48 protein-coding genes (2 of these 48 only partly in view) are annotated in these 56518 nt (G+C 68.3%); 22 read left to right on the plus strand and 26 right to left on the minus strand.

Annotation, left to right across the window (positions count from 1 at the left end):
* From CAL26_RS14800 to CAL26_RS14810, 3 genes are all read left to right on the plus strand, one after another.
* Positions 1 to 1301, plus strand: the 3' portion of a protein-coding gene (locus tag CAL26_RS14800) for a hydantoinase B/oxoprolinase family protein (protein ID WP_094847642.1). 772 nt of this gene lie to the left of the window's left edge; the window shows 1301 of its 2073 coding nt (coding positions 773-2073); the start codon falls outside the window, past its left edge; it ends in the stop codon at positions 1299 to 1301.
* 21 nt (positions 1302 to 1322) lie between these two features.
* Entirely contained in the window at positions 1323 to 2657 is a 1335-nt protein-coding gene (locus CAL26_RS14805; RefSeq protein WP_094847643.1) for an NAD(P)/FAD-dependent oxidoreductase, read from the plus strand.
* Positions 2658 to 2750: 93 nt separating this feature from the next.
* Positions 2751 to 3743, plus strand: coding sequence for a Bug family tripartite tricarboxylate transporter substrate binding protein (locus CAL26_RS14810; protein ID WP_094847644.1), 993 nt, complete (start codon positions 2751 to 2753; stop codon positions 3741 to 3743).
* 33 nt (positions 3744 to 3776) lie between these two features.
* On the opposite strand, the gene CAL26_RS14815 is transcribed toward CAL26_RS14810, so the two are convergent.
* On the minus strand, positions 3777 to 4799 hold the full coding sequence (locus tag CAL26_RS14815; RefSeq protein ID WP_094847645.1) for a GlxA family transcriptional regulator: 1023 nt from the start codon (positions 4797 to 4799) through the stop codon (positions 3777 to 3779).
* A gap of 127 nt (positions 4800 to 4926) precedes the next feature.
* On the opposite strand from CAL26_RS14815, the gene CAL26_RS14820 reads away from it, so the two are divergent.
* The 5 genes from CAL26_RS14820 to CAL26_RS14840 all read left to right on the plus strand — a co-directional run bounded on the left by CAL26_RS14820 (position 4927) and on the right by CAL26_RS14840 (position 9784).
* The gene (locus tag CAL26_RS14820; RefSeq protein WP_094847646.1) at positions 4927 to 5973 is read left to right on the plus strand and encodes an ABC transporter substrate-binding protein; all 1047 of its coding nucleotides are present in this window, start codon (positions 4927 to 4929) and stop codon (positions 5971 to 5973) included.
* Between the two features lie 39 nt (positions 5974 to 6012).
* A complete protein-coding gene (locus CAL26_RS14825; protein WP_094849888.1) occupies positions 6013 to 7068 on the plus strand; it encodes an ABC transporter ATP-binding protein in 1056 nt (351 codons plus the stop codon).
* Positions 7065 to 7907, plus strand: coding sequence for an ABC transporter permease (locus tag CAL26_RS14830; RefSeq protein ID WP_094847647.1), 843 nt, complete (start codon positions 7065 to 7067; stop codon positions 7905 to 7907). Before CAL26_RS14825 ends, CAL26_RS14830 begins: the two co-directional genes overlap by 4 nt.
* On the plus strand, positions 7904 to 8692 hold the full coding sequence (locus tag CAL26_RS14835; protein ID WP_094847648.1) for an ABC transporter permease: 789 nt from the start codon (positions 7904 to 7906) through the stop codon (positions 8690 to 8692). The genes CAL26_RS14830 and CAL26_RS14835 overlap by 4 nt, the downstream gene beginning before the upstream one ends.
* Positions 8693 to 8770: 78 nt before the next feature.
* Complete coding sequence (locus tag CAL26_RS14840) at positions 8771 to 9784, plus strand: proline racemase family protein (protein WP_094847649.1); 1014 nt, start codon at positions 8771 to 8773, stop codon at positions 9782 to 9784.
* Between the two features lie 49 nt (positions 9785 to 9833).
* On the opposite strand, the gene CAL26_RS14845 is transcribed toward CAL26_RS14840, so the two are convergent.
* The 3 genes from CAL26_RS14845 to araD all read right to left on the minus strand — a co-directional run bounded on the left by CAL26_RS14845 (position 9834) and on the right by araD (position 13345).
* Positions 9834 to 10823 (minus strand): Bug family tripartite tricarboxylate transporter substrate binding protein, encoded by a 990-nt coding sequence (locus CAL26_RS14845; protein WP_094847650.1) that lies wholly within the window; start codon positions 10821 to 10823, stop codon positions 9834 to 9836.
* 61 nt (positions 10824 to 10884) lie between these two features.
* On the minus strand, positions 10885 to 11604 hold the full coding sequence (locus tag CAL26_RS14850; RefSeq protein ID WP_256988443.1) for a ribonuclease activity regulator RraA: 720 nt from the start codon (positions 11602 to 11604) through the stop codon (positions 10885 to 10887).
* 10 nt (positions 11605 to 11614) lie between these two features.
* On the minus strand, positions 11615 to 13345 hold the full coding sequence (gene araD, locus CAL26_RS14855) for an L-arabinonate dehydratase (protein WP_094847652.1): 1731 nt from the start codon (positions 13343 to 13345) through the stop codon (positions 11615 to 11617).
* Between the two features lie 246 nt (positions 13346 to 13591).
* On the opposite strand from araD, the gene CAL26_RS14860 reads away from it, so the two are divergent.
* The gene (locus tag CAL26_RS14860; RefSeq protein ID WP_094847653.1) at positions 13592 to 14293 is read left to right on the plus strand and encodes a GntR family transcriptional regulator; all 702 of its coding nucleotides are present in this window, start codon (positions 13592 to 13594) and stop codon (positions 14291 to 14293) included.
* Here the strand turns inward: CAL26_RS14860 and CAL26_RS14865 are convergent.
* Together CAL26_RS14865 and CAL26_RS14870 are read right to left on the minus strand one after the other, a co-directional pair.
* On the minus strand, positions 14275 to 15735 hold the full coding sequence (locus CAL26_RS14865) for a tetratricopeptide repeat protein (protein WP_143277437.1): 1461 nt from the start codon (positions 15733 to 15735) through the stop codon (positions 14275 to 14277). The two genes, CAL26_RS14860 and CAL26_RS14865, sit on opposite strands and share 19 nt — an antisense overlap.
* A gap of 165 nt (positions 15736 to 15900) precedes the next feature.
* On the minus strand, positions 15901 to 16656 hold the full coding sequence (locus tag CAL26_RS14870; RefSeq protein ID WP_094849889.1) for a helix-turn-helix domain-containing protein: 756 nt from the start codon (positions 16654 to 16656) through the stop codon (positions 15901 to 15903).
* Positions 16657 to 16868: 212 nt separating this feature from the next.
* On the opposite strand from CAL26_RS14870, the gene CAL26_RS14875 reads away from it, so the two are divergent.
* On the plus strand, positions 16869 to 17348 hold the full coding sequence (locus CAL26_RS14875) for a MarR family winged helix-turn-helix transcriptional regulator (protein WP_094847655.1): 480 nt from the start codon (positions 16869 to 16871) through the stop codon (positions 17346 to 17348).
* A gap of 106 nt (positions 17349 to 17454) precedes the next feature.
* Here the strand turns inward: CAL26_RS14875 and CAL26_RS14880 are convergent, their stop codons facing one another.
* The gene (locus CAL26_RS14880) at positions 17455 to 18555 is read right to left on the minus strand and encodes an NAD(P)H-dependent flavin oxidoreductase (RefSeq protein ID WP_094847656.1); all 1101 of its coding nucleotides are present in this window, start codon (positions 18553 to 18555) and stop codon (positions 17455 to 17457) included.
* 140 nt (positions 18556 to 18695) lie between these two features.
* Positions 18696 to 19586, minus strand: coding sequence for a LysR family transcriptional regulator (locus CAL26_RS14885; protein WP_094847657.1), 891 nt, complete (start codon positions 19584 to 19586; stop codon positions 18696 to 18698).
* A 178-nt stretch (positions 19587 to 19764) separates the two neighbouring features.
* Between CAL26_RS14885 and CAL26_RS14890 the strand changes: the two genes are divergently transcribed.
* Positions 19765 to 21138, plus strand: a complete 1374-nt coding sequence (locus CAL26_RS14890) for an aconitase X (RefSeq protein ID WP_094847658.1) — start codon at positions 19765 to 19767, stop codon at positions 21136 to 21138.
* Entirely contained in the window at positions 21128 to 21655 is a 528-nt protein-coding gene (locus CAL26_RS14895; protein WP_094847659.1) for an aconitase X swivel domain-containing protein, read from the plus strand. Before CAL26_RS14890 ends, CAL26_RS14895 begins: the two co-directional genes overlap by 11 nt.
* 17 nt (positions 21656 to 21672) lie before the next feature.
* Here the strand turns inward: CAL26_RS14895 and CAL26_RS14900 are convergent, their stop codons facing one another.
* Positions 21673 to 23166, minus strand: coding sequence for an AMP nucleosidase (locus tag CAL26_RS14900; RefSeq protein ID WP_094847660.1), 1494 nt, complete (start codon positions 23164 to 23166; stop codon positions 21673 to 21675).
* Positions 23167 to 23229: 63 nt separating this feature from the next.
* Positions 23230 to 24363, minus strand: a complete 1134-nt coding sequence (locus CAL26_RS14905; RefSeq protein WP_094847661.1) for a branched-chain amino acid ABC transporter substrate-binding protein — start codon at positions 24361 to 24363, stop codon at positions 23230 to 23232.
* A gap of 268 nt (positions 24364 to 24631) precedes the next feature.
* On the opposite strand from CAL26_RS14905, the gene CAL26_RS14910 reads away from it, so the two are divergent.
* A complete protein-coding gene (locus tag CAL26_RS14910; protein ID WP_094849890.1) occupies positions 24632 to 25225 on the plus strand; it encodes an RBBP9/YdeN family alpha/beta hydrolase in 594 nt (197 codons plus the stop codon).
* Between the two features lie 284 nt (positions 25226 to 25509).
* A complete protein-coding gene (locus CAL26_RS14915; RefSeq protein ID WP_094847662.1) occupies positions 25510 to 28551 on the plus strand; it encodes a hypothetical protein in 3042 nt (1013 codons plus the stop codon).
* Here CAL26_RS14915 and CAL26_RS14920 read toward each other — a convergent pair.
* Genes CAL26_RS14920 through CAL26_RS14930 form a run of 3 tightly spaced genes read right to left on the minus strand, consistent with a single transcriptional unit; the run spans position 28548 to position 32070 of the window.
* The gene (locus CAL26_RS14920) at positions 28548 to 29498 is read right to left on the minus strand and encodes a LysR substrate-binding domain-containing protein (protein WP_094847663.1); all 951 of its coding nucleotides are present in this window, start codon (positions 29496 to 29498) and stop codon (positions 28548 to 28550) included. The two genes, CAL26_RS14915 and CAL26_RS14920, sit on opposite strands and share 4 nt — an antisense overlap.
* A gap of 49 nt (positions 29499 to 29547) precedes the next feature.
* Positions 29548 to 31638: an ATP-dependent DNA helicase RecG gene (gene recG / locus CAL26_RS14925; RefSeq protein ID WP_094847664.1), complete on the minus strand. Its 2091-nt coding sequence runs from the start codon at positions 31636 to 31638 to the stop codon at positions 29548 to 29550.
* Positions 31639 to 31683: 45 nt separating this feature from the next.
* The gene (locus tag CAL26_RS14930; protein ID WP_094847665.1) at positions 31684 to 32070 is read right to left on the minus strand and encodes a Rid family detoxifying hydrolase; all 387 of its coding nucleotides are present in this window, start codon (positions 32068 to 32070) and stop codon (positions 31684 to 31686) included.
* A gap of 304 nt (positions 32071 to 32374) precedes the next feature.
* Between CAL26_RS14930 and CAL26_RS14935 the strand changes: the two genes are divergently transcribed.
* The gene (locus tag CAL26_RS14935) at positions 32375 to 33343 is read left to right on the plus strand and encodes a Bug family tripartite tricarboxylate transporter substrate binding protein (protein ID WP_094847666.1); all 969 of its coding nucleotides are present in this window, start codon (positions 32375 to 32377) and stop codon (positions 33341 to 33343) included.
* A 125-nt stretch (positions 33344 to 33468) separates the two neighbouring features.
* Here CAL26_RS14935 and CAL26_RS14940 read toward each other — a convergent pair whose 3' ends face one another.
* The 3 genes from CAL26_RS14940 to CAL26_RS14950 form a co-directional block, all read right to left on the minus strand.
* Positions 33469 to 34245, minus strand: a complete 777-nt coding sequence (locus CAL26_RS14940; RefSeq protein ID WP_094847667.1) for a ferredoxin--NADP reductase — start codon at positions 34243 to 34245, stop codon at positions 33469 to 33471.
* A 224-nt stretch (positions 34246 to 34469) separates the two neighbouring features.
* Positions 34470 to 35459 (minus strand): Bug family tripartite tricarboxylate transporter substrate binding protein, encoded by a 990-nt coding sequence (locus CAL26_RS14945; protein WP_094847668.1) that lies wholly within the window; start codon positions 35457 to 35459, stop codon positions 34470 to 34472.
* 26 nt (positions 35460 to 35485) lie between these two features.
* The gene (locus CAL26_RS14950) at positions 35486 to 36544 is read right to left on the minus strand and encodes a mandelate racemase/muconate lactonizing enzyme family protein (protein WP_256988446.1); all 1059 of its coding nucleotides are present in this window, start codon (positions 36542 to 36544) and stop codon (positions 35486 to 35488) included.
* Between the two features lie 153 nt (positions 36545 to 36697).
* On the opposite strand from CAL26_RS14950, the gene CAL26_RS14955 reads away from it, so the two are divergent.
* From CAL26_RS14955 to CAL26_RS14970, 4 genes are all read left to right on the plus strand, one after another.
* Positions 36698 to 37597, plus strand: coding sequence for a LysR family transcriptional regulator (locus CAL26_RS14955; RefSeq protein WP_094847670.1), 900 nt, complete (start codon positions 36698 to 36700; stop codon positions 37595 to 37597).
* A 134-nt stretch (positions 37598 to 37731) separates the two neighbouring features.
* Positions 37732 to 38775 carry a Fe(3+) ABC transporter substrate-binding protein gene (locus CAL26_RS14960; RefSeq protein ID WP_094847671.1) on the plus strand — a complete coding sequence of 348 codons (1044 nt, stop codon included), beginning with the start codon at positions 37732 to 37734 and terminating at the stop codon, positions 38773 to 38775.
* Complete coding sequence (locus CAL26_RS14965; RefSeq protein ID WP_094847672.1) at positions 38775 to 40442, plus strand: ABC transporter permease; 1668 nt, start codon at positions 38775 to 38777, stop codon at positions 40440 to 40442. The genes CAL26_RS14960 and CAL26_RS14965 overlap by 1 nt, the downstream gene beginning before the upstream one ends.
* Before the next feature lie 13 nt (positions 40443 to 40455).
* Positions 40456 to 41247 (plus strand): ABC transporter ATP-binding protein, encoded by a 792-nt coding sequence (locus tag CAL26_RS14970; RefSeq protein ID WP_094847673.1) that lies wholly within the window; start codon positions 40456 to 40458, stop codon positions 41245 to 41247.
* A 64-nt stretch (positions 41248 to 41311) separates the two neighbouring features.
* On the opposite strand, the gene CAL26_RS14975 is transcribed toward CAL26_RS14970, so the two are convergent.
* Both CAL26_RS14975 and CAL26_RS14980 read right to left on the minus strand, forming a co-directional pair.
* Entirely contained in the window at positions 41312 to 42241 is a 930-nt protein-coding gene (locus CAL26_RS14975) for a pirin family protein (RefSeq protein WP_094847674.1), read from the minus strand.
* Positions 42242 to 42352: 111 nt separating this feature from the next.
* Complete coding sequence (locus CAL26_RS14980; protein ID WP_094847675.1) at positions 42353 to 43051, minus strand: pirin family protein; 699 nt, start codon at positions 43049 to 43051, stop codon at positions 42353 to 42355.
* A 110-nt stretch (positions 43052 to 43161) separates the two neighbouring features.
* Here CAL26_RS14980 and CAL26_RS14985 point away from each other — a divergent pair, with 110 nt between their 5' ends.
* Positions 43162 to 44127 (plus strand): LysR family transcriptional regulator, encoded by a 966-nt coding sequence (locus CAL26_RS14985; RefSeq protein ID WP_094847676.1) that lies wholly within the window; start codon positions 43162 to 43164, stop codon positions 44125 to 44127.
* 94 nt (positions 44128 to 44221) lie between these two features.
* On the opposite strand, the gene CAL26_RS14990 is transcribed toward CAL26_RS14985, so the two are convergent.
* The 6 genes from CAL26_RS14990 to rdgB all read right to left on the minus strand — a co-directional run bounded on the left by CAL26_RS14990 (position 44222) and on the right by rdgB (position 51103).
* On the minus strand, positions 44222 to 44878 hold the full coding sequence (locus CAL26_RS14990; RefSeq protein WP_143277438.1) for a hypothetical protein: 657 nt from the start codon (positions 44876 to 44878) through the stop codon (positions 44222 to 44224).
* A 125-nt stretch (positions 44879 to 45003) separates the two neighbouring features.
* Positions 45004 to 46497: a nitrogen regulation protein NR(I) gene (gene ntrC, locus CAL26_RS14995; protein WP_094847678.1), complete on the minus strand. Its 1494-nt coding sequence runs from the start codon at positions 46495 to 46497 to the stop codon at positions 45004 to 45006.
* Positions 46494 to 47555, minus strand: a complete 1062-nt coding sequence (glnL, locus tag CAL26_RS15000) for a nitrogen regulation protein NR(II) (RefSeq protein WP_094849891.1) — start codon at positions 47553 to 47555, stop codon at positions 46494 to 46496. The genes ntrC and glnL overlap by 4 nt, the downstream gene beginning before the upstream one ends.
* Before the next feature lie 78 nt (positions 47556 to 47633).
* Entirely contained in the window at positions 47634 to 49046 is a 1413-nt protein-coding gene (glnA, locus tag CAL26_RS15005) for a type I glutamate--ammonia ligase (RefSeq protein WP_094847679.1), read from the minus strand.
* Between the two features lie 181 nt (positions 49047 to 49227).
* Positions 49228 to 50460, minus strand: coding sequence for a radical SAM family heme chaperone HemW (hemW, locus tag CAL26_RS15010; protein ID WP_094847680.1), 1233 nt, complete (start codon positions 50458 to 50460; stop codon positions 49228 to 49230).
* A 16-nt stretch (positions 50461 to 50476) separates the two neighbouring features.
* Positions 50477 to 51103, minus strand: coding sequence for an RdgB/HAM1 family non-canonical purine NTP pyrophosphatase (gene rdgB / locus CAL26_RS15015; protein WP_094847681.1), 627 nt, complete (start codon positions 51101 to 51103; stop codon positions 50477 to 50479).
* A gap of 131 nt (positions 51104 to 51234) precedes the next feature.
* On the opposite strand from rdgB, the gene CAL26_RS15020 reads away from it, so the two are divergent.
* Positions 51235 to 53064 carry an EAL domain-containing protein gene (locus CAL26_RS15020; RefSeq protein WP_094847682.1) on the plus strand — a complete coding sequence of 610 codons (1830 nt, stop codon included), beginning with the start codon at positions 51235 to 51237 and terminating at the stop codon, positions 53062 to 53064.
* Here the strand turns inward: CAL26_RS15020 and CAL26_RS15025 are convergent.
* Together CAL26_RS15025 and rph are read right to left on the minus strand one after the other, a co-directional pair.
* Positions 52948 to 54642: a methyl-accepting chemotaxis protein gene (locus tag CAL26_RS15025; protein ID WP_094847683.1), complete on the minus strand. Its 1695-nt coding sequence runs from the start codon at positions 54640 to 54642 to the stop codon at positions 52948 to 52950. The genes CAL26_RS15020 and CAL26_RS15025 overlap by 117 nt on opposite strands.
* A gap of 93 nt (positions 54643 to 54735) precedes the next feature.
* A complete protein-coding gene (gene rph / locus CAL26_RS15030; protein ID WP_094847684.1) occupies positions 54736 to 55473 on the minus strand; it encodes a ribonuclease PH in 738 nt (245 codons plus the stop codon).
* 146 nt (positions 55474 to 55619) lie between these two features.
* Between rph and CAL26_RS15035 the strand changes: the two genes are divergently transcribed.
* Positions 55620 to 56518: the 5' portion of a YicC family protein gene (locus CAL26_RS15035; protein WP_094847685.1), read on the plus strand. 52 nt of this gene lie beyond the right edge of the window; the window shows 899 of its 951 coding nt (coding positions 1-899); it begins with the start codon at positions 55620 to 55622; its stop codon lies off the right edge, out of view.

Here is a 56518-nt window from a genome sequence, read left to right on the forward strand (position 1 = left end):
GCGTGCGCGGCGACGAACTGGAACTGGACTTCACAGGCAGCGATCCTCAGGTGGCGTCGTCGCTGAACGTGCCGACCGGCGGCGACGGCCATCATTCCGTCATCACCGTCGGCCTGATCTACGTGATGCACACCCTGGCGCCGCGCAATGTGCTGAACGCCGGCTCGGTGCGGCCCATGCGCGCCGTGCTGCCGGAGGGCTCCATCGTCAATCCGGTGGCTCCCGCGGCCGTGGGCATGCGCAGCCTGACGGCGGCGGTGATCCAGGCCTGCACCTTCGGCGTCTTCAACCGCGCGTTGCCGGAACGCCTGCCCGCCTGCCCCGCCGGCGGCTCCACGCTGCTGAACGTGAAGACCACCACGCGTGGCGGCCGTCAGGTGCTGTCGTCCATCGGCCCCTGCGGCGGCGGCGCCGGCGGCGGCCCGGAATACGATGGCGTCGAAGGCTGCGGCGCCAACAACGCCTTCCTGAAAAACACGCCGGTGGAAATCAACGAAGCCGAAGTCCCCATCGAGATCATCCGCTACGGCCTGGTACCCGACACGGGCGGCGCCGGCCGGCTGCGCGGCGGCAACGCCGCGACGATGGAATTCAAGGTGCTGGCGCCCAACGGCGTGGTCACGGCGCGCAACCGCAACCGTTCCGAGCTTGCCGCCTGGGGCGTGGTCGGCGGCAAGGCCGGCGCCAATTCGCGCTTCATCAAGAATCCCGATACGCCGGCGGCCGAGGAGTTGCGCAACAGCGACCTGGTCAACTGCGCCCCGGGCGACGTCATCCGCCTGGAAGGCCCGGCCGGGGGCGGCTACGGCAATCCGTTCGACCGCCCCGTCGAAAAAGTGCTGGAGGACGTGCGTTCCGGCTTCGTGTCGCCGCGACGCGCCCGCGAGGCCTATGGCGTAGCGATCCGCGACGACCTGACCGTCGACGAGGCCGCCACCCGCGAACTGCGGGGGGGCGCGAGCAGCCCGCCCACGCCAGCACGTGCAGGCGCCGAACGCGCGCCGAACGCGAGCGGCAAGGCCGGCGCCGCGCCCGCCGATCATTTCGACTATGGTCCGGGCCGTTCCCGCTTCGAAAGCATCTGGACCAGCGCCCGCTACGACGCCATGACGCGCATCATGGCCGCGCTGCCGATCAGCTGGCGCCATTTCGTCAAGCACCAGATGTTCGCCGCGCTGGCCGGCACCGAGCCGCCCCGGGACGGCGGCGCGGCCGACATCGAGCGGATATACCGCCAGCTCAGCGAACGTTACGCCGAGCTGCCCGCGCTGGAAACCATCCCCGCCAAGGCGGCGGCCTGACGACGGGATACGCGGACCGCCATGCCCAGCACCACGGATATCTTCGCGCCCGACTTCCAACGCCGCCCTTACTGGTGGGAGGCCTATGAACCGCCGGATCCCGGCGACGACGCCCTGCCCGCGCGCGCCGACGTCGTCATCGTCGGCGGGGGCTACACCGGAATCTGCTGCGCGCTGACGCTGCGCGAAGCCGGCATCGACGCCGTGGTGCTGGAAGCCGGCCGGCCCGGCCACGGGGCCAGCACGCGATCCGGCGGACAGATGTCCGGCGGCGTCAATGTACAGAAGAAGGCGCTCGCCGCCGTCGGCGAAAGCCCGGAACAGCGCGAAGCGCGGCTGGCGGCCCGCCTGCGCGACGCCTCCGCGTCGATGCGCTATGTCGAATCGCTGATCGAGCGGCATGGCATCCAGTGCGGCTGGCAGAAGACCGGCCGCCTGACCACGATGTGGCTGCCGCAGCACTACGAGGCCTGGCAGGCGCGCATCGACCAGCTCAATGCCTGCACCGATTCGCATGCCCGCATGGTCCCGCGCGAACAGCTGCATGCCGAAATCGGCTCCGACGTCTACCATGGCGCGGCGCTGATCGAGCACGCGGGCCATCTGCATCCCGCGCAACTCTATGGCGGCATGCTGGCGGCGGCGCGCCACGCCGGCGCGCGCATCCATGGCAACACGCCGGTATCGGGCATCGCCCGTACCGGCGACGGCTACGACGTGCGCACGGCGCGCGGCACCGTGCGCGCGCAACAGGTGGTGATCGCGACCAACGGCTACACCGGTCCGGAAGTGGGCGACCTGCGCCGCAAGGTCGTGCCCATAGCCACCTACATGATCGCCACCGAGGAGCTGCCGCCCGATCTGGCGGCCGATATCCTGCCCACCAACCGCGCCGTTTCCGAATCGCGCCGGGTGGTCAACCACTATCGCCTGTCGCCGGACGGCCGGCGCCTGCTGTTCGGCGGGCGCGCCCGCTTCACCCCGACCGGCGAGGAAACCACCGCGCGCCTGCTTCACCGCGCGATGCTGAAGCGCTTTCCGCAACTGGCGGGCACGCGCATCACCCACAGCTGGGGCGGCAATGTCGCCATGACGCTGGATTCGATGCCGCATATCGGCGGCGCCGACGGCTTGCACTACGCGCTGGGCTGCAACGGCAGCGGAATCGCTATGATGAGCTACCTGGGCCACAGCGTCGGCCGCAAGATCGCCGAAGCGTCCGGCAATCCGATCAATGCTTTCGATATGGGAGAAATTCCCGGGCACCCGTTCTATTTCGGCAATACCTGGTTCCTGTTCGCCATCGGCAGCTGGTACCAGGCACGCGACGCCTACGAACACTGGAAGGCGCGCTGACACTTGCCTTGCACCGTCCGATGCGGAACCCGGCTGCCCGCCGGGAACCGTGAATAAGGGATCGGACGCGACCACAACTATTGGAGTAAATCCATGAATATGCAGCGTCGCAATGCCTTGAAAGTCCTGACCGGCCTGTGCGGGGCAGCCGCCCTGCCCCGCTACGCCCTGGCGCAGCCCGGCGGCTATCCCGGCGGCCCGGTCACCGTCATCGTGCCCTACGGGGCCGGCGGCAGCACGGACGTGATCGCCCGGCTGCTGGTGAATGACGTGAGCGAGCGCCTGGGCGGCAAGTTCATCGTCGAGGACAAGCCCGGCGCCGCCGGCAATATCGGCACCCGGCAGGTCGCGGTCTCCCGGCCCGATGGCGCGACGCTGCTGTATTCGACGGCAACGCCTTTCTGCATCAACCCCTACGTCTACAAGACACTGCCCTTCGACCCGGACAACGATTTCGCCGCGGTCTCGCGCACGGCGAAGCTGCCGCTGGTGCTGGTGGCCAACGCGGGCCTGGGCATCAAGGACGCGCACGAGTTCGTCGAGTACCTGCGCAAGCACCAGAAGGACTGCAGCTTCAGCTCCTACGGCATCGGCACGTCCAGCCATATCGCGGGCACCATCTTCACGCGGAAGATAGGCGCCACCGGCGTGCTGCACGTGCCCTACAAGGACATGACGGCCATGTCGGACCTGGCGGCGGGCCGGAACACGTTCCACATCGACGCATGGTCCGTGGTGGATCCGCTGGTCAAGTCCGGCAAGCTGGTGGCGCTGGCCGTGTCCAGCAACGAACCGCTGCCCTGGGCCCCCAACCTGCCCACCATCGCCAGCGTGGTCAAGAGCGACTACGAAATCGTCACCTGGCACGCCGTGTTCGCGCCGCGCAAGACGCCGACGGACGTCGTCGACTTCCTGAACCAGGAATTCCAGAAGACCATAGACAAGCCCATCGTCCAGAAGACCTATCGGGAACAGGGCTTCCTGACCTACCCACCCGCGACGCCCAAGGAAATCGACGCCTTCGTCAAGGCGGACAAGGCGCGCTGGAAAGGCTACGTGGAGGCCGCGGGCATCGTTCCGTCCTGAGGCCGAGCGCTGTCGCGCCAGGCGTCGCGCCGCTCAGGCGCGCGCTGCCTGCTGCTTGTACTCGCGCGGCGTCATGCCGAAGCGCCCGCGGAACTCGCGCGAGAAGTGCGCGCCGTCGGCGAAGCCGCAATCCAGCGCCACCTGCGTGACCGGCAGCCGGCTGTTTTCCAGCAGCCAACGGCTGTACTGCAGCCGCAGGTTGCGCTGGAACACCATGGGGCTGAGGCCCAGCGCCTGCTGGAAGGCCCGCTCGAGCTGTCGCCGTCCAACGCCCACATAACGCGCGATCGCGTCCAGCGATGGCGGATCGTCGATGCGCTGCTCGATGAAATGCGCCGCCTGCCGCACCCGCAGGTCGCCGATGTCCGATACGTCGGAATAGAAATGCGCCTGCGGCACGCGTGACGGCCGCATGCCTTGCAGCATCATGTGCCGCACGGCCTGTTGCGCCTTGTCGCGTCCGCAGTGGCGCTCCACCAGATAAAGCGCCAGGTCGATGGCGGCCGTCGAGCCGGCGCAGGTGATCAGGTCGCCTTCGTCGATGAACAGCCGGTCCACGGCGGCGCGCACGCCGGGAAAGCGCGCACGGAAGGCGTCCAGCACGTTCCAGTGCACGCACACGCTGCGCGCGCCCAGCACCCCGGCCTGCGCCAGCGCGAACGTACCCGTGCAGATACCCAGCATGCGCACCGGGCTGTCCGCCACGCGGCGGATCCACTGCTGCAGCACCGGCGGCAGGTTGACGTTCGGATAATCGTTGCCGCCGCAGATCGCCACGTAATCCAGGCCCGACAGGTCGTCGACCAGGCCGCCGTCCACCGCCAGCGACAGGCCGGCGCTGGCCGAGCGCGGCAGGCCGTCCCAGCTCATCACGCGCCAGGTGGTGTGGATGCGCCGGCTCTTGCCGCCATGGTCGCCCGCCAGCCTCAATGCGTCGACGAAGCCGGAAAACGCCGCCAGCGTGAACTGGTCGAGCAGGACCAGGCCCACGGAGAGTTCTGGTTTACCCGCAGGCGGCACGGCGTCCAGGGAGGAATCGCAGGTTGGAGCTGGCATGATGACGCAATTATTCAAGTTTCTGACCAGACATTTCAATCCCGGTTTGCCCCTAGGGGCGCACTATTCCGGACACCGACACACAAAAGCTCCGGCCCGCCCGGGCACCACTCCAAGGGAAATCGCCATGGCACGACAGATCCGCAACGCCCTGCTCGCCGGCGCCATCGCCGCCGCCTTCATGACGCAGCCCGCCGCGGCCGCCGAACGCATCACCGTGGCCTGGTACGGCGGCAACTGGGGCGACGCCTTCAAGGCCTGCGTCGCCGATCCGTACACCAAGGCGACCGGCGTCGCGGTCACGCCCGAGATCGGCACCTCCACCACGACGCTGTCCAAGCTGCAGCAGCAGAAGAACGCGCCGACCATCGACGTGGCCTGGATGGACGGCGGCATCAGCGAACTGGCGCAGGCCGCCGGCGTGCTGGACACGCTGGACCCGGCCGCCATTCCCAACATGAAACACCTGCTGCCGCAGGCCATCTACGGCGGCCAGGGCGCCACCTATGCGGTCGGCACGGGCTACTACTCGCTGGGCCTGACCTACAACACCAAGGAAATCAGCACGCCGCCCAAGACCTGGAAGGACCTGTGGAAGCCGGAATACGCCGGCGCCATCGTGATCCCGTCGCCGTCCAACTCGTCCGGCGTGCCCTTCATCCTGTTCATGGCCAAGGTGTGGGGCGTCGATCCGTCCAACCTGGAGCCGGTCTACAAGCGCCTGGCGGCGCTGGATACCGCCCTGCTGTTCGACAGCTCGGGCGCGGCCACCAACGCCTTCCAGTCGGGCGAAGCCGTCATCGGCGCGCACTTCAACGTCGGCGCCTGGGACCTGATCGACAAGAAACTGCCGATCGGCTTCGCCGTGCCGCAGGAAGGCGTATGGGCCACCGACGCGCGGCTGCACCTGGTCAAGGGCACGCCTCACAAGGCCGCCGCGCAGAAATTCATCGATACGGCGCTGACCGCCGAGGCATCGCAATGCCTGGCGACGCGTCTCTACCTGGGCCCGTCGGTGCAAGGCGTGCAGTTGCCGCCCGAAGCCGCGCGCAAGCTGCCCTGGGGCGAAAAAGGCTCGGTGAAGGACCTGCAGCTGCTGGACTGGAACGAGGTCAACGCGCGCCGCGCTGAAATCACCGACGCGTGGAACCGCCAGGTCGCCCGCAAGCGCTGATCCGGAGCAGACGTTTTGCACAAGAACGGGGAAACCAAGATGCCGGTCCTGCTGGACATCCGTGGCGTACGCAAGCGTTTCGGCGGCCATGCCGCGCTGGACGATATCGACCTGCAGGTGCGGCAGGGCGAATTCATCGCCCTGCTCGGTCCCAGCGGCTGCGGCAAGACGACGCTGCTGCGCACGATCGCCGGATTCCTGGCGCCCGACGCGGGCGGCATCCTGATCGACGGCCAGGACGTCAGCCGGCTGCCCGCGCATCGGCGGCCTCTGAATACCGTGTTCCAGAATTACGCGCTGTTCCCGCACATGACCGTGCTGGACAACGTGTCGTACGGCCCGCGGCGACGCGGCACGGGCCGGGCCGAAGCGGCGCAGCGCGCGCGCCAGGCCCTGGAGATGGTGGGCCTGGCCGGCATGGATGCCCGCTATCCGCGCGAAATGTCCGGCGGGCAGCAGCAGCGCGTGGCGCTGGCGCGCGCCATCGTCAACGCGCCCAGGCTGCTGTTGCTGGACGAGCCGCTGTCGGCGCTGGACCTGAAGCTGCGGCGGCGCATGCAGCTGGAATTGAAGCATCTGCAGGAGCAGTTGGGGATCTCCTTCGTCTTCGTGACGCACGACCAGGAAGAGGCCATGACCATGGCCGACCGTATCGTCGTCATGAACGCCGGCCGCATCGAACAGGTCGGCACCGGGCCTGAGATCTATCGGGCGCCGGCGACCCGCTTCGTCGCGGAGTTCATCGGCGACGCCAACCTGCTGCCGTTCACCCGCGTCGCGGACGGCATCGCGTTGCAATCGCTGGCTGGCCTGGCGGCGCCGATGCCCCTGGCACCCGCCCGCGGCACCGCCGTCCTGCGGCCGGAGGATCTGCACGTCACCGATGGCGTCGATACGCCCGCCGGCCACGTACGGTTCCAGGCCACCGTCACCGACGTCATCCGCGTGGGCAGCCATACGTCCGTCCTGGGCGACGCCGGCGGCCAGGTGCTGCAGGCCCGTCTGCCGGGCGACTGCCCGGGCCTGGCGGCCGGCGGCATCCGCACCTGGAGCTTCGATCCCGCGCGCGTCCACCTGATCGCGGAGCAGCCATGACCGGCTCGCTGCGCACGCCCGCCGCCCTGCTCTGCGTCCCGCTGGCGCTGTTCGCGGCCTTCTTCGTCGCGCCGCTGTGCGTCGTCGTGCTGGCCAGCGTCTTCGATCCCGCGCGCGGCGGCTTCACCCTGGCCTACTACGTCAACGTGCTGGCCGACGCCTACCATTGGGACGTCATCGCCACCACGTTCCGCATCGGCGTGGGCAGCACGCTGGTCTGCCTGCTGCTGGGTTATCCGCTGGCGTGGTACCTGGTGCGGCTGGTGCGCTGGCGCCACTGGCGCCGCATCTGCGTGATCATTCTGGTGGTGCCGCTGTTCACCAGCAACATCGTGCGCTCCTTCGGCTGGATGGTCATGCTGGGCCGCAACGGCATCGTCAACGATACCCTGCAGGGCCTGGGGCTGATCGACCGACCCATGCGCTTCCTGGGCACCGAACTGGGCATCCTGATCGGCATGGTGTACATCCTGCTGCCCTTCGTCGTGCTGGCCGTGGGCAATACGCTGGCGCGCATCGATCCGGGCCTGGAGCAGGCTTCTTCCGACCTGGGCGCCACGCCCTGGCAGACCTTCCTGCACGTGACGCTGCCGCTGACCCTGCCCGGTGTCGCCGCCGGCGCGATCATGGCCTTCACCCTGGCGGTCAGCGCCTACGTGACGCCGGCGCTGCTGTCGGGCGGACGCGTCACCGTGCTGTCGGTGCTGATCTTCCAGCAGTACAGCAGCGTGTTCAACGTCCACCAGGGCGGCGCCCTGAGCGTGGTGCTGCTGGTGCTTTCGCTGGTGCTGGTAGCCCTGGCCGGCCGCGTCGGCCAACCCGCAAGGAGTACGCGATGATCGCGCGGATCGGAATACGCCTGCTGTCCTGGCTCCTGCTGGCCTATATGGTGCTGCCGCTGGCGGTGATCCTGGGCGCTTCCTTCACCGCCACGTCCTATCTGGCCTTTCCGCCGCAAGGCTGGACGTTGCAGTGGTACCGCCAGTTCCTGGGCGACCCCAGCTATCTGTCGGCGTTCTTCACCAGCGCCATGCTGGCCTGCGCCGCCACCGCCGTGGCCATCGCGCTGGCGATCCCGTCCGCCCTGGCCGTCGCGCGCTACGATTTTCCCGGCAAGGGCGCGATATCCGCGCTGCTCATGTCGCCGCTGGTGCTGCCGCATGTGGTGCTGGGCGCGGCGCTGCTGCAGTTCGGCTCGTCGATCGGCCTGACCCGCAGCTTCACGGCCCTGCTGGTCGGCCATACCGTCATCGTGCTGCCCTTCGTGATGCGCAGCGTGCTGGCGATGCTGACGCCCGAACAGCGCGCGCTGGAAGAAGCCTCGGCGGATCTGGGCGCCGGCCCGCTGCAGACCTTCTTCCTGGTGCTGCTGCCGCAGATCCGGCCCGGCCTGGTCACGGGCGCGATCTTCGCCTTCATCTCGTCGTTCATCAACGTGGAGCTGTCGATCTTCAATACCACGGCGGACCTGAACACGATACCCGTGAAGCTGTTCAATTACGTGCAATACACCATCGATCCGACCATCGCCGCCGTATCCGGCGCGACCATCGTCGCGGCCTTCCTGGCCATCGTGATCCTGGACCTGACCGTGGGGCTGGACATGCTGTCCGAACCCCGCTGATACCCGCGGGCCGCCGCGCCCGCGACGCTACGCCTTTTCACTTACCCATCCCTTTCCTTGAAGCCGGGAGTATCAGTCATGCGCAAGCAAGACGTGTTCGATGTCATCTATACCCATACCGAAGGTGAACCGCTGTGCATCATCCATAGCGGCATTCCCTATCCCGCCGGATCCAGCATCCTGGACAAGCGCGCCTTCCTGGAAGCCAACTACGACTGGCTGCGCAAGGCCCTGATGCGCGAGCCGCGCGGGCATCGCGATATGTTCGGCGTGTTCCTGACGCCGCCGTCGTCGCCCGATGTCGATGCCGGCCTGATCTATATCGACGGCACCGAGTACTCGCACATGTGCGGCCACGGCACGATCGCCGTCGCCATGGCGATGGTGGCCCTGGGCCTGGTCAAGCGCGGCGACGATGGCCTGACGCGCATCCGCTTCGAGACCACGGCCGGCCTGGTGGTGGCGGAAGTGAAGTCCGAAGGCGACGACGTGCTGTGGACGCGCTTCGAGAACGTGCCGGCCTACGTGGCCGCGCAGGACCTGCCCGTGACCGTGCCGGGCTACGGCGAACTGAAGGCCGACATCGTGTGGGGCGGCAATTACTTCGGCATCGTCGACCTGACGGAAAGCAAGCTGCGCATCTCGCCGGAAAACGGCAGCGAACTGTCACGCCTGGGACTGGCGGTGCGTGACCAGCTGAACGCGAAGCATCGCATCCAGCATCCGACGCAGCCGCATATCAACAACCTGAACTACATCACGTTCTGGCATCCGGCCACCATCCCCGGGGCCTTCTACAAGAACGTGCACGTGTTCAGCCAGGGGCAGCTGGACCGCTCCCCCGGCGGCACCGGCACCAGCGCGATGATGGCGATGTTCGAAGCGCGCGGGAAAATGGGCCTGAACCAGCCCATCCTGTCCGAAGGCCTGCTGGGCAGCGGCACCTTCGAAGGCTGCCTGCTGGGCACCGTGGACCTGAACGGCACCCGCGCCGTGCGTCCCACCGTCAAGGGCACCGCCAGCATCCTGGGCACGGCGCGTTGGACGATAGACCGCGATGACCCCGTCGGCGCGGGCTTTCTCGTCAAGTAGGGATCAGGGAAGCAGGGATCGGGGGCAAGCGGGCGGGAATCCGGCCCGCCTACTCCACCTTCGCGCCCGACTTCTTCACGACCTCGGCCCAGCGCGGGATTTCGGTGGCCATCAGGTCGCGCAGTTGTTCGGGCGAGCCGCCAACCAGATCCATCCCCATGGTCTTGCCGAGCTTTTCCTGCACGTCCGGTTCCTTCAGGATGGCCGCGATTTCCTTGGACAGGCGATCGACGATGGCCTTGGGCGTGCCCTTGGGCGCGTACACCGCCTGCCAGGAAGACACGTCGAAACCGGGTACACCGGCCTCCTGCAGCGTGGGCACGTCCGGCGCCAGCGCGATGCGCTTGGCGGTGGTGACCGCGAGCAGTTGCAGCTTGCCCTGCTGCAGCAGCGGCAAGGCGGCCGTCATCTGGTCGAACATGAAGGTCACGTTGCCGGACGAGACATCCACCATCGCGGGCGGCGTGCCCTTGTAGGGGATGTGCGTCAGCGGCACCCCTATCGTCTGGGCGAAGAGCTCGCCCGTCAGGTGGGTCGACGTCCCGGCGCCCGACGACGCGAAGGTCCGCTTGGCGGGATCCTTCTTCAGCAGCGCGATCAGGTCCGCCACGGATTTCAGCTTGAGATGCGGGTCCACCAGCAGCACGTTCGGCAGCGTGGCCACCAGCGACACCGGTTCGAAGTCCTTCACCGGGTCGTAGCTCAGGTTCTTGTACAGGCTGGGATTGATCGCGTGCGTGCTGATCGTGCCGCCAAAGAGCGTGTAGCCATCCGGCGGCGCTTTCGCCACATAGGCCGCGCCGATCGCGCCGGCGGCGCCCGGCTTGTTCTCCACGACCACCGACTGGTGCAGCCGTTCGGACAGCTTCTGCGCGATCACGCGACCCACCACGTCCGTCGACCCGCCCGGCGTGAACGGCACCACATAGGAAATCGGCTTTTGCTGCGGCCAGTCGGCGGCCTGCGCGGTCACGTTAAAAGTCGCCAGCAAGCCGGCGCCCGCCAAGGCGGCCAGCGCCTTGCGTCGTTGCAATGCCATCGTTGTCTCCTGTCTGTCGTTTTGTATTGTTTTCGGCTGCTGCTTCAGCGATGGGATAGGTTCACCGCCCGCGCGCCTTGCGCCATTCGGCGAAGGCCTCACGCGACGCCGGATCGGTGGGCGGATACAGCCCCAGCGTGGAAGCGCCCTCGCGCACGCGTTCCGTGACGAAATCCTCGAACGCCGTCATCTCGGTGGCCTCGACGGCGATCTCGTCGGCGATGTGCGCCGGGATGATCACCACGCCTTCACCGTCGCCCACCACCACGTCGCCCGGGAACACCGCCACGTCGCCGCAGCCGATCGGCACGTCGATGTCCAGCGCCTGGTGCAGGGTCAGGTTGGTGGGCGCGGACGGCCGCTGGTGATAGGCCGGGAAGCCCATCCTGGCGATCTCCGGCGAATCGCGAAAACCGCCATCGGTGACCACGCCGGCTGCGCCGCGCTTCATCAGCCGCGTCACCAGGATGGAACCGGCGGAAGCGGCGCGTGCGTCGTTGCGGCTGTCGATGACCATCACCGCGCCTTCCGGGCAGGTCTCGACGGCCACGCGCTGCGGATGCGTGCGATCCTCGAACACCTTGATGTGGTTCAGGTCCTCGCGCGCCGGGATATAGCGCAGGGTGAAGGCGTAGCCCACCATGTTCGGCAGATCGCCGTTCAGCGGATGCACGTTCTGGATGAACTGGTTGCGCAGGCCGCGCTTGAACAGCGCCGTGCACAGCGTGGCCGTGCTGACCTGCTCCAGCCTGGCCTTGGTATCGGGGTTGAGTTGCGGCACGAGGTACTCCTCAGTAGATATCGGGCTCGGAGACCGGCGCGCCGAACTCCGTTTCCAGGAAATCGAAATCGCAGCCATCGTTGGCCTGCAGGATGTGCTTGGAATACATCCAGCCGTAGCCGCGTTCGTAGCGGCGCGGCGGCGGCGTCCAGGCCGCGCGGCGGGCGGCCATTTCCTCGTCGCTGATGTTCAGGTGGATGCTGCGGGCCGGCACGTCCACGGTGATCATGTCGCCGGTGCGCACCAGCGCCAGCGGACCGCCGATATAGGCCTCGGGCGCGGCATGCAGGATGCAGGCGCCATAGCTGGTGCCGCTCATGCGGGCGTCCGACAGGCGCAGCATGTCGCGCACGCCCTGCTTGACCAGCTTCGTGGGGATGGGCAGCATGCCCCACTCCGGCATGCCGGGGCCGCCCTGCGGCCCGGCGTTGCGCAGGATCAGGATATGGTCGGCCGTGACGTCCAGGTTTTCGTCTTCCACCGCGGCTTTCATGCTGGGGTAATCGTCGAAGACCAGCGCCGGGCCGGTGTGCTGCAGGTAGCGCGGCGCGCAGGCGCTGGGCTTGATGACGCAGCCGTCCGGCGCGATGTTCCCGCGCAGCACGGCCAGTGCGCCTTCGTCGTAGATGGCATTGTCCAGCGGACGGATCACGTCGTCGTTGTAGACTTCGGCGCCTTCGATGTTGGCGCCCAGCGTCTTGCCGTTGACCGTCATGGCCGACAGGTCCAGATGCTGCTTCATCCGGTTCATCAGCGCCGGCAGCCCGCCGGCGTAGTAGAAATCTTCCATCAGGTAGGTATCGCCGCTGGGCCGGATATTGGCGATGACCGGCACCTTGCGGCTGGCCGCGTCGAAATCGTCCAGTCCCACCGCGCAGCCGGCGCGCCGCGACATTCCGACCAGGTGGATGATGGCGTTGGTCGAGCATCCCATGGCCATCGCGACGTTGATGGCGTTCTTGAAGGACGCCACCGACAGGACTTTTTGCGGCGTCAGGTCCTCCCACACCATTTCAACCGCGCGGCGCCCGCACTCGGCGGCCATGCGCATGTGATTGACATCGGCGGCCGGTATCGACGAAGCACCGGGCAGCGTCATGCCGATGGCTTCGGCGATGGCCGTCATCGTGCTGGCGGTGCCCATGGTCATGCAGGTGCCGTAGCTGCGGGCGATGCCGCCTTCCACCTCGGTCCATTCGACCTTGCTGATGTTGCCGGCGCGGCGTTCGTCCCACAGTTTCCAGGCATCCGAACCGGAACCCAGCACCTTGCCCTTCCAGTTGCCGCGCAGCATGGGGCCGGCCGGAAGGTACACACAGGGCAGGCCCGCGCTGATGGCGCCCATCACCAGGCCCGGCGTGGTCTTGTCGCAGCCGCCCATCAGCACCGCGCCGTCCACCGGGTGGCTGCGCAGCAGCTCTTCCGCCTCCATGGCCAGCATGTTGCGGTAAAGCATGGTGGTCGGCTTGACGAAGGACTCCGACACGGACAGCGCCGGCAGCTCCACCGGAAAGCCGCCGGCCTGCAGCACCCCGCGCTTGACGTCGGCCACGCGCTCGCGGAAATGCATGTGGCAGGGCTGCAGGTCGGACCAGGTGTTGATGATGGCGATGATGGGCCGGCCTTCCCAATCCTGCGGCCCGTAGCCCATCTGCATCATGCGGGAACGGTGGCCGAAGGAACGCAGGTCGTCCTTGGCCATCCAGCGCGCGCTGCGCAGGCTCTCGTAAGTACGTGTCATGGAGTCCACTCGTATTTAAGGGTTATCGGGCCGAGTGTGGCGTTTGATGCCCACCGCGGAGATCCAATGCGGGCCGCCCTATGGGGTTGCGCAACACGGATAGGCCGGTGCAGGCTTATGTCTCGGCCGCATTGAAACACTAATGTATTAGTATGTCAACGCAGCCCTGCCGCTACAATTCCGCTCCGGTTTGTATCCTAACGCCGGCGGCGCGGCATCGCGCCATCGCTCACCGGTGAATCATCAATGTCCCTGACGGAAACGCTATCGACCCTGCGCCTGGACCGGTCCCGCCACGCGGCCCCCCAGGTCTTCGAGAAACTGCGCGAACTGATCGTGTCGCTGGAGCTCGCACCCGGCACGGTCCTGCCGCGCCCCGAGTTGGCCGAAGCCTTCGGACTCAGCCAGACGCCCATCCGCGACGCGCTGCTGCGGCTCAGCGAAGAAGGCCTGGTCGATATTTTTCCGCAGCACACGACGGAAGTCAGCCGCATCGATATCGCGGCGGCCCGCCAGGCGCACTTCCTGCGCCGTTCGCTGGAGCTGGAAATCGTCCATGTACTGGCGCAACGCGACGACCCGCTGCTGGCGGCCCGCCTGCAAGCCCACATCGACCTGCAGCGCGCCAGCCTGAAGGCCAACGAATACGCGCAATTCATCGCCGCCGACCAGGCTTTCCACCGCGAAATGCACGAGGCCGCCGGCGTGACGCAGCTGTGGGAACTGGAGCAGCGCTACAGCGGCCACGTGGACCGGCTGCGCCGCCTGCATCTGCCGGAAACCGGCAAGGCGCAGCGCATCCTGCAGGACCACCAGCGTGTGCTGGACGCCATCGTCGCGCGCGACGCCGCGCGTGCCCAGCAGGCGCTGCGCGAACACCTTTCGGGCACGCTGAACCAGGTCGACGATATCTGCAAGCGCTACCCGGACTACGTGCGGGCGGCTTGATCCGGCGCGGCGATGCGACGCTGCATCAGGCCGTCCAGGGCATCGAAAATCTTCTGGATGTAGGCGTTCTTGAAACGCAGGCCGTCGTCTTCCACTTCGGGATGCACGAGCATGGTGGCGTTGGCTTCGAAGACCAGCACGCGGCCGTCCGGCAGAAGCGAGAAATCGATGCCGCAGTAATCCAGGTCCATGCGCTCGCCGATGGCGCGCAGCGCGGCCCAGGCCGGCGCGCCCAGCGCCGTGCGCGGATCCTCCAGGAAGCGGCGTTCTTCCTCCAGCTTCCAGGACTCGGACAGCATGTCCGCCGAAAAATAGTGCAGCAGCCACTGCCGGCCTATCGCCAGATGGTAGGGATAGGGCTCGCGGTCGATGAAGATGACGCGGTACTTGCGGTAGTAGCCGTCGGCGGAGCGGTACTCGTGGTACGCGGTCAGGTACATGTCGCCCGCGGGCGGCTGCGCCAGGGTATCGGCTGGCGACGTCAGCAGCACGACGCCCTTGCCGCCATGCTCGCCCGCCGGCCGCGTGATGACCGGATAGGCCATTCCCGCCGCGGCGATCGCGGCGTGCAGCGCGTCGGCCGGCGCGCTGGCGCCAGCCCACCGGCAGGTCGTCGGCGCATATATCCCGGCTATGCCATCGAGCAGCGCGCCGATCCGCTCGCGCGTGGTGCGCTCGATGCGCGCGGGTTGGTTCAGGACCGGCGCCGTGGACGTCTCGGCGAACTGCGCCAGTTCGGCGCGGCAGAAGGCGCCCAGGTCGGCGTCGCCCACGACATTGAAAGCGATGTCGTGTGGCGGCAGCGCGCCGGCGCGTCCCCAGCCGATGCCGACGACGCCCAGGTCGATCACCCAGCGCACGACCCGATTCAAAGCCGGCGGGACCAGGTGCCGGAAAGGCACGTTGGCGAAGCCGCTCGAACACACGATGAGCACCGTGCGGCGCCGGTTGCGCCTGGCGGCGGCGAACGCGGCCTGTCCGCGGTAGGCGCGGCAGGCCTGCCGGCCGCTGCCATGGCGCATGCCCAGCTGCCGCAGCACCCAGGCCATGCAGATATGCGCCGCATGCAGTCCGGCATCGATCATCAAGGCCCGTTCCAGCCAGTGGCCGGCGGCGTCCCATTGCTTGTGGCGGGCGTACACGCGGCCGATCTCGAACAGGTCGACCGCGCGGCGCCGTTCGATGGCGTCGATGCCGATGCGCGCGGACGCGGCATCGGCGACCTGCCCGCTCGCATCCAGGGACGCGACCAGGGCGCGATACACCTCGACGTCCAGGGGCAGTTGCGCGGCGGCGCGCTGCAGGGCATTGACGGCTTCGCCATGGCGGCCCGCGCCATGCAACGCACGCCCAAGCGCCAGCCACTGTTCGCCCGTGGGCGGCGGCGCGGTCGTTGAGTTCGCGGATATCGCGGGAGTCGCGGAGTTCGCTGGGGTCGACATGCCGGAAGAGAGACGGGACGGTTGCTGCAAGCCCCGATGACGGCAGACACCCCACTCCGTACGCCGGCAGGCGTCGAGTCGGCTGGAACGATGCGGCCCTCAGCGGATTCCGGCGCGGACTTTACCGGGCCGGCGCTGAAAACCGCCTGTATGCGGACGCCGCGCTTACACCAGCCGCAGCGCGTCCAGGTCCTGTATGCGGACTTCCTTGCCATGCAGCGCGATCAGCCCGCGCTGTTGCAGGCGGGAGAACATGCGGCTGACGGTTTCCAGCTTCATGCCCAGGTGGGATCCTATTTCTTCACGGCTCATGCGCAATGTGAAGGCGACTGGCGAATAGCCGCGCTCGGCATAGCGGTCGGCAAGATCCACCAGGAACGCGGCCACGCGTTCTTCCGCGCTGAGATTGCCCATCAGCATCAACAGCCGCGATTCGCGCACGATCTCGCGACTGAGCATGCGCTCCATATTGCGGCGCACGTCGCTGAACTCGTCGGCCAGGGCATCGATTTCGTTGTAGGGCAGCACGCAGACCACCATGTCTTCCAGGGCGATCGCCTCGGTCTCGTGGCGGCCGGTGGCGATCGCGTCCATGCCCAGGAAATCGCCGCCCAGCGGGAAGCCGGTGATCTGCTGGCGGCCGTCGCGATACAGCCGCGTGGTCTTGCAGGTACCGGCACGCGATACGTACAGGTTGCGCAGCGTGTCGCCGGCGCGGAATACCGCTTCCCCCGCGCCGACCTTGCGGGAGCAGACGGGCAGCGATACCGGACGTTCGGCGCCACCCCGGCAGAGCTGGGCCGCCTGGCACAGGCGCCGGGCGCCGCAGCCGTCGCATGCCGGCCGCGCCGCCGGCGCGGCGCGCGACGAGGTGTCGCGCCAGGCCGCGTGGCCGGTGGCGTATTCTGAATGTGCAAGCATTTCGGTCTGTAGGCTGTCCATGGCGGTCCCGTGGGTGGAATGTCGGTGGCCTGGGAGCGCACGCCGTGTTTCGCGCCGCGTCGCGCGGCCAAATCCGCGCAATGCATACCTCAGGCATGCGCATTGTGCGGATTTGGGCGCGCGCCCTCTATCGGCATTTCCGGGACAGTTCCTGTAGGGGTTTCCCTACGGCGACGCGGTACCATAACGGGATGTCGCGCCCTCCCCACCCCAGTCCGGCGGTTTCCACGCGCCGCCGTGCCGATGGAAAGAGCCATACGCTGCAGCCAGCCGACTTCGTCGCCCTGGCGCAATTGCGTTTCGCCTTGCGCCAGTTCATGGCATTTAGCGAAACGGCGGCCGCCGGCTGCGGCCTGACGCCGCAGCAGCATCAGGCCCTGCTGGCCATCAAGGCGGCCCCCGGCGAGACCATGACCGTGGGGGAAGTGGCCGATTGGCTGCTGCTGCGGCCGCACAGCGCCGGCGAGCTCATCAACCGGCTGGAACGCATGGGACTCATCGAGCGCCGGCCCGACGAGACGGACAGGCGCAAGGTTCATATCGGCCTGACGCAAGCGGCGCAGGACAAGCTGGACGCCCTGTCGTCCACGCACTTCGAGGAGCTGCGCGCTATCGGACCGCTGCTGCGCAAGCTGCTGGGGCACTTCGATACAGACGGCGGCGGCGCCTGACGGCGCGACCTTCGACACACAGGGAGGCGGCGCCCGACGGCGCGACCTTCGATACGGAGGGCCGCTGCGCCGGACGGCGCGAGCCTCTACACGGAAACAGCCGCGCTTAACGGCGCGACGCATCCCCGGCCGGGGCCGGCATGCATGCTTCCAGCTCTGCGGCCAGGGTCCGCACCAGCTCGGCGGCGGGCATCGCGCGTGACAGGCGTGCCCCCTGCCCCGCCCACTGGGCGGCGAAGTCGCTGTTGCCGCGCGCCTTGGCGGCCGCGTGCAGGGCCTTGCCGGCGTCGTAGGCGATCGGATAATCCGGCGCCGGCGGGCTGCCCGGCGCTTCTCCCAGCCGCATCAGCCGATTGTGGAGTCCCCGCGCCAGACGGCCCGATATGGCGGTGGTCATGGCCGTCATGGCGTGCGGATCGGCCAGCGCGGCGCGGAACGCCGCGTCGGCGGACGACTCGGGACACGACACGAAGGCCGTGCCCAGCTGCGCGGCCTGCGCGCCCAGGGCAAGCACCGCGGCGATGCCGGCGCCATCCATGATGCCGCCGGCCGCCACCACGGGCACGTCCAGGTGGCGCACGAGCAGGCGCGTCAGGGCCAGGGTGCCCAGCCGTTCGTCGCGCGCCCGGGGATCGAAGGCGCCGCGGTGGCCGCCCGCTTCATAGCCCTGCGCGACCACCGCATCGATACCGGCGTCCCGTACCCGACGTCCTTCTTCCACGCTGGTGGCGGTCGCCATCAGGTAGATGCCGGCATCGTGCAGCGCGCGGATACGCGCGGCGTCGGGCAGGCCGAAATGGAAGCTGACCACGGCCGGCCGTTCATCGAGGAAGGCCTGCAGCATGGCGTTATCCTCCACGAAGCTCTTGTAGATCTCGCTCAAGGCCGCGGGAGGCTCGGCGCCGAATTCACGGAAGACCGGGGCCAGATAGGATAGCCAGGCGGACTCCACGGCGGCGTCGGCGACCGCCGGCGCGTGGCAGAAGACGTTCACGCCGAAGGGCCGCTGCGTCAGCGCGCGGGTTTCCGCGATCGCCGTGCGCGCGGACTTTGCCGTCATGGCGCCCACGCCGAGAAACCCCAGGGCGCCGGCATTGCTGGCCGCGGCCGCGAGCGCCGGCGTCACCACGCCAGCCATGGGCGCCTGGATGATGGGATGGGAAATGCCCAGCCGTTCGGCCAGCGGGGTGGTGATACGGGCAGCCATGGATGCGCTCCTCAAGAGATGTGGCCAGGGTGGTCGTTGACGGCCGGCAGCCGGCCGGCACGATCGCGATGGAAGACGCGGGACACGGCCGGCATGGCGTGACCGGCAATGTGTGACCGGCAACGTGTGGCCGGCGGGGCTCAGTCGGCGGCGCGGCGCATCTCGTCATACAAGGCCTTGTAGGCCGATGTCCCGAATCCGGCGCGCCGGATCAGGAAGCTGTTGACCGAACGCAGATAGGTCGTCGACGCGCTGGCGGCGGCGGGATGCATGTCCAGCACCGACTGCGGCACCGCCGCCACCGCCGTACCGGCCATCACGCAAGCCAGGATGGACGCATACGAGCCCTGCTCCAGGACGCCCCACTCGTCCAGGCTGTCGCCGTCGCGCGCCAGCCAGTCGTCCACGCAATTGCGGTAGGTGCATCCCTGCGCGAAAGCCGCGATGGTCCGCACGCGGATATCGCGCGCGCGGCGGATGCGCGGATGCGAGGGCGGCGCGACCAGCAGCAAGCGCTCGGAAAAAAGGTAGTTGCCTTCCAGGCCGGGGCCGAGCCGCTCCATATCGGCCTGTTGCGGCCGCCCGCCCGCCGGGTGTGCGACGATGGCGCAGTCCAGCCGGTGCGCGCCGACCGCGTCCGCCAATGCCTGCGTGGTGCCGGTCTTGATGTCGATGCGCACCGCCGGCCACTTGCGATTGAAGCTGGCCAGCACGCCGGGCAGGCGGCTGGCGGCGGCGGCTTCCATCGACCCCAGCCGCAAGGGCCCGCGCGGCGCCTCGTCGCGCACGGCCTGCCGCGCCTCCGCCGCCAGCGCCAGGATGCGGTCGGCGTACTCCAGCAGCCGCTGCCCTTCCAGCGTCAGCAGCATGCGCCTGCCGCCACGCTGGAACAGCGTCGCGCCCAGGTCTTCCTCCAGGTTCTTGACCCGCGTGGTGACGTTCGACTGCACGCGGCGCAGGCGCCTGGCCGCGCGCGTCACGCTCTGTTCCTGAGCCACCGCGCGAAAGATTTCCAGTTCGGCGATTTCCATCTTGGATTCCTGATTCTTCAAACGTGATGCTACTGCGATCTACGTTCTCTTTTTAAGATAATTGCCAGCGCGGCCAGGTCCGCAGGTCCGCGCCCCGATACGCGCGGGCTCGCCTACAATCGCCATTCATCGCCATTCATCGCCATTTATCGCCATTTAGCCCGTCCAAGGAAGACCCGTGATCGCGCTTTCCGACTACGACCAGGCTCTGCTCCAGGGCGAACGCGGGCCCGCGGCCGCCCTGGCCATGCGCATACTGGTGCGCTCGGCGGCGGTCATGGGCGCCGACGGCCTGATCGACATCGATAGCGCGCACATCGACGGCTGCCTGTACCACGGCCAGGCCAGCCTGGACTTCGTCGAAAAGCTGGTGGAAGGCGGCGGCAAGGTCGTGGTGCCTACCACCTTGAACGTCGGCTCCATGGACCTGATCCATCCCGAACTTTTCCGCGGCGACGACGCGCTGCGCAGCGCGGGCACGCGGCTGATGCAGGCCCATATCGAACTCGGGTGTGAGTCCAGCTTTACCTGCGCGCCCTACCAGTTGAAGCACCGGCCGCGCCTGGGCCAGCAGATCGCCTGGGCGGAGTCCAACGCCATCGTCTTCGCCAATTCCGTGCTGGGCGCCCGCACCAATCGCTACGGCGATTTCATGGACCTGTGCGCCGCGCTGACCGGCCGGGCGCCGCGCTGCGGCCTGCACCTGGCGGAAAACCGCCATGCCGGCATCGTTTTCGCGGTCGCCGGGGATTTTCCGCGCGATCCGGCCAGCCGCGATATCTGGTACGCGGCGCTGGGCCTGCTGGTGGGCAAGCGCGCGGGCGGCGCCATTCCCGCCATCACCGGCCTGCCGGCCGACACCACGGAAGACGAGCTCAAGGCCTTGGGGGCGGCCGCGGCTTCCAGCGGCGCCATCGCGCTGTTCCATGCCGTGGGCGTCACGCCGGAAGCGCCCACGCTGGACGCCGCCCTGGGCGGACGGGCGGCCGACGCGACCATTGCCGTCACGCGCGCCGACCTGCGGGCGGTGCGCGAAACGCTGAACCAGGCGGCCCCTGGCGCCCCGCTGGCGGCGGTCAGCGTCGGCACGCCGCATTTTTCGCTGGCCGAATGCGCGGCACTGGAACGGCTGCTGTGCCGGCCAGCGCCCGGGCCCGGACCGGCCGAAGCGGAACACGCCGGGAGCGAACTGACCGGGGGCGGACCGACCGGGGGCGGACCGATCGGGGGCGAACCGACCGGAAGCGCACCGACCGGCGACGGACCGCGTTGCGCCGTCGACTTCTACGTGAATACCAGCCGCTATATCCTGTGGGAACTGGAAGCCTCCGGCCAGGCCGATCGGCTGCGTGCCGCGGGCGTGCAGTTTGTCACCGATACCTGTACCTACATCACGCCCATCATGCGACAGACGACCGGCCTGGTCATGACCAACTCGGGCAAATGGGCGCACTACGCGCCCGCCAATATCGGTGTGCGGGTGGCCTATGGCAGCCTGCGCGAATGCGTGCGTTCGGCGCTGGCCGGCAAGGTGTGTTTCGATGAAGCCTGATTCCGCCCCATCATCCGCCGCGTCATCGGCCACATCATCCGCCGCATCGACGGCGCCAGACTATTCCGCCGCATCGACGGCGCCAGACTATTCCGCCGTGACGGTCGTGCCCGGCAATGGCCAGGGCGGCATGCTGGCCCTGCAGGAGCCGCTCAGCTTCTGGGGCGGCTACGACGCCCAGGCCGGCACCATCATCGAAGCCCGCCATCCGCAGTTCGGCGCGTCCCTGCGGGGAAGCTGCCTGCTGATGGCCCGCGCCAAGGGGTCCAGCTCCAGCAGCAGCGTCCTGGCGGAAGCCATCCGCAACGGCACCGGCCCCGCCGCGATCATCATGCGCGAACGCGACCTGATCGTGGCGCTGGGCTGCATCGTGGCGTCGGAGCTGTATGGCATCGAGGTGCCGATCGCGGTGGTGGACGACGCCAGTTGGCAAGCCTTGACGGCGCTGCCCGCCGGCACGCCGGTGCGGGTACAGGCCGAAGCCGGACGGTGCACGATAGGGGCCGGGCCGGGATAGCCCGGCATACGATCCGATTACTGGAACGCCGTTTCCATGAAGCTGCGCAGCTTGCGCGAATGCAGCCGCTCCGGCGGCATGTCGCGCAGGCGCTCCAGCGCCCGGATGCCGATTTCCAGATGCTGGCCCACCTGCCGTCGATAGAACGCGGTGGCCATGCCCGGCAGCTTCAACTCGCCATGCAGCGGCTTGTCCGAGACGCACAGCAGAGTGCCGTAAGGCACCCGGAAACGGAAGCCGTTGGCCGCGATGGTGGCGGATTCCATGTCCAGCGCGATCGCGCGCGACTGCGCGAAACGCTGGACCGGCTCGGTATGGTCGCGCAATTCCCAGTTGCGATTGTCGATGGTCGCCACCGTGCCGGTGCGCATGATGCGCTTGAGCTCCCAGCCCGACAGGCCGGCGACTTCCTCCACTGCCTGTTCCAGCGCCACCTGCACTTCGGCCAGCGGCGGGACCGGCACCCAGGTGGGCAGGTCGGCGTCCAGCACATGATCGTCGCGCACATAGCCATGCGCCAGCACGTAATCCCCCAGCCGCTGCGACGTGCGCAAGCCGGCGCAATGGCCCAGCATCAGCCAGGCATGCGGCCGCAGCACGGCAATGTGGTCGGTGATCGTCTTGGCATTGGACGGTCCGACACCGATGTTCACGAGCGTGATGCCGGAATGATCGGCGCGCGTCAGGTGGTAGGCCGGCATCTGCGGCAGGCGGCCGGCCGCGGCGTCCGTGGCGATGGGTTCGCCGCGGCGCATGACGCGGTTGCCGGGCTCGATCAGCGCATCGTAGTCGCCTTCGCCGGCGGCCAGCATGGCGCGGGCGCGGGCGCAGAATTCATCGACGTAGAACTGGTAGTTGGTGAACAGGACGTAGTTCTGGAAATGTCCGGGCGCGGTCGCCGTGTAATGCTGCAGCCTGTGCAGCGAGTAGTCCACGCGAGGCGCGGTGAAGGGCCCCAGCGGACGCGGTTCGTGTTCGCGGCCGTACCAGGTGCCATTGACGATGGCGTCGTCGGTAATGGCCAGGTCGGGCACGTCGAAGATATCGCGCAGCGGGCGCTTCAGGGCCTCCAGATGTTCGCCTTCGACATAGGCGCCTTCGGGAAAGGCGAAATGCAGCGGGATGGGCACATTGGATTCGCCCACTTCCACCGGCACCTTGTGATTCTGCAGCAGGTGGCCGATCTGTTCGGTCAGGTAGTCCTTGAACAGGCGCGGCTGCGTGATCGTGGTCTGGTACACGCCGGGTTCGGCGACATGGCCGTACGACAGGCGGGTGTCCACCTGGTCGTAGGTGTGGACGGCGATGCGCACGCTGGGATAGCAGGCGCGCACCCGCACCCCATGCAGGTCGTCGCCCTGAGTCACGCGCTGCAGTCCGGCGCGCAGGAACGCGGTATTGCGTTCGTAGATTTCGATCAGGCGTTCGACAGCCGACGACGCGCTGTGGAACGCTTCGTACGGCATGAAGTCGGGCCGGACGATGGGGGATACTGCTTCACCGCTACTCATGTGGGAACCTCCTGTACGCGGCACGGCGGGCACGCCCACCCGCCGAAGCCGCGCGACGCGGCGTTACTTCGCCAGCGTGTGCGTACCGTCCTTGTGCCACTCGTAGACCTGGAAGGCGAAGCTGTTCAGGTCGCCTTGCGAGTTCCACGATACCTTGCCGATAGGCGTATCGATACTGTTCTTGTGCAGCCAGGCCGCGACCTTGGCGGGATCGGTGGAGCCCGAGCCCTTGATGCCGTCGACGATGGCCATGGTGGCCGTATAGGACGTCAGCTGGAAGGCGCCGCCCGCGTTGCGCTGCTTATCCTTGAACGCCTTGACCAGGTCGGCATTCCTGGGATCCTGCGAGAAATCGGCCGGCAGCGTCAGCAGCATGCCTTCCACCGCCGGGCCCGCGATCGCATTGATGTCCGGATTGCCGGCGCCTTCCGGTCCCATGAAGCGCGCCTTCAGGCCCTGTTCCGCGGCCTGCCGCATCAACAGGCCCATTTCAGGGTGGTAGCCGCCGTAGTAGACGAAGTCGACGTTCTGGCTTTTCAACTTGGTGATGACGGCCGAATAGTCGCTGTCGCCGGCGTTGATGCCTTCGAACACGACGACCGGAATGCCGGCCTTTTCGAGCTGGTTCTTGACCGAGGTGGCGATGCCCTGGCCATACGACTGCTTGTCGTGCAGGACGGCGACCTTCTTGGGCTTGAACTTGTCGACGATATAGGCGGCCGCCGCCGGGCCTTGCTGGTCGTCGCGGCCGATGGTGCGGAAGACGAAGTTGTACTTCTTGCCGTCCGTGAGCGCCGGCGCCGTGGCGGACGGCGTGATCATGACCACGCCTTCCTGGTCGTAGATCGGCGCGGCGGCGATGCTGGCGCCGGAACAGACCGGGCCCACCACGAAACCGATGCGTTCGTTCACCACCCGGTTGGCCGCCGTCGGGCCCTGCTTGGGCTCGCAGCCGTCGTCGACCACGACGACTTCCAACTTCTTGCCATTGACGCCGCCCGCGGCATTGACCTGCTCGACGGCGGTATAGATGCCTTCGCGGACCATGTCGCCGTATTGCGTGACAGGCCCGGTGGTCGGACCCACGGCGGCGATCTTCAGCGTCTGCGCGTGCGCGGGAATGGCGGCCATCCCGGCGGCGAGCGCGAGCGCGGCCGCGGCCGCGAAATGATGGGGTTTTGGATGGTGTTTTTTCATCGTCATCTCCTGTTGCTCTCCATGCCAAATGGTGGACTTATGGTCCTCCAGGGCGATTCCGCCGGCCGTCGGCCGCCGGAAGGGTCCAAAGGATACCGTAAAGCGAGGCCGGACCCGGGGCCTCCAGGGGCGTGCCGCAAATATCGGTCGGCTCCCGTTGAACGAAGTAATGCACGATTTCAACGACTCCGTTTATATAACGGAAGCCATATAACCAAACAGAAATTAAGTTGTTTGTGCAATGAAGGCCGGGCGGCATTATCGTCGCATGCGATTTCAACCGATCATCGTCCCGGGCTGGAAGAATTCCGGCCCCGATCACTGGCAGACGCTGTGGCAGGGCAGCCTGCCCCACGCCCTGCGCGTGGCCCAGCGCGATTGGGAAAACCCGGATCCGCGGGACTGGAACGGCACGCTGGCGGCCTGCGTGGAAGCCTCGCCCTGGCCGGCCCTGCTGATCGCCCACAGCCTGGGCTGTATCGCCACCGCCGCCCTGCCGCCCGCCTTGCATGGGCGCGTGGCCGGCGCGCTGCTGGTGGCCCCGGCCGACATCGAACGGGACGGCGCCGCGCCGGTCCTGGCCGCCTTCGCGCCCATCGCGCTGCGGCCGCTGGGCTTCCAGAGCGTCGTGGTGGCCAGCGATAACGACCCCTATTGCGCCCTGCCTCGCGCCCGCGAGTTCGCGCGGCACTGGGGCAGCCGCCTGGTGGTGCTGCCCGGCGCGGGCCACATCAACGCGGCGGCCGGCTACGGCCCCTGGCCCGACGGCCTGAAGATACTGCACGCCCTGCGCCGCCGCTCGGCCTGGCGGATACCGGCGCCCACCCGTCGCATACCGCCCATGGCGCAACCGCGGCCGTAGCAAGGCGTCCGCCCGCTTCGTCGGGCGCGCCCTACAAGCCATCAGCCTCGCCCTACAGGGCCAGTCGGCGAATCGCCGGCATGCGTGCGCCCCCGCTTATGGTCGGGCCGCGACGACGCGCCTAGACTTGCCGCGCGATTTGCAAGCATCAACGTCACATCATGCCCCCCATCACCGGAGCCGGCCCGGCTCCCCTCTCGCTCGTCACTTCTTCCCTCTCAATCCAGCCCGTCGGCCGTCCACGCGGACCGGCGTTCACGGCGGTCCAGGGCCTGTCCAGGCGTATGCGCGCGTGGACCGCGGACGCGCCCGTCCATGCGCGCCACACCCATGCGCCCTACGCATTGGTGCGCGGCGAGCACGAAGCCCGCGTGAACAAGGCGGCGCGGTGCCGCCAGCGCCTGGCCGCCACCGCCAGGCAGCTGTACGCGGACGCGCGGCATGCGCCAGCCGCCGACGAGCTGGCCCGCCTGCACCGCGACGAAACACGCCTGCGCGCCCAGACCCGGGTCCAGGATACGCTGCGCGGCGTACTGCTCGACCGCACCGTGGGCGCCTACCTGCCCGACGCCAGCCCTCGTCAGGCGAAGCGCCGCGTCAAGAACCTGATGAGGCTGCGCCTGGGTCCCCTGGGCCGGCCGCGACAGGCCGGCGCCGCCTCGGCGGCCATACGCGGTGCGCTGGAATCGGCCATTGCCCTGGAGGCGACCGCCACCCCGGTCAAGCGCATCTGCGGCCACTACCTGGCGGCGCACGGCAAGGCCGACGGCCGGGTATCGCCGTCGGCGCCCCTGGTCCAGGACCTGATAGGCCTGCTGGACCGCATGAACATGCTGCGCGGGCAGGACCAGGACCCGGCCGACTTTCTCTATCCGGCCGTCAAGCTGATGTACGAGGCGAACCGCGGGGCGGCGGCGGGCGATGCGATGCTGCACGGGCTGCTGCGCGACCTGAAGGCGGAGCGCGACAACCCGCGGGGCTTGCGCGCCGCGCTGCATCAGGACAAGCGCTGGCTCGATTTCTGGCTGGCGGCGAACGCGCCCGAGGCCTATGACCGCGATCCCGCCGCCGCGCGGCGGGGATTGGCCGCCGCCATCGACAAGCTGCTGGACGGCCTGGCCGGGGCCGCCGGCACGCTGCTGCGCGAGCAATTGCGTACGCAGGTGCCGGCCTGGGCAGGCGAGGCGCAGGCGCCCCTGTTCAAGGAAGCCGCCCTGCTGCATGCCAGCATCCAGCGCTGGCATGACCGCGGCGTGGCGCAGGACAGCCAGGAGCCGCTGCTTCAGTGGGCGCCGGCCGAAACAGTGCGCCTCCTGCTCGAGCACGCCGCCAATGACGTCCTGGGCACCAGCGCCGCGCCGCCGGCGCATGTCGCCCCCTTGCTGTGCAAGCTGCGCGTGCCGCTGGGCCAGATCGCCGCACGCATCCAGCGCACGCTGGACCAGCACCGTGTGGCCGAGCATGCATCCGCGGCGGAGATCGACGAATTGCGGCAATCATTGATGCTGGGTGTGTTGGAAGAAACCGGCATCCTGGGTGAGACTTATCGCCTGCGAAGCACGCGCGGCATGGACACCCCGAAGCGCGCTGACGCGCGCGCGGACAAGCTTGCGAACGATGGCGTCGATCGCTCGGCAAACAAGCCGCTGGCCACCACGGTGGCCCGGGGCGCGCGCCTGTCGTCCAGGACCTACCAGGCCCGCGCCGCGCGGCGCGCCGATGCCTACGCGAAGCACGTGCGGAAACCCGAAAAACAGGCTCAGCGCGCGATCGCGAAGCTGCTGGACGCCGGTGCGCGCGCGAACGGCAAGCCCTTGTCGCCGCACAAGCTGGAAGCGCTCCGGGAAGCCCGCGCCACGCTGGCCAGCCTATATGGAGACGCGGCGCCGGCGGCATGGCGCCGCCTGGTGGACAGCGAAACCCTGCGACTCAAGGATCGTCAACTGCGCGCGCTGAACATGGGCGCCCTGCATGCCCACGTTCGCGGCGTCGGGAGCCTGACCGCCACGGTCGCCACGGTCGCGGATGGCGCCGCGCGCGCCGAAAGCGAACAGCTGCTGGCCGGCGTCTGGTCATCGATACGCGCGGCGACGGCCAGGCGCAATGCCGGCCCCTACCTGCGAACATGGTGCGCATCGCTGCAGGCGACCGGCGGTGTGACCAGCGCCATGCTGCCTCTCCAGCTCCATGGGCTGCGGGAGCGCATCGGCATGCTGGCCGACAACCAGGTGAAAACGCCGATACTCCTGGACGCCGCGCTGCGGGAGGTCGGCGACGCCGAGTTGGGCGTCTTGATCCATGCGCTGGCCACGGGACTGCCCGCAAGCGCGGACAGCAGCATGCATGCGTTCATGGACGATCTGGTTCGCGCGGCGCGGTCGCAGGCGGCGCGGCGCATGGATGCGTTACGCGATAGCTTGATGGCCGACTTCGGCCCCAGGCTGTTCGAACACGCGGGGGCGCTGGAAACGCTGCTGGACAAGCCCGACATGCTCGCCGCGAACGGATCCCTGCCCGGCACGCTGCAGCAGTTGGTCAGGGATGCGGCGCTATTCGGGCGCCTCGCGCACGAGCATGGCGCGCGGGCCGCGAGCGTGCGGATGGGGGCGCGGTACCTGCGCACGCCCAACGGCTATGACCTCGCGCAGGATCTGGCGCACGGCCTGTGCCGCGAGATTTCCGGCCTGCATGCGCGACTGGACGATGGCATGAAGGTATTGGGCATCGCGCGGTTCCAGCCCGGCGCGATCACGGCAGCGTGGCGCGAACACGCGGTGGAACAGATCCTGGAGGAAACGGGAATATGGGATGAACTGAACGCCGTCGCGCGCCGCCTGCCGCGCGAGCCGGCCAGGAAAATGGATATGCCGCGCCTGTGGGCGGCGGCCACTGGGACCGCCTCGCTGGAGCGGGACGGCGTGCGCGCCAGCACCCGGTCGACGCGGTCGGTGGGGGCCGACGGCTATGCCAAGACCAGGTGGCTGTTCGGCAAGCGCCGCGCCGCGGCGACCGTCCTGCCCGCCGCGCCTGCCGTAGCCGCCCCAATCGCCCCAATTCCGCCTGTCGCGCCCGTCGCTCCTGTCGCGCCCACCGCGGCGGTCGCCACCGTTGACGCCGACACCTACCGGTATTCGACGGAAGGAATCTACGCCACCATCAGCGATGTCACCGATATCGGCGACGTCGGCGATATGGGCAGCGTCCAGGACAGCGACCGCGCATCCACCCTCGCGCCCAGTGTAGACAGCGGCTACGACACGCTGGACCGCAAGTCCGGCTGGCCGGAGACCCGGGCCACGCGCCGCGCGCATCCCGCCGCGCTTTAGTCCTGGTGCGCGGCGGCCTCGCCTTCCAGCATGCGCACGCCCGGCATGGGCGTGGCGTACACCGCCTGGGCCAGCGCCTCGATGGCCGCCAGGCGCGGAAAGCTGCGGCGCCATGCCAGCACGACACGGCGGTCCGGCACCGGGGCTTCCAGCGGCACATAGCGCAGCAGGCTGTCGGCCGGCGGATTCTCCGGCACCGCCGTCACCGGCAGCACCGTGATCCCGATGCCGGCCGCGACCATATGACGGATGGTCTCCAGCGACGATCCTTCGAACGTGCGCTGGATCCCGTCGCTGGCCGCGGAAAACCGCGACAGCTCGGGACAGACCTCCAGCACCTGGTCGCGAAAGCAATGGCCGCTGCCCAGCAGCAGCATGGTCTGCTGCTTCAGGTCCTGCGCCGGTATCTCCTTGCGGTCCGCCCAGGGGTGTTCCTTGGGCACGGCCACCAGGAAAGGTTCGTCGTACAGCGGCTGGATGACCAGCCCGGCCTCCGGCAGCGGCAAGGCCATGATGGCGCAATCGATCTCGCCCTGGCGCAGCAGCTCGACCAGCCGCAGCGTGAAGTTCTCCTGCAGCAGCAAGGGCATCTGCGGCGTGCGTTCGATCTGCACCGGCACCAGCCGGGGCAGCAGATAGGGGCCGATGGTGTGGATCACGCCCACGCGCAACGGCCCCGCCAGCGGGTCGTGTCCCTGCCGGGCGATTTCCTTGATGCTGGCGCTTTCTTCCAGGACCTTCTGCGCCTGCGCGACGATGCGCTGGCCGATGGGCGTCACGCCCACCTCCGCGCCGCCGCGCTCGAAGATGGTGACGCCCAGTTCGTCCTCAAGCTTGCGTATCGCCACCGACAGCGTCGGCTGGCTGACGAAACAGGCTTCCGCCGCGCGGCCGAAATGACGCTCGCGCGCCACTGCGACGATGTACTTGAGTTCGGTAAGGGTCATGGTGGATCTTCCATATATGGCCGGTTGCGCGGCTCGTTGGTCTCGATCTTCACGTACGCAGGAAATCTTCCCGGCCGCGCATCCAGCGCGCCAGGTGCGCCTGGACCGCGTCCGGATGGTCCTTGCGCAGCCAGGCCGCGGCCTCGCGGGCCTGTTCGGCGATGGCCGCGTCCAGTTCGATATCGGCGAAACGCAGCAGCGCCAGGCCGGATTGGCGCGTCCCCAGGAATTCGCCCGGCCCGCGCTGCAGCAGATCGCGCCGCGCGATTTCGAAACCATCGGCGGTTTCGAACATGGCGCGGAGGCGTTCGCGCGCGATGCGCGACAGGGGCGCCTGGTACAGCAGCACGCAGACCGATTCGGCGGTGCCGCGCCCGACCCGGCCGCGCAGTTGATGCAATTGCGCCAGGCCGAAGCGTTCGGCATGCTCGATCACCATCAAGGAAGCATTGGGCACGTCCACGCCCACCTCGATCACCGTGGTCGCCACCAGCACGTCGATGCGGCCTTCACGGAAGGCCTGCATGACCTCGGCCTTCTCGTTCTGGGCCAGCCTTCCGTGCACCAGGCCGATGCGCAGGTCGGGCAGGTCCACGCGCATGGCCTCGTAGGTATCCACGGCGGTCTGCAATTCCAGCGCTTCGCTTTCCTCGACCAGCGGGCAGACCCAATAGGCCTGCCGCCCGCCGCGGGCGGCCTGGGCGATGTGGGCGATGACCTCTTCACGGCGGCCGTCGGCGACCAGCTTGGTGACGACCGGCGTGCGGCCGGGGGGCAGTTCGTCGATTACCGACACGTCCAGATCGGCGAAGAAGGTCATGGCGAGCGTGCGCGGGATGGGAGTCGCGCTCATGTTCAGCTGATGCGGCACGATGCGGCCGCGCGCCGTCTCGCCCTTGCGGTTCAGCGCCAGCCGCTGGCCCACGCCGAAGCGATGCTGTTCGTCGACGATGGACAGCCCCAGGCGATGGAAAGCGATGTTGTCCTGTATCAGCGCCTGCGTTCCCACCACCAGCTGGACGCTGCCGTCGGCGGCGGCCGCGGCGGCCTCGCGCCGGGCCTTGGCGCCGACGCTGCCGCTCAGCCAGGCGACGCGCACGCCCAGCGGTTCCAGCCAATCCACGAGCTTGCGGAAATGCTGTTCGGCCAGGATTTCCGTCGGCGCCATCATGGCGACCTGGAAGCCCGCTTCCATCGCCTGCGCCGCGGCCAGGGCCGCGACCACGGTCTTGCCGCTGCCGACGTCGCCCTGCAGCAGGCGGTGCATGGGAAAAGGCCGGCCCAGGTCGGCGGCGATTTCGGCCACCACACGCTGCTGCGCGCCGGTCAGGGCGAACGGCAGCGCCTTGTACAGCCGGGCCGTCAGGCCCTGGGCGTCGCCCGACAAGGGCAGCGGCGGCGCCTTGTGCGAGCGCCGCGCCGCCCGCGCCGCGGCCAGCGACAGCTGCTGGGCCAGCAGTTCGTCGAACTTGATGCGGCGCCATGCCGGGTGGGCACGTTCCACCAGTTCGTGCTCGGACACGCCGGGCGGCGGCGCATGCAGGATATGGATGGATTCCCCGAATGGCGCCAGATCGTAGCGCTCGCGCACCGCGGCCGGCAGCGTATCGGCCAGGTCGGCCTGCGCCAGGGCTTGCGCGATGGCCTTGCGCAGCACCGGTTGCGGCAGGCCTTCCGTGGTGGGATAGACCGGCGTCAGCGCGTCGGCCAGCGGCGCGTCGGCGCTGGTCATGCGCGGATGCACCATTTCGCGCCCGAACAGGCCGCCACGCACTTCGCCGCGCGCCCGCAACCGCCGCCCCACGGTCAGCTGGCGCTGCTGGCTGGGATAGAAATTGAGCCAGCGCAGCTGCAGCTCGCCGCTGTCGTCCGCGATCTTCGCCGTCAGTTGGCGGCGCGGCCGGTACTGCACTTCGCTGCCGGTGATCTCGCCTTCCACCTGCGCCGCATAGCCGGGACGCAGCGCTGCGATGGACGTGATGCGGGTCTCGTCCTCGTAGCGCAGCGGCAGGTGCAGGATCAGGTCGGCCGGCTCGACCAGGCCCAGCGCGTGCAGTCGCCGCGTGGTGGCGTCGGCGGCCGCCGCCGGCGCCTTGTCGACGGCTGCGCGTGTCTTGCCCGGGGCCGTGGCGGCAGGCATGGTGACGTGGCTGGCGATCAGCGTGGGAACAACGGGTAGCCGCGCTTACAGGACGACGATGGCTTCCACTTCGAACTGCGCGCCCTTGGGCAGGCTGGCCACCCCGACGGTCGAGCGCGCCGGATACGGTTCGGGGAAGACATCGGACATGATGGTATTGACGGTCGCGAACTTGCCCAGGTCGGTCAGGAACAAGGTCAGCTTGACCACGTTTTCCTTGGCGCCGCCGGCGGCCTGCACCACGGCGAGCATATTGGCGAAGGCCTGCTTGACCTGGGCCTCGAAGCTCTCGGACACCAGTTCGCCGCTATGGGGTTCCAGGCCGATCTGGCCGGACAGGTAAATCGTCTTCGAGCCACTGACGGCGACGGCCTGCGAGTAAGGGCCAACGGCCTTGGGGGCGTCCTGGGTGTGGATGATCTGCTTGTTCATGGGGCGGCTCCGTGGCGGAAACATAGGAAAACTTCTATCGAAGTTTAATCAGCCATAGGCTACCGTGAAAGTCCCGGTCCATGTGGCAAACGGGAGGATTACTTCACGCCGGGCGTATGGCCAGTGGATTGATCCGGTCTATCTATCAATCAATTTGCTATTTCTATTTTACGGATCAACGACGGCTACCTATAGTGGCCGCGAAGAACGGCGGCGCGCCCACACGACGCGCGGGCAAACACGCAGGCAATGCGCGCAGCGCCGCCCGCCGCTTGAATACCGCGAATAATCGAGGAGACGAAAAATGAAAATCCGCGCCCTGCCCGTTTGGGCGGCCTGGCTCGCCGCCGCATGCGTGCCGCTGGCGGCCACCGCCGACGAATTTCCCAGCCGGCCCATCACCTTCGTGGTGCCCTTCGCCGCCGGCAGCGCGACCGACCAGATCGCGCGCGCCCTGGCGCAAGGCGTGACGGAACAGACCGGCCAGGCCGTGGTGATCGAGGACAAGCCGGGCGCCAGCGCGATGATAGGCGCCCAGGACGTGGCGCGCGCCAAGCCCGACGGCTATCGCGTGCTGATCACCACCAACACCACGCACGCCGCCAACGAGCATCTGTACAAGCGGCTGCAATACGATCCGGTCAAGGACTTCGAACCCATCACGCTGCTGGGCAAGGGCAGCCAGATCATGGTGGTGAATCCGTCTTTCCCGGCGAAAACCGTGGGCGAATTCCTGGCCATGGCGCGCAAGGAGCCCGGCAAGCTGAGTTTCGGCAGCGGCAGTTCCAGCAGCCGCATCGCGGGGGAACTGCTGCAGCAGATGGCCAACGTGAAGCTGCTGCACGTGCCTTACAAGAGCAATCCGCTGGCCCTGACCGATCTGCTGGGCGGCCAGATCAGCACCATGATCACCGACATGGCCACCGGCCTGCCGCAGGTGCAATCGGGCAAGCTGCGCGCGCTGGGCGTCACCACGCTGAAGCGTTCGGCGCTGGCGCCGGACGTCCCCACCATCGCGGAAGCGGGCGTGCCAGGCTATGAAATGGGTTATTGGTTCGCGGCCTACGCGCCGGCGGGCACACCCGCCGACGTGGTGAAGCGCCTGCACACGCTCCTGACCAAGGCCACCGAAGGCGCCCCGGCCAAGCAGTTCTACGCCACCACGGGCACCGAAGCGGAGACGTCCACGCCGGCGGAGCTGGCGGCCTTCCAGAAAGCCGAATCGAAGAAGTGGCAGACCATCATCAAGCAGGCCGGCATCGAGCCTGAGTAAGCCAGGAGGCTCCGGCGCGCGTACCGCGCGCCGGGGGCCGGACGCCGGGGCCGCGTTCAGCCGGGGGCGCGCCCAGCCGGGGGCGCCTAGCCGGGGGCGCCTAGCCGGAGACGCCTGAGCCCGATTTACTTATCGACGAAAGCGCGTTCCACCACGTAGTCGCCCGGCTGGCCCACGCCCGGCGACACGGTGAAGCCGCGCTTGTCCAGCATGGCGCTGATGTCGGCCAGCATATGCGGGCTGCCGCAGATCATGGCGCGGTCGTTGTCGGGATGCAGCGGCGTCAAGCCGATGTCCTCGAACAGCTTGCCGCTTTCCACCAGTTCCGTGATACGGCCCTGGTTGCGGAAAGGCTCGCGGGTGACCGTCGGGTAGTAGATCAGCTTGCCATTGACCATGTCGCCGAAGAACTCGTTGGCAGGCAGTTCGTTCTGGATGTAGTCGGCGTAGGCCAGTTCGCTCTTCCAGCGCACGCCGTGCACCAGCACGACTTTTTCGAAGCGCTCGTAGATGTCCGGATCCTTGATGATGCTCATGAACGGCGCCAGGCCGGTTCCGGTGCCGAACAGGTACAGGTTCTTGCCCGGCTTCAGGTCGTCGACCACCAGCGTGCCGACCGGCTTGCGGCTGACCAGGATGGTGTCGCCTTCCTTCAAGTGCTGCAGGCGCGAGGTCAAGGGGCCGTCGGGCACCTTGATGCTGAGGAATTCCAGGTTTTCCTCGTAGTTCGCGCTGGCGATGCTGTAGGCGCGCAGCAAAGGCTTGCCTTCGACTTCCAGGCCGATCATGACGAAGTGACCGTTATGGAAGCGCAACGCCGCGTCGCGGGTGGTCTTGAAGGAAAACAGGGTGTCGTTCCAGTGGTGCACGCTCAGGACGCGCTCGGTGTTGAAGGCTGCCATAGGTGTTCGAAGATGACACGCGGCAGCGTCAAGGGCGCGCGGCCGCCGGACGGAAGAAAAAGGATCCGTCCAACAAGTGAGGGATAACCCGATTTTACCTGTTTCTGATGATAAAGGTTCTCAACTGAGACAATTCCAACCCTTATATCGAGACAGATTCGTTGTAAGCAAATAACCGTTCCTACGGTTTCGCCTGATTTTTATAACCGGATGCCCCAGCCGCCCTACTCCGGCTTGATGTCGCCGCGCTGCACCACGTCCGTCCATTTGGCGATATCGGCGGCGATGCGCGTCGCGAACTCGGCCGGCGTACTGCCCACGGGCACGAAGCCCAGCGACAGCAGCCTGTCGCGCAGTTCCCCCTGCCTGGCCGACAACGAGAGGGTGCCGCCCAGCTTGTCCACGATCGCGGCAGGCACGCCCGCCGGCGCGACCAGGCCGAACAAGGGCTCCGTATCGATGCCGGGATAGCCCGCCTGCGCCATCGTCGGCACGTCGGGCAAGGCGGCCACGCGCGCCGGACTGGTGACGGCCAGCGCGCGCAGGCGTCCGGCCTTGATGTGCTCCAGCAGGGTCGGCACCGTGGCGAAGGCGAACTGTATCTGGCCGCCCAACAGGTCGGTGAACACCGTGCCGCCGCCGCGATACGGCACGTGGATCACCTTGATCTCCGCCTGCTGGCGCAGTTGCTCCCCCGCCAGGTGAGGCGCGCTGCCGACGCCCGCCGAGCCGAAGGACAGCGCGCCGGGCTCCGCCTTGGCCAATCCGATGAACGACGCCATGTCCGTCGCCTTGACGGAAGGATGCACGACCAGCACGAAGGGCGCGGTCGCCATCAGCGAGATGGGCGTGAAGTCCTTGGCCGTGTCGTACTGCAGGCGGCTGCCGAGCAGGCCCGGGTTGATGACGAAAGCGGTGTCGACCATGCCCAGGGTATAGCCATCCGCGGGAGCCGTCGCGACGGCCCGCGTGCCGATCACCGTGCCGCCGCCACTGCGGTTTTCCACGATGAACGACTGTCCGTACGCCTTCGCGTAGACCTCCGCCGCGAAACGGCCCAGCGTATCGGTCGCCGCGCCTGGCGGATAAGGGACGATCAGGCGCACCGGCTTGTCGGGATAGGCGCCGCCCTGCGCCCGGGCGGCCCACGGCAACGCCATGCCCGCCAACGCCCAGGCGTTGCCGCGTAGCCAATTCCTGCGCGAGATATCCATTCCTGTCTCCTGTTATCTGTTATATGTCAGCCTCGATACAGCCCGGCCGCGAGATCGGCTTCCGGTTCGGCGCCCAGGCCCGGCGCGTCCGGCACGTCGACCCAACCCGCCCGGATCGGCGCCGTCGCGCCGTAAGGGACGTGGGCGAGCTCGACATACAGCCGTTCCAGCGAGGCCTCGGTGCGCTGCGCCGCCAGCAGATGCAGGCTGGCCAGAAAGCCCGGACCGAAAAAAGCCACTTGGGGCGCGCATGCCGTCGCCCTGCCTTCGCATTGCCGCGACACGGCCCAGGCTTCGGTCAGGCCCAGCTTGATCACGCTGGGCTGCACGTATCCGCAGCCATTGCGCTCGACCAGCCGGGATAGCTCGAACGCGCTGCTGGCGTTTTCGCCAACAGCCAGCGGCACCGGGCTGTCCGCCTGCAGTCGCGCGAGCGCGTCATGGTCTTCCGGCGGCCACAGCGGTTCCTCTATCCACAGCGGCGCCGCTGCCGCCATGCCCGCGATCGCCGCGGGCGCCTCTTCGGGCAGCCAGGCGCAGTTGGTATCGACCATCAGCGGCACGCCGGCGCCGGCGGCCCGGCGCGCGGCGTCGACCGCCGCGGCGGTACGCTCATGCAGCTTGACCTCGGTATAGCCCGCTTCCAGCGCCTGCGTCACCACGCGGTCCAGCAGGCCGGCATCGCCGTAATACTGCAGCAGCGACGCGTAGGCGCGGACGCGCGGGCGCCGGCCGCCGCCCAGCAGCTGGTACACCGGCACGCCCGCGCGCTTGCCGCGCAGATCCCACAGCGCGATGTCCAGGCCGGCGATCGCGTGCAGCACCGGCCCCGAACGGCCCAGGTTGTGCAAGGTGCGCCGCAGCGTCGGCAGCAGGGTGCCGTCGGCGGCGTCGCGGCCCTGCGCCAGCGGCGCGATCAGGGTCTCCACTATGGCGACGATCGCGCGGGGCTCGACGCAGTAGGACTCGCCCCAACCCAGCGTGCCATCCGCGGTTTCCACCCGCACCAGCGCGCTGTCCAGCCTGTCGCGCGGCCGGCCCGCGAACAGCGGCGGCGAGGTCCAGTGATGAAACGGCAGACGCATGGGAATGCACTGCACGGAAACGATGCGGTTGGCTGCCATCAGTGCCTGAAATCGCGCGGCGTTGTTCGGGTGTGCCAGTCTCCCAGCCGGCATATCCGTGGTCAAATAGCTGGATCGTCTGGTTTCATATGATTTTCTTATGGTGAGTCCCGCATGTTGAACCGCCGCGAACTCGCACTGCTGCGCGCGATGTACCAGCACCAGACCGTCACCGCCGCCGCGGCGTCCATCCACATGGCGCAGCCGGCCGCCAGCGCCCTGCTGCGCGACCTTGAAACGCGCCTGGGCTTCGCGCTGTTCAGCCGTGAAAACCGCCGCCTGCAACTGACCAGCCAGGGCCGCGCCCTGTTGCCGGAAGTGCTCAACGCACTGGCGGGCATCGAAGCCGTCGACCGGCTGGCGCGCGACATCCGCCACGGGTCCGCCACGCGCCTGGCGATCGGCGCGGTGGCCATTTCGGCGTCCAGCCTGTTCCCGGCGGCACTGGCCCGGCTGCGGCGCGGCCACCCCGACGTGGCGGTGACGATGCGCGCCGGCACCGCCCTGGAAATCGTCGACATGGCCGTGGACCATCGCATCGACCTGGGCATCATCATCGGTTCGTCGCCCGACGAAAGAGTCGATATGCAGGTGCTCAGCACGCTCAGCCTGTTCTGCGTCCTGCGTCCCGACCATCCGCTGGCGGCGCGCAAGCGATTGAGCCTGCGGGAAGCCGTACGGGACCAGGCCATCGTGCTGGGCACCGCGCTGCCGGCCGGGCGCGCCACCGCCCGCGCGCTGGAAGCGGCCGGCCTGTCGCATATGCCCACGGTGGAAGTCATGCAATCGTCCGCCGCGTGCGCCCTGGTGGCGGCCGGCGTCGGGATCGCCATCGTCGAAAGCCTGGGCGCGATCTACGCCCAGCGGCAAGGCCTGTCCGCCATCCGCCTGATGCGCGTCGACGATCTGGCGCTGCGCCTGGTGTGGCCGCGGCACCGCGGCGTGAGCCCGCCCGCCGCGGAGCTTCGGCGCTGCCTGGTGAATGAAGCCGCCGCGCTCGGCCTGGACCGGTGACGTCCCGCCGGCACCTTACACAAAGTTGAACAAATAGGGATTTCTTGCTATCTTCCCCAGCCTCTGACTGAGAATAATTTTCGTTAACAGCCTTCCGGCCCACGCGGAAGCCGGGGGCTAGTCCGGAGCTGACCATGAAACTGCACCGTTCCACCTTGTCCAAGATCCTGGGCGCGCTCTGCGTTGCCGGCGCCACCTACGCCACCCCGGCCCTGGCCGCCGGAGAAGTCACCCTCTACACCACCCGCGAGCCCAAGCTGATCCAGCCGCTGCTGGACGCATACGCCAAGGAAAGCGGCGTCAAGGTCAACACGGTCTTCGTCAAGGACGGCCTGCTCGAACGCGTCAAGGCGGAAGGCGACAAGTCGCCAGCGGATGTCCTGATGACCGTGGACATCGGCAACCTGCTGGATCTGGTGGATGGCGGCGTCACCCAGGCCGCGCCTTCGAAGACGCTGGAATCCGTGGTGCCCGCCAACCTGCGCGGCAATGGCGGCAGCTGGTACGCGCTGTCGCTGCGCGATCGCGTGCTGTACGCGGAAAAGGACCTGCCCGTCAGCAGCTTCCATTACGAAGACCTGGCCGATCCCAAGTGGAAGGGCAAGGTGTGCATCCGCGCCGGCCAGCACCCGTACAACACTGGCCTGATCGCGGCCATGATCGCGCATGACGGCGCCGAGGCCACGGAAAAATGGCTGCGCGGCGTCAAGGCCAACCTGGCGCGCAAGGCCGCGGGCGGCGACCGCGACGTGGCGCGCGACATCCTGGGCGGCATCTGCGACATCGGCCTCGCGAACGCCTATTACGTCGGCCACATGAAGAACGCCGAGCCCGGCACCGACGCGCGCAAGTGGGGCGACGCCATCAAGGTCGTGCGCCCGACCTTCGCCAAGGCCAAGGACGGCGGCACGCACGTGAACATCAGCGGCGCCGCCGTCGCCAAACACGCGCCGCACAAGGCCGAAGCCGTCAAGCTGCTCGAATACCTGGTGTCGGCGCCGGCCCAGGCCATGTACGCGCAGGCCAATTACGAGTACCCGGTCCGTGAAGGCGTCAAGCTGGACCCGGTGGTGGCCAGCTTCGGTCCGCTCAAGGTCGACTCCCTGTCCGTGGCGGACATCGCCAAGTACCGCAAGCAAGCGAGCGAGCTCGTCGACAAGGTGGGCTTCGATAACTGATGGCCTGGTCATGGGGCGCGGCACTGATCGCGCTGGTGGTATGCGCCCCGCTGGCGGCGCTGGGGTGGCAGGCCTGGGGCGGCGATGCCGGCCACTGGTCGCACCTGGCGCAATACGTCCTGCCGCAAGCGGCCGCCAATACGGGGCTGCTGCTGCTGGGCGTGGGTGTGGTGACGGCGGTGCTGGGCACCGGCAGCGCCTGGCTGGTCAGCGCGTATGAATTCCGCGGGCGGCGCGTCCTGAGCTGGGCGCTGCTGCTGCCGCTGGCGGTGCCCACCTACATCGTCGCCTTCGCCTACCTGGATCTGCTGCATCCCATCGGCCCCGTCCAGGGCGCCATTCGCGCGCTCCTGGGCTACGACAATCCGCGCCAGTTCCGCCTGCCCGAACTGCGCTCCCTGCCCGGCGCGATCTTCGTGCTGGGCTGCGCGCTGTATCCCTATGTCTACCTGACCACCCGGGCGATGTTCATGACCCAGGCGGCCAACGTCATGGAAGCCGCGCGCACCCTGGGCGCGGGCCGCTTCGCCGCGTTCTGGCGCGTCGCCCTGCCCATGGCGCGTCCGGCCATCGCGGTGGGGCTGAGCCTGGCGCTGCTGGAAACTCTCAACGACATCGGCGCGTCGGAGTTCCTGGGCGTGCAGACATTGACCGTCTCGGTCTACACCACCTGGGTCACCCGCTCCGACCTGGCCTCGGCCGCGCAGATCGCCTTGACCATGCTGCTCATCGTGGTTGCGCTGATCCTGTTGGAGCGCCATGGGCGCCGCCGCCAGCGCTATGCGGGCGCGCAGCGCATGCGGCCGATGCAACCGGTGCGCCTGCACGGATGGCGCGCGGCCCTGGCCGCCGGCCTGGGCGCGCTGCCGGTCACGCTGGGCTTTGCCGCGCCGGCCCTGTACCTGCTGTGGGAAACGCAGAAGCGCCTGCACCTGGTCGGCGGCGTATCGCGGCAGTTGCTGGCCGCCGCCGGCAATACCGTGACGATCGCGGCGACCGCGACCGTATTGACGCTGGCCTGCGGCATCGTGGTCGCCTGGGCGGCGCGGACCGTCCGGGAAAGCGGCCGGCGCCGCCTGACGAGCATGTATGCGCGCGCGGCCGGCCTGGGCTACGCGGTGCCGGGGACGGTACTGGCCATCGGGCTGCTGACGCCCTTCAACCTGGTCGACAGCGCCTTGTCGGCCACGGTTGGCACCAGCGGCCTGGTGTTGATGGGCTCGTCCGCCGGGCTGGTCTGCGCCTACGCGATCCGCTTCCTGGCCATCGCCTCGGGCGGACTGGAAGCCGGCCTGGCGCGCATACCGCCGTCGCTGGAACAGGCCGCCCGCCTGCTGGGCGAAACCGCCGGCGGCACGTTGCGGCGGGTGCATCTGCCGCTGCTGCGCCCGGCGATGGCGTCGGCCGCCCTGCTGGTGTTCGTCGACGCCATGAAAGAACTGCCGGCCACGCTGCTGTTGAGGCCGATGAATTTCGACACCCTGGCGACCTGGCTGTACGCCGAGGCGGCGCGCGGCACCTACGAGGAAGGCGCGGTGGCGGCGCTGGCCATCGTCGCCGCGGGCCTGATCCCGGTCATCCTGCTGGCACGCGGCCAGGAACGGGCCCCGGCGCGCGAAGCGCGCGCGCAACGCCACGCGGCAACCGGACAAGCATCCCCACCATGACGACAGACACAGCATGACCGCGGCACTCGAACTCGACCGCCTGAGCCTGGCCTACGACACCCCGCACGGCACCCGCCGGGTGGTGGACGGACTCAGCCTGGCCTTGCCTGGCGGGCATATCGGCTGCCTGCTGGGATCGTCCGGCTGCGGCAAGACGACCGTGCTGCGCGCCATCGCCGGATTCGAACCGCCGGTGGAAGGCCGCATCCTGCTGGATGGCGCCGAGCTGTCCAGCCCCACGCATTGCGTGGCGCCGGAAAAAAGGCGCGTGGGCATGATGTTCCAGGACTATGCGCTGTTTCCGCATCTGAACGTGGGCCGCAACGTCGCCTTCGGCCTGCGCCGCATGGCGCGCGCGGCGCGGGAACGGCGCGTGGCCGAGATGCTGGAACTGGTGGGCCTGGCGCAGGCCGGCGACAGCTATCCGCACGAGCTGTCGGGCGGGCAGCAGCAGCGCGTGGCGCTGGCGCGGGCCCTGGCGCCCTCGCCCGACCTGCTGCTGCTGGACGAGCCGTTTTCCAACCTGGATGCCGACGCGCGCGAACGCCTGGCTTTCGAAGTGCGCGACATCCTCAAGCAGACCGGCCACACGGCGGTCCTGGTGACCCACGACCAGGCCGAAGCCTTCGCCATCGCGGACCGCATCGGCGTCATGAGCGAAGGGCGCGTCGCGCAATGGGACACGCCCTACAACCTGCGCCATCATCCGGCCTCGCCTTTTGTCGCGGACTTCATCCGCCGCGAGGCGCTGGCCGAACGCCGCGCCGCGGCCTACGCGCGCGGCGCGCTGCGCACGGGATCCTAGGCCCGCATGGGTGGGGCGCGGCGCGCAACGATGCCGCGCGCGGCTGACGACTGACGGCTGACCGCTAGCGGCTCCCGGGCAGCGGCGCCAATGGAGCCCAGGGCGGCGCGGGAATGAACTCGGTCGTATCTTCCGGCACGGTCTGGCCGAAGCGATCGCGCTCCCAATCCTCGCGCGCCTGGTGGATGCGGTCGCGGCGGCTGGAAACGAAGTTCCACCACAGATAACGCGGCCCATCCAGCGGCTCGCCGCCCAGCAGCGCCACGCGCGCGGCGGTGGCGGCCTTCAGCGTCACTGCCTTGCCCGGCGCGAACACGACCAGGCGGCCCGCCTCGAAACGTTGACCGTCGATCTCGACTTCACCGCGGGCGACATAGGCCGCGCGTTCCTCGTATTCCGGGTCCAGCTGCACGCGCGCGCCGGCTTCCATGGCGACGTCGCCCAGGAACAGCGGCGATAGCGTGCGCACCGAAGAGGTCTGGCCGAACAGCGAGCCGGCGACGATCTGCGCCCGCACGCCCTCGCCTTCGGCCACCGCCTGCGCGTCGCGGTCGTAGTGCACGAAGCCGGGATCGGTTTCCTCCAGGCTGGCCGGCAAGGCGACCCAGGACTGCAGGCCCGCCAGGCGCTGGGGCTGCTGCCGGCTTTCCGGGGACGAACGTTCGGAGTGCACGATGCCGCGCCCGGCCGTCATCCAGTTCACTTCACCCGGCAGGATGGTGCGCACATTGCCCGCGCCATCGCGATGCATGATCGCGCCTTCGTACAGGTACGTGACGGTCGCCAGGCCGATATGGGGATGCGGCCGCACGTCGATGCCGACGCCGGCCGCCAGCATGGCGGGGCCCATCTCGTCCAGGAATACGAAGGGACCGACGGTCCGGCGCTCGCGCGACGGCAAAGCCCGCCGCACCTCGAAATTGCCGATATCGCTGGTGCGGGGAATCACCACGGTTTCGACCGATGCGGGAAACGGGGGCGTGAGCTGGGACATGGTTTTCTCCATCCTGGAACGATGATCACGATACGCCAGGTCGGCGCGCGGGTGGGGGGCGCCGCCCGCCCCGCGCAAACGCGGGACGGGCGGGACAGGCAGGGACAGGCGTCAGGGCAGGTCGAACACCAGGACTTCGGCGTCCTCGCCCTTTTCCAGCGAAATGGCGGCTTCGTCTTCCACGGCCAGCGCGTCGCCGTCGACCAGGGCCTGGCCATTGACGGTGATCTTGCCGCGCGCCACGTGGACCCAGGCGCGGCGTCCGCTTGCCAGGGGCAGCGTGGCGCTTTCAGCGCCGTCGAACAGGCCGACGTACAGGCGGGCATCCTGATGGATCAGGACCGAACCGTCCGCCGCGTCGGGCGATGCCACCAGGCGCAGGCGTCCGCGCTTGTCGGCTTCCTCGAAGCGCTTTTCCTCGTAGCCCGGGTCGATGCCGACGGCATTGGGCTCGATCCAGATCTGCAGCAGATGCGTGCCGCGGTCGGGCTGCGGGTTGAACTCGGAATGCAGCACGCCGCGCCCGGCGCTCATGCGTTGCACGTCGCCGGGACGGATGGTCGAGCCATTGCCCATGTTGTCCTTGTGCGCGACGGCGCCGTCCAGCACGTAGGTCAGGATCTCCATATCGCGATGCCCGTGCGTGCCGAAGCCGCGGCCGGCCGCGATGTGGTCGTCGTTGATCACGCGCAGCGGACCGAAGCCCATATGGCGCGGGTCATAGTAGTTCGCGAAGGAAAACGTATGGGCGCTCTTCAGCCAGCCGTGGTCGGCGTGGCCGCGTTCTTCGCTGCGTCGCAGGGTAAGCATGGCGGAACTCCTTGTGTACGTTGTCGATGAACGTCATTGTGGGCGCCCGCGCCGGGCTTGCGGCTGAGCCGCTTTGAAGACATCATTCAATAAATTTGAATGGTTTCCCCATGCCCGCCTCCCCTACGCCGCCGGCTTCCGACGCGCTGATCACCCCCGAATTGCTGCTGCTGGTCGACGCGATCGCGCGGCACGGCAGCTTCGCCAAGGCGGCGCGCGAAATGGGCAAGGTGCCCTCGGCCGTCACCTACGCCATCCGCGGCCTGGAAGACCGCCTGGACGTATTGCTGTTCGACCGCAGCGGCCATCGCGCCGTGCTGACGCCGGCCGGCCAGGCCCTGCTGGATGACGGCCGCCTGCTGCTGAAATCGCTGGAAGACCTGACCCGCCGCGTCCGCCGCATCTCCACCGGCTGGGAGCTGGAACTGCGCATCGCCGTCAACGGCGTGCTGCCGTGGCCGCCGCTGTACGACCTGATCGAAGAGTTCCAGACGCTCGGCAGCACCACCAAGCTGCGCTTCACCAGCGAAGTGCTGAGCGGGACCTGGGACACCCTGGCGGGCGGGCGCGCGGACCTGCTGATCGGCGGCGATGCCGCGCTGGCGCCTCCCGGGCGTTTCGCCACCCAGCCCCTGGGCGAGGTGCATATGCTGTTCTGCGTGGCGCCGCACCACCCGCTGGCCCAGGCCACCGGGCCGCTGGCGCCGGCGGACATCGGCGCGCACTGCGCCGTCGTGGTGGCCGATACGTCGCGCGCCCTGCCCCCCTTGACGCGCAACCTGCTGGATACCCAGCAACGCGTGGTCATGCCCACCATGCAGGCCAAGATAGACGCGCAGATCCGCGGCGTGGGCTGCGGCTACATACCCAGGATGCTGGCCGCGCCGTACCTGGACCAGGGACTGCTGGTGGCAAAGGCCACCCGCGACGGCGACCTGCACGAACGCCTGGCTTGCGCCTGGCGCGCGCCGGCGCAGGGCGAAGCGCTGAAATGGTGGTTGAAGAAGCTGGAATCGCCGCGCCTGCGCGGCAGCCTGGTGGACGCGCCGGCCGCCGGGCACCCGACGCGCGGCTGATGCGGCGTGGCGTGGCGCCAGGGCCACGGCCCGGCCACGGCCACTGTCAATGCCAGGACCACGGGCGCGGGCAGGACGACCGCAGCCAAACGGATCAACGGCACTTGCGCATCGACATCGCGACGGCCTGCACCACATTGTTGGCGCCGAAGTTCACCCGATGGCATCCCAGCCATTCCGTCCAGTCCCCCTTGATGGGGGTGAATTCGACATAGAACCGGGCATCGGCCGACGCCGGCGTCCCGCCCATGCCGAAGATGGCCCTGAAGGCGCCGCGCGCCCCATCGACGGCCATGGCCGTATCGGCCGCTCCCTTGAAGGCATCGACCAGCGTGGCGCCGGCGCCCAGGCGGCCGGCGATGCCGGTGGCCTGGGCCACGACCGGGTCGGCGACGATGCCTGCCAGGGTCTTGACGGAATCGCTGGCGCCGGCGGCCAGCGCCCGCGCGGCGGAAAGATCGCTGAATCTTTCCGTGGCCCGGCAGCGCGCCACCTTGACGTAGATATGCGGCAGGCCCTGGATATTGTTCACGATGCCATAGCGCGATTCGTTGGCCAGGAAATCGCTGATTTCGGCCAGGGTCCCGATCAGAACCAGTGGCCGGGCGCCCACGGAACTGTCCTCGAAGTGGTAGCAGTTGGTTCGCGCCGATCGCAGCGCCGGCGAATACTGTCCGCGGTCCTCGACGAAGCTGGCGCCCTTGAACATATGGACTTGCGCGGAGCCCTTGCGCATCAAACGGATAGACATGCCCTTCTCATGATGGTCGGTGGTGTTGGAAAAACGGCGCGCATGTTGGCATCCGCGGTTCCGACCGAGAAGGTGATTATTCTGAAGCCGGCGATGGACGGCGCCCGCCGTCCCGCCGGCGACCGCTATTCGTCTTCCATCCCGAGATCGCGCAGCTTGCGCGTGATGGTGTTGCGGCCGATGCCCAGGCGCGACGCGGCTTCGACACGCCGCCCGCGGCTGGCCTGCAGGGCCGTCTGCAGCAGTATCCGCTCGAACTGCCGCGTCAGCGTCGCCATGATCGCCGGCTCGCCGCGATCCAGCCGGTTCTGCGCATCGCGCAACAGCGACTCCTGCCAGTTCTGCGGCGAGGCATCCGCGGCCGGCGCTCCCGCCGTGGCGGGTACGGCTGATATGACGCGCGGCGTGGCCGGCTGCAGCGTGCCCGGCTGCGACGGCGCGCCGCCTTCCATGGCGCGGATTTCCGGCGGCAGGTCGGCGCGCTCGATGGTCTGGCCCGGCGCCATCACGGTCAGCCAGTGGCAGAAGTTCTCCAGCTGGCGCACGTTGCCGGGGAAGTCGAACTGGGTCAGCACGGCCAGCGCCTCGGGCGTCAGCCGCTTGGCGGACACGCCCAGCTGGCGCGCGCTCAAGGTCAGGAAATGCTGCGCCAGCGCGGGGATGTCCTCGACCCGTTCGCGCAAAGGCGGCAGGCGCAGGCGTATGACGTTCAGGCGATGGAACAGGTCCTCGCGGAACAGGCCTTGTTCGACGCGCTGCTCCAGCGGCTGGTGGGTCGCGGCGACGATGCGCACGTCCACCCGCACGGGTTGGGCGCCGCCGACGCGGTAGAACGTGCCTTCGGCCAGCACGCGCAACAGGCGCGTCTGCAATTCGATCGGCATATCGCCGATTTCGTCCAGGAACAGCGTGCCGCCGTGGGCTTCTTCGAAGCGCCCCCGGCGCAGCGTATTGGCGCCGGTGAAGGCGCCACGTTCATGGCCGAACAATTCGGCTTCCAGCAGGTCGCGCGGAATCGCCGCGGCGTTCAGGGCGACGAACGGTCCCTTGGCGCGCGCGCCGTGGCCGTGCAGCGCCCGCGCCACCAGCTCCTTGCCGGTGCCGGACTCGCCGGTGATCAGGACCGTGACCTTGGACTGCGCCAGGCGCCCGATGGCGCGGAAGATCTCCTGCATGGCAGGCGACGCCGACTGGGTCATCATCCAGCGTTCGCCCGATTCGGCTTGCGCGCCGGAGGCCTCGCCGTCCTGGCCGTCCACCGACTCCTGCGCCGCCCGCTGGATCAGCGAAACCGCTTCATTGACGTCGAAGGGCTTGGCCAGGTAATCGAACGCGCCGCCCTGGAAGGCCGATACAGTGCTATCCAGGTCCGCGAAGGCCGTCATCACGATGACGGGCAGCGCGGGATGGCTTTCCTTGATCTGCCTGAGCAGGTCCAGGCCGTTGCCGCCCGGCATGCGGATGTCCGATACCAGCGCCGCCGGCTCGTCGCCTTCGAGCGCCGTCAGGACATCGTTGGCCTGGGAGAAGCTGCGGGTGTTGATGCCGGCCCGCGCCAGGGCCTTTTCCAGGACCCAGCGTATTGCCTGGTCATCGTCTACGATCCATACAGGTTTCATGCGGATTCCATCGGCAGGACCAGGCGGAATTCAGTGTGCCTGGGTCGGGATTCGAATTCGATGATGCCGCCGTGCTGCTGCACGAAGTCCTGGGCCAGGCTCAGGCCCAGGCCCGTGCCGCCGGGACGCGCGGTAACGAGCGGATGGAAAATGCGGTCGCGGATGTGTTCCGGCACACCGGGACCGTTATCGATAATGGACAGCACGGCGGCCAAGCGGTGCTGGCGATGGGCCAGCATGACCCGCCGCGCCACACGCGTGCGCAGCGTGATCTGCGGCGGCGGCGCGTCGCCGCCAGCCGGCTGGATGGACAATTCCTGCGCCGCGTTGCGCGCCACGTTCAGCACGGCCTGCATCAGGCGCGCGGCGTCGCCTTGCAGATCGGGCATGGACGCGTCGTAGTCGCGCACGATGGTCAGGCCGTCACGGAACTCGGCCTGGATCAGGGCGCTGACGCGTTCGCAGATTTCGTGGATATTCACCGCCCGCGCGTTCAGGGGTACGCGCTGCGGCCCGATGAGGCGGTCGACCAGCGCCTGCAGGCGGTCGGCCTCCGATATGATCACCTGGGTATATTCCGCCAGCGCCGGATCGGGCAATTCGCCTTCCAGCAATTGGGCGGCGCCACGCAGGCCCCCCAGCGGATTCTTCACTTCATGCGCCAGGTTGCGCAGCAACTGCCGGTGCGTTTCGATCTCGTCGACCAGCCGGTGATTGCGGTCGGCGGTCACCCGCAGTTCGATTTCACGCACCTCGATCAGCACGGGCCAGGGCTGGCCCATCAAGGCGACGGTGGTCACCGCGACGCCGACCGACTCGGCTCCGCGTCGCAGCGACGTCATCTGGCGAACGTCGGCGACATTGCCGGCCTTCGCCAGATCGATCGACGAATGCATGGCCTCGCGGTCGTCGAACAACGACTCGGCCGGCTGGCCGGTCAGCTGGCGACGCGAGCGGCCCAGCAGATCCTCGGCCGCCGCATTCGCATATTCGATACAACCCCGCTCGTCGACCAGCAGTACCGATGTCGCGAGCAGTTCAAAGGCTTCTACATTCATCTTCATCACCCGGGGCGGTGTACAGGCGGACCGGTGCCCCGGTCCGCCCCTGCGCGCCCCCGGGAACTCAGCCGGCGATCACAGGCTGTAGTACATGTCGAATTCGACAGGGTGCGTCGTCATGCGCAGACGCTGCACTTCCTGCTCCTTCAACGCCAGATAGCCGTCCAGCATGTCGTCGGTGAACACACCGCCGCGCGTCAGGAACTCGCGATCCTTGTCCAGCGCTTCCAAGGCCTGATCCAGCGACGAGCAAACGGTCGGGATCTTGGCGTCTTCTTCCGGCGGCAGGTCGTACAGGTTCTTGTCGGCCGGGTCGCCCGGGTGGATCTTGTTCTGGACGCCGTCCAGGCCGGCCATCATCAGCGCCGAGAAAGCCAGGTACGGGTTGGCCAGGGGATCCGGGAAGCGCGTTTCGATACGGCGGCCCTTGGGGTTGCCGACGTACGGAATGCGGATCGAAGCCGAACGGTTGCGCGCCGAGTAGGCCAGCTTGACCGGCGCCTCGAAGTGAGGAACCAGACGCTTGTAGGAGTTCGTGCCAGGGTTGGTGATCGCGTTCAGCGCGCGGGCATGCTTGATGATGCCGCCGATGTAGTACAGCGCGAACTCGGACAGGCCGGCGTAGCCGTTGCCGGCGAACAGGTTCTGGCCGTCCTTCCAGATCGACTGGTGCACGTGCATGCCGGAACCGTTGTCGCCGACGACGGGCTTGGGCATGAAGGTGGCGGTCTTGCCGTAGGCGTGCGCCACGTTGTGCACGACGTACTTCAGGACCTGGTTCCAGTCGGCGCGCTGGACCAGCGTGCTGAACTTGGTACCGATTTCCAGCTGGCCGGGCGCCGCCACTTCATGGTGGTGCACTTCGACCGGCACGCCTTGCTGTTCGAGCAGCAGGCACATTTCCGAACGCATGTCCTGGAAGGAGTCGACCGGGGGCACGGGGAAATAGCCGCCCTTGACCAGCGGACGATGACCCAGGTTGCCGCCTTCGAATTCCACGCCGGTGGACCAGGGCGCTTCTTCCGACTTGATCTTGACGAAGGTGCCCGACATGTCGGTGTTCCACGTCACGCCGTCGAACACGAAGAATTCCGGTTCCGGACCGAAGTAAGCGGTGTCGCCGATACCGGAGGCCTTCAGGTAGGCTTCGGCGCGCTTGGCCAGCGAGCGGGGATCACGGGAATAACCCTTCATGTCCGACGGTTCGACGACGTCGCAGGTCAGGATCAGGGTGGTTTCTTCCATGAACGGATCGATCCGGGCCGTGGTGGCGTCCGGGATCAGCAGCATGTCGGAGGCTTCGATGCCCTTCCAGCCCGGGATCGAGGAGCCGTCGAACGCGTGGCCGCTTTCAAACTTGTCTTCGTCGATCACGTGGGACGGCACCGACACGTGGTGCTCGCGGCCGGCGGTGTCGGTGAAACGGAAGTCGACGAACTTGACTTCCGCGTCAGCAATCTGTTTCAGGACTTCTTTAGGACTTGCCATGTCATCTCCGTTGATAAAGGGTCGAGTGCTGCAACTCGACTGGCACTCGGCTAAAAAGCAACATCCATGCCATGTTTTCACATGGGAATCCCGGGGAGATCCATCCCTTGCTGGACCGATCGCGGGATAATGCACCAATTATGTGCAAAACACGAAGCATGAAACGAACTACTTTGGTGCATCAGTTCAAAAACAGTGCTTGAAGGTCGTTGAGGAACGCCCAACCGCGAGGCGTTGCCTTCAACCGGGTCGGGTCGGCGTCCAGCAAACCCTTGCCCGTGGCCGCCTCCAGTTGGTGCGCGATCGCGGCCAGCGACACGCCGGTGCGCTCGGCGAAATACGTCGCCGGCACGCCCTCCTTCAGGCGCAGCACATTCAGCATGAACTCGAAGGGCAGCTCATCCGCGGCGATTTCGCGCGACTCGGCGATGTGCGAGCCGTCGCGCGCCACCGCGGCGGCCATCCAGCGTTCCGGATTGCGGGTACGGGCTTCGCGCAGGATACGGTCGTGAAATGAAAGTTTGCCGTGCGCGCCGGGTCCGATGCCCAGATAGTCGCCGAATTCCCAATAATTCACATTGTGGCGGCAGCGCGCGCCGGGCCGCGCATAGGCGGATACCTCGTAGCGCGCCAGGCCGGCCTGGGCGGCCAGGGCTTCCACCTCGTCCTGCATGGCGGCCGCCGTGTCGTCGTCCGGCAGGTGTTCGGGCGGGAATTTCGCGAAGACCGTGTTCGGCTCCATCGTCAGGTGGTACAGGGACAGGTGCTCGGTGCCATGCGACAGAGCCTCGCGGACGTCGGCCTGGCAGGCCTGCAGCGTCTGTCCTGGCAGCGCGAACATCAGGTCCAGGTTGACGCGGGGCACCGCGGCCTGCGCCATGGCGATCGCCCGGCGAGCCTGGCCGGCGTCGTGGATGCGGCCCAGCGCGCGCAACTGCGCGTCGTCGAAGCTTTGGATGCCCAGCGACAGCCGGTTCACCCCGCTGGCGGCGTAGTCCCGGAAGCGGCCGGCCTCGGCCGTGCCCGGATTGGCCTCCATGGTGATTTCGGCGTCCGGCCACAGGTTCAGGTAGGCGCGCAGCATCGCCAGCAGTTCGTCCAGGCCCGCGGCCGACAGCAGGCTGGGCGTGCCGCCGCCCAGGAACACCGAGATCACCTGGCGGCCCCAGATCTGCGGCAGCGCCTGCTCCAGGTCGGCGCGCAGGGCGTCCAGGTAGGCGCGTTCCGGGATGTCGCCGTCGGCCGCGTGCGAATTGAAATCGCAATAGGGGCACTTGCGCACGCACCACGGCACATGCACGTAAACGGACAAGGGCGGCAGGCTGGTCAGGCCGGGGCGCAGGAGCCCCGCCGCCGCGGCGTGGCCGGGTACGGGGGCGGCGCCGGCCGGCCGGATCGGTATGGTGATGGGCATGGCGTGTGGCCGCGCGTCAGCGCGCGGCGCGCTGCAACTTCGCCATCAGCTCGCGCAAGGCCTGCGCGCGGTGGCTGACGGCGTTCTTTTCGGCGGGCGCCAGTTCGGCGGCCGTCTTGCCCAGGTCGGGCAGATAGAAATGCGGGTCGTAGCCGAAACCGTGCTCACCGCGCGGCGCATCGGCGATTTCGCCGTACCAGACGCCCTCGCCCAGCAAGGGCCGCGGGTCGTCGGCCGCGCGCACCATGGCCAGGACGGCGATATAACAGGCGCGGCGGTCCGGCTGCCCGGCCAGTTCGCGGACCAGCATGGCGTTGTTGGCCGCGTCGGATTTCTCGCCGCCGTTCATGCTGGCATAGCGGGCGGAATACACCCCGGGCGCGCCGCCCAGGGCATCCACGCACAGGCCGGAATCGTCCGCCAGGGCCGGCAGGCCGGTCACCCGGCTGGCGTGGCGCGCCTTTTCCAGCGCGTTCTCGATGAACGTGCAATGCGGCTCGGGGGCCTCGGGCACGCCCAGCTGGCCCTGCGGAATCAATTCGATGCCCAGCGGCGCGAACAGCGCGGAGAATTCACGCAGCTTGCCGGCGTTGCCGGAGGCGAGCACCACGCGGCGGATACCGGGTACTGAGTCTGAAGCCATGGGATTTGTAACCAACGATGCGGGTGGCAAAGCAAACTGGTAGTGTATCGCCCGCGCGGCAAGACACAGATTGAAACGCCTGCGCAATATGCGCCGCTCACCATTAGGCGGTTTTCACCCGGTGCCAAAGCATGCACGCGTCCGTTCCTTCCGCTCTCCCGGCTGCCGGCCCTCCCGCCGTCCTGTCTCCCCTGAGCCTGCTGGACGAGATCCTGCGGTCCGGACGCCTGAGCGCGCTGTACCAGCCGGTGATCGATTTGGCCAACAGCCGCGTCTACGGCTACGAGAGCCTGATCCGCGGTCCCGTCGATAGCGAATTCCACATGCCGGAGGCGCTGTTCGGCGAAGCCCGCCGCCGCGGCGTGCATCCGCTGGTCGAACACGCCAGCGCCACCAGCGGCATGCGCTCCTTCCAGGACGCCGAGCCGCCGGCCGGCAGCAACCTGTTCCTGAACATGTCGGCCTCGGCCCTGCTGCATTTCTGGCTGCAATGGGGCGAGGCGATGCCGGCCCGCCTGCTGGACGGCTGCGCCCTGGAGCCCGGGCGGATCATCATCGAATTGACCGAGCACGATCCGGCCTTTCCGGACATGCGCGTGCTGACCCGCATCCTGCGCGCCCTGCGCGCGCATGGCATGCGGCTGGCGCTGGACGACTACGGCGTGGGCCATGGCAGCCTGCAGCTGTGGTCCGAGGCGCAGCCGGACCTGGTCAAGATAGACCGCTATTTCTTCCATGGCATCGCGCAGGACGAGCGGCGGCAGAAGCTGGTGCGCGCCGTCCTTTCGGTGGCGCAATGCCTGGGTACGCCGACGATCGCCGAAGGCGTCGAAACCGCGGAGGACCTGGCCGTCGTCCGCGACCTGGGCATCCGCTACGCCCAGGGCTGGTTCCTGGGCTATCCCGCGGCGCGCCCGCATGGCGACGTGACGCCGCAGGTGCGCCAGGTATTGGAGCAGCGTGCGCCCGCGCGCGGCGCGGCCCGCGTCCCGGGCGCGACGGCGGCCACGCTGCGCGTGCAGGCGCCTTCGGTCTCGCCCAGCCGCCATACCAACGACGACGTCCACCGGCTGTTCGACGAACACAAGTCGCTGCACGCCGTGGCCGTGGTCGACGACGACAACCGGCCGCTGGGCATCATCAACCGCCGCGACTTCACCGACCGCTACGCACAGCGCTATACGCGCGAGCTGTTCGGGCGCGACGGCTGCACCACCTTCATGAACGGCGAACCGGTGCTGGTGGACGTGCATGCCTCCATCGACCAGCTCAGCCATGTGTTGGTGTCGGACGACCAGCGCTACCTGGTCGACGGGTTCATCATCACCCGCGACGGCAACTACGACGGCCTGGGCACCGGCGAAGCCCTGGTGCGCTCGGTGACCGAAATGCGGATCGAAGCCGCGCGCTACGCGAATCCGCTGACTTCCCTGCCCGGCAACATTCCCATCAGCCAGCATATCGGCAGCCTGCTGGAAGGCGGCGTGGAGTTCGTGACCGGCTATTGCGACCTGAACCACTTCAAACCGTTCAACGACGTGTATGGCTATTGGCGCGGCGACGACATGATCCAGCTGTGCGCGACGGTCATCCGCAGCCACTGCGATCCGCAGCGGGATTTCGTCGGCCATGTGGGCGGCGACGATTTCGTGATCCTGTTCCGCAGCGCCGACTGGCGCGAGCGCGCCGAACGCATCATCCACGACTTCAATCGCAACGCGATCGACCTGTACGACGACGAAGGCCGCGCGCGCGGCGGGATCGAAGCGGAAGACCGCTATGGGGTCATGCGGTCATTCCCCTTCGTCACGCTGAGCATCGGCGCCCTGTACGTCTCGCCCCAGTCAGGCGTGCGCATCCGCCCGGAAGACATCGCCTCGGCGGCCGCCCGCGTGAAGCACCAGGTCAAGCATGGAGACGTTCCGCTCGTCGTCGAGCCCTACCTGGCGCCCGGCGGCTGACGCGGTATCCACCGATCCGGCGCGGGCCAGCCGGAACACTTCCACCGCCTGCCGCAGGCGTTCCGCGCGGCCCTCCAGCGCCGCCACCGCGGCGGCGGTTTCTTCCGCCAGCGCGGCGTTTTCCTGGGTGTTGCGGTCCAGCCCCGACATCGCTTCGTGCATCGCGCCGATACCGGCCGCCTGTTCGGCGGCGGCCTGCGATATTTCCTGCACCAGCGCGGTGACCTGCGCGACCGCCACGCGCATATCGCCTATGGTCTGCCCGGCCGCGCCCACTTCCCGCACGCCCGCGTCCACGTGATCCGCCGAGCCGGCGATCAAGGACTTGATTTCGCGCGCGGCGCCGGCGCTGCGCTGCGCCAGCGTGCGCACTTCGCCGGCCACCACCGCGAACCCTCGGCCGGATTCGCCGGCGCGCGCCGCTTCCACGGCGGCGTTCAAGGCCAGCAGATTGGTCTGGAACGCGATGCCGTCGACCACCCCGACGATATCGCCGATGCGGCGCGCGCTGTCGGCGATATCCTGCATGCGCGCGACCACGCGGTCCACCGCCTGCGCGCCCTGCTCCGCCAGCGCCGCGACGCGCTGCGACTGGGCGCTGGCGCGCTCGGCGTTTTCCGACGTGGCGTTCACCGTGACCGCCAGGGTCGACATGCCGGCCGCCGTTTCCTGCAGCATGCCGGCCTGCTCGGCGGTGCGCTCGGACAGCTGGACGCCGCCGGCCGCCAGCGCGCGCATATCGGAATGGATATCGTCCACCGCCAGGCGTACCGAGCCGACCGCGCCGGACAAGCCGCCCTGCATGCGGCTCATTGCGGAAAACAGGATGCCGATCTCGTTCCGCCCGCCCGCCGCGATGGGCTGCGTCAGGTCGCCGTCCGCGATGCGGTCGAAATGGCCGCCCGCCTCGCGCAGCGGCCGCAGCAGCGAACGATGCAGCACCACGCGGATGCCGACGGCCAGCAGCAGCACGAACAAGGCCAGGCCCGCCGCGCTATAGACGGCGGCGTCCTGCATATGCGCCACTTCCGCGATAGCCGCGGCGCCCTGCGCCCGGGTGTAGCGCTGGAAAGCGCCTTCCGCCTTGACGTAGGCTTCCGCGGCGCCGGGCAGGACCTGGTCGTTCAGCCGATTCACCTCCACGCCGTTGAAGCCCTGGATGGCCTTGCGCATGGGCGTCAGGCAATCGTCGACCAGCCTCGCGTAGGCCCGCAGGGCGGCGTCGTACAGCGGCTTGCCTTCGGTATTGGCATAGGGCAGCGCCCGCAGGCGCTCGACGCCCTGGCGGGCATCGCGCAGGAATCGGTCGACCACCGCGACCATCTGGTCGCGCTCCGGTATACGGCCGCCTTCCATATAGGTCTTGGCATCGACCAGCGCGGCGCGGGCCTGGAATACCGCGCTGCTGACGTTACCCAGTTCGCTGGCGCGCTCGATATTGTCGCGCCCGAGTTCTTCCACCCAGGCGCGGTTCTCGCGCAGCAAGGCGATCGCCGCCGCGCCCGCCGCGACGAACAGCGTCACGAAAAGCGCCAGCACGATCGTCAGCGCCAGGTTCACACTCAATTTGTTCCGCATCACATCCTACCTACGCGCCCGCTCGGGCAAAAACATTCGGTAAGGATTATGTTGCGGTGAAGTGGCATTTTCTTGACATGCCACCGCCCGTTTTCAGGCCAGCGCCTGCTTCTGCGCCTGGACCAGCCCATTGATGCCATGCTCGGCCAGCGCCAGCATCGCGTCCAGCTCGGCGCGGCTGAACGCCACGCCCTCGGCGGTGCCCTGCACTTCCACGAACGCGCCCGCGCCCGTCATGACCACATTGACGTCGGCATCGCAGCCGGAGTCTTCTTCGTAGTCCAGGTCCAGCACCGGGCGCCCATCCACCATGCCCACCGATACCGCCGCGACGTGATCGCGCAAGGGGTTCGCCGCCAGGTCGCCGCGCTTCATCAACAGCCCGACCGCGTCGGCCATCGCCACCCAGGCGCCGGTGATGCTGGCGCAGCGCGTGCCGCCGTCGGCCTGCAGCACATCGCAATCGATATGCAGCGTGCGCTCGCCCAGCGCCGCCATATCGATCACGGCGCGCAGGCTGCGGCCGATCAGGCGCTGGATTTCCTGCGTGCGGCCGGATTGCTTGCCGCGCGCCGCCTCGCGGTCGCCACGCGTGTGCGTGGCGCGCGGCAGCATGCCGTACTCGGCCGTCACCCAGCCCTGCCCCTGGCCCTTCAGGAACGGCGGCACCTTGTCCAGCACGCTGGCCGTGCACAGCACATGGGTATTGCCGGCCTTGATCAGGACGGATCCTTCGGCATAGCGCGTAAAACCGCGCGTCATCGCCAGGGGTCGCAGTTCATCGGCCGCGCGGCCGGAATGGCGCGTCGGGGAAGAGGCGGATGAGGTCACGGATATCTCCAGTCGGTGGGTACTCAAAATGCAAAATCGCGAAACGGCGTATCGGCGCCGCCCCGGATTGTACGGGCGGCCCCGCCTTCGGGTTATTCTGCCGGCATGCGCTCGCTTCGCGACCGCCCTATTCAGGATGCACCCACATGATACGTAGCATGACTGCCTTCGGCAGCGCCCGCGCCGATCTGGACCAAGGCTCGCTGTCGCTGGAATTCCGCAGCGTCAACAGCCGTTTCCTCGACCTTTATTTCAGGCTGCCGGACGACCTGCGCCACCTGGAAGCGCCGCTGCGCGAACTGTTGACCGGCAGCCTGGGACGCGGCAAGGTCGAAGTGCGCGTCAGCTACACGCGCAATGCCGCCGCCGACCTGGATCGCCTGGATCCGCTCTGGCTGCAGCGCCTGGCCGAACAGCTGCAGGCGGCGCGCCAGATCCTGCCCGAAACCGAGGCGCCGCGCCTGGTCGAGCTCTTCAACTGGCCCGGCCAGCGCAACAACGACGCGCTGGATCCGCAGGCCTGGGGCGCGGCCGGCATGCAGGCCGCGCGCGAAGCGCTGGCCCAACTGCAGGACGCGCGCGTCCGCGAAGGCGAACGCCTGGCCGCGATGATGCGCGACTGCGCCACGGGCATACAGAAAATCGTCGACGACGTCGAACAGCACTTGCCGCAACTGCTGGCCGACCATCGCGAAAAGCTGGCCAACAAATTGCGCGAAACCGTGGAAGCGGCCTTCCCTGGCGGTTTCACGCACATCAGCGGCCCGGAATTGACCGAACGCCTGGCGCAGGAAGCGAACCTGTTCGCCATGCGCATCGACGTGGCCGAAGAACTCTCGCGCCTGCGTTCGCACCTGGCCGAACTGGTCCACATCCTGGCCGACGACAAGGCGGGCGGCAGCGGCGACGGCAAATCCGGCAAGCGCGCTGGCGGCAGCGGCAGCGCGGGCAAGCGCCTGGATTTCCTGTTCCAGGAAATGAACCGCGAAGCCAACACCCTGGGCTCCAAGGCCGGCAGCGTCGACGTCACCCGCGCCGCGATGGA

Source organism: Bordetella genomosp. 9, from assembly GCF_002261425.1.
Lineage (GTDB): Bacteria > Pseudomonadota > Gammaproteobacteria > Burkholderiales > Burkholderiaceae_B > Bordetella_C.

Excerpts from the sequence above, each read along its gene's own strand:
- CAL26_RS14805 (WP_094847643.1), top strand. The coding sequence starts at position 1,323 with ATGCCCAGCACCACGGATATCTTCGCGCCCGACTTCCAACGCCGCCCT.
- CAL26_RS14810 (WP_094847644.1), top strand. The coding sequence starts at position 2,751 with ATGAATATGCAGCGTCGCAATGCCTTGAAAGTCCTGACCGGCCTGTGC.
- CAL26_RS14815 (WP_094847645.1), bottom strand. The coding sequence starts at position 4,799 with ATGCCAGCTCCAACCTGCGATTCCTCCCTGGACGCCGTGCCGCCTGCG.
- CAL26_RS14820 (WP_094847646.1), top strand. The coding sequence starts at position 4,927 with ATGGCACGACAGATCCGCAACGCCCTGCTCGCCGGCGCCATCGCCGCC.
- CAL26_RS14825 (WP_094849888.1), top strand. The coding sequence starts at position 6,013 with ATGCCGGTCCTGCTGGACATCCGTGGCGTACGCAAGCGTTTCGGCGGC.
- CAL26_RS14830 (WP_094847647.1), top strand. The coding sequence starts at position 7,065 with ATGACCGGCTCGCTGCGCACGCCCGCCGCCCTGCTCTGCGTCCCGCTG.
- CAL26_RS14835 (WP_094847648.1), top strand. The coding sequence starts at position 7,904 with ATGATCGCGCGGATCGGAATACGCCTGCTGTCCTGGCTCCTGCTGGCC.
- CAL26_RS14840 (WP_094847649.1), top strand. The coding sequence starts at position 8,771 with ATGCGCAAGCAAGACGTGTTCGATGTCATCTATACCCATACCGAAGGT.
- CAL26_RS14845 (WP_094847650.1), bottom strand. The coding sequence starts at position 10,823 with ATGGCATTGCAACGACGCAAGGCGCTGGCCGCCTTGGCGGGCGCCGGC.
- araD (WP_094847652.1), bottom strand. The coding sequence starts at position 13,345 with ATGACACGTACTTACGAGAGCCTGCGCAGCGCGCGCTGGATGGCCAAG.
- CAL26_RS14860 (WP_094847653.1), top strand. The coding sequence starts at position 13,592 with ATGTCCCTGACGGAAACGCTATCGACCCTGCGCCTGGACCGGTCCCGC.
- CAL26_RS14865 (WP_143277437.1), bottom strand. The coding sequence starts at position 15,735 with ATGTCGACCCCAGCGAACTCCGCGACTCCCGCGATATCCGCGAACTCA.
- CAL26_RS14870 (WP_094849889.1), bottom strand. The coding sequence starts at position 16,656 with ATGCTTGCACATTCAGAATACGCCACCGGCCACGCGGCCTGGCGCGAC.
- CAL26_RS14875 (WP_094847655.1), top strand. The coding sequence starts at position 16,869 with ATGTCGCGCCCTCCCCACCCCAGTCCGGCGGTTTCCACGCGCCGCCGT.
- CAL26_RS14880 (WP_094847656.1), bottom strand. The coding sequence starts at position 18,555 with ATGGCTGCCCGTATCACCACCCCGCTGGCCGAACGGCTGGGCATTTCC.
- CAL26_RS14885 (WP_094847657.1), bottom strand. The coding sequence starts at position 19,586 with ATGGAAATCGCCGAACTGGAAATCTTTCGCGCGGTGGCTCAGGAACAG.
- CAL26_RS14895 (WP_094847659.1), top strand. The coding sequence starts at position 21,128 with ATGAAGCCTGATTCCGCCCCATCATCCGCCGCGTCATCGGCCACATCA.
- CAL26_RS14900 (WP_094847660.1), bottom strand. The coding sequence starts at position 23,166 with ATGAGTAGCGGTGAAGCAGTATCCCCCATCGTCCGGCCCGACTTCATG.
- CAL26_RS14905 (WP_094847661.1), bottom strand. The coding sequence starts at position 24,363 with ATGAAAAAACACCATCCAAAACCCCATCATTTCGCGGCCGCGGCCGCG.
- CAL26_RS14910 (WP_094849890.1), top strand. The coding sequence starts at position 24,632 with ATGCGATTTCAACCGATCATCGTCCCGGGCTGGAAGAATTCCGGCCCC.
- CAL26_RS14915 (WP_094847662.1), top strand. The coding sequence starts at position 25,510 with ATGCGCGCGTGGACCGCGGACGCGCCCGTCCATGCGCGCCACACCCAT.
- CAL26_RS14920 (WP_094847663.1), bottom strand. The coding sequence starts at position 29,498 with ATGACCCTTACCGAACTCAAGTACATCGTCGCAGTGGCGCGCGAGCGT.
- recG (WP_094847664.1), bottom strand. The coding sequence starts at position 31,638 with ATGCCTGCCGCCACGGCCCCGGGCAAGACACGCGCAGCCGTCGACAAG.
- CAL26_RS14930 (WP_094847665.1), bottom strand. The coding sequence starts at position 32,070 with ATGAACAAGCAGATCATCCACACCCAGGACGCCCCCAAGGCCGTTGGC.
- CAL26_RS14935 (WP_094847666.1), top strand. The coding sequence starts at position 32,375 with ATGAAAATCCGCGCCCTGCCCGTTTGGGCGGCCTGGCTCGCCGCCGCA.
- CAL26_RS14940 (WP_094847667.1), bottom strand. The coding sequence starts at position 34,245 with ATGGCAGCCTTCAACACCGAGCGCGTCCTGAGCGTGCACCACTGGAAC.
- CAL26_RS14945 (WP_094847668.1), bottom strand. The coding sequence starts at position 35,459 with ATGGATATCTCGCGCAGGAATTGGCTACGCGGCAACGCCTGGGCGTTG.
- CAL26_RS14950 (WP_256988446.1), bottom strand. The coding sequence starts at position 36,544 with ATGCGTCTGCCGTTTCATCACTGGACCTCGCCGCCGCTGTTCGCGGGC.
- CAL26_RS14955 (WP_094847670.1), top strand. The coding sequence starts at position 36,698 with ATGTTGAACCGCCGCGAACTCGCACTGCTGCGCGCGATGTACCAGCAC.
- CAL26_RS14960 (WP_094847671.1), top strand. The coding sequence starts at position 37,732 with ATGAAACTGCACCGTTCCACCTTGTCCAAGATCCTGGGCGCGCTCTGC.
- CAL26_RS14965 (WP_094847672.1), top strand. The coding sequence starts at position 38,775 with ATGGCCTGGTCATGGGGCGCGGCACTGATCGCGCTGGTGGTATGCGCC.
- CAL26_RS14970 (WP_094847673.1), top strand. The coding sequence starts at position 40,456 with ATGACCGCGGCACTCGAACTCGACCGCCTGAGCCTGGCCTACGACACC.
- CAL26_RS14975 (WP_094847674.1), bottom strand. The coding sequence starts at position 42,241 with ATGTCCCAGCTCACGCCCCCGTTTCCCGCATCGGTCGAAACCGTGGTG.
- CAL26_RS14980 (WP_094847675.1), bottom strand. The coding sequence starts at position 43,051 with ATGCTTACCCTGCGACGCAGCGAAGAACGCGGCCACGCCGACCACGGC.
- CAL26_RS14985 (WP_094847676.1), top strand. The coding sequence starts at position 43,162 with ATGCCCGCCTCCCCTACGCCGCCGGCTTCCGACGCGCTGATCACCCCC.
- CAL26_RS14990 (WP_143277438.1), bottom strand. The coding sequence starts at position 44,878 with ATGTCTATCCGTTTGATGCGCAAGGGCTCCGCGCAAGTCCATATGTTC.
- ntrC (WP_094847678.1), bottom strand. The coding sequence starts at position 46,497 with ATGAAACCTGTATGGATCGTAGACGATGACCAGGCAATACGCTGGGTC.
- glnL (WP_094849891.1), bottom strand. The coding sequence starts at position 47,555 with ATGAATGTAGAAGCCTTTGAACTGCTCGCGACATCGGTACTGCTGGTC.
- glnA (WP_094847679.1), bottom strand. The coding sequence starts at position 49,046 with ATGGCAAGTCCTAAAGAAGTCCTGAAACAGATTGCTGACGCGGAAGTC.
- hemW (WP_094847680.1), bottom strand. The coding sequence starts at position 50,460 with ATGCCCATCACCATACCGATCCGGCCGGCCGGCGCCGCCCCCGTACCC.
- rdgB (WP_094847681.1), bottom strand. The coding sequence starts at position 51,103 with ATGGCTTCAGACTCAGTACCCGGTATCCGCCGCGTGGTGCTCGCCTCC.
- CAL26_RS15020 (WP_094847682.1), top strand. The coding sequence starts at position 51,235 with ATGCACGCGTCCGTTCCTTCCGCTCTCCCGGCTGCCGGCCCTCCCGCC.
- CAL26_RS15025 (WP_094847683.1), bottom strand. The coding sequence starts at position 54,642 with ATGCGGAACAAATTGAGTGTGAACCTGGCGCTGACGATCGTGCTGGCG.